Origin of the sequence: Pseudoalteromonas sp. SG45-1 (assembly GCF_014164135.1) — a bacterium.
GTDB classification, from domain to species: Bacteria; Pseudomonadota; Gammaproteobacteria; order Enterobacterales; family Alteromonadaceae; genus Pseudoalteromonas; species Pseudoalteromonas distincta.
In genome coordinates this window covers 115,344-173,014 of the sequence record NZ_JACJEP010000005.1, presented here as the reverse complement: position 1 = coordinate 173,014, position 57,671 = coordinate 115,344, and the positions used below count along the sequence as shown (strand labels likewise).

The 57,671-nt window shown below is 38.8% G+C and carries 48 protein-coding genes (2 of these 48 cut by a window edge); 29 read left to right on the top strand and 19 right to left on the bottom strand.

The genetic code is table 11. The annotated features are described in order from the left end of the window. Positions 1–256, top strand: partial view of a TMEM165/GDT1 family protein gene (locus H5117_RS06830; RefSeq protein ID WP_024605680.1) — the end only. The gene continues 302 nt to the left of window position 1, outside the view; the window shows 256 of its 558 coding nt (coding positions 303–558); the start codon falls outside the window, past its left edge; its stop codon occupies positions 254–256. Positions 257–317: 61 nt separating this feature from the next. On the opposite strand, the gene H5117_RS06825 is transcribed toward H5117_RS06830, so the two are convergent. The 3 genes from H5117_RS06825 to H5117_RS06815 form a co-directional block, all read right to left on the bottom strand. Beyond that, the gene (locus H5117_RS06825; RefSeq protein ID WP_182695209.1) at positions 318–842 is read right to left on the bottom strand and encodes a DUF6436 domain-containing protein; all 525 of its coding nucleotides are present in this window, start codon (positions 840–842) and stop codon (positions 318–320) included. Next, a complete protein-coding gene (locus H5117_RS06820) occupies positions 826–2,292 on the bottom strand; it encodes a methyl-accepting chemotaxis protein (RefSeq protein WP_165723367.1) in 1,467 nt (488 codons plus the stop codon). The genes H5117_RS06825 and H5117_RS06820 overlap by 17 nt, the downstream gene beginning before the upstream one ends. Before the next feature lie 146 nt (positions 2,293–2,438). Next, the gene (locus tag H5117_RS06815; RefSeq protein ID WP_182736827.1) at positions 2,439–2,990 is read right to left on the bottom strand and encodes an isochorismatase family protein; all 552 of its coding nucleotides are present in this window, start codon (positions 2,988–2,990) and stop codon (positions 2,439–2,441) included. Between the two features lie 166 nt (positions 2,991–3,156). Here H5117_RS06815 and H5117_RS06810 point away from each other — a divergent pair, with 166 nt between their 5' ends. Continuing rightward, positions 3,157–7,656, top strand: coding sequence for an EAL domain-containing protein (locus H5117_RS06810; protein ID WP_182736825.1), 4,500 nt, complete (start codon positions 3,157–3,159; stop codon positions 7,654–7,656). Between the two features lie 69 nt (positions 7,657–7,725). Here the strand turns inward: H5117_RS06810 and H5117_RS06805 are convergent, their stop codons facing one another. After that, positions 7,726–8,619, bottom strand: a complete 894-nt coding sequence (locus tag H5117_RS06805) for a cation diffusion facilitator family transporter (protein WP_002960617.1) — start codon at positions 8,617–8,619, stop codon at positions 7,726–7,728. A 198-nt stretch (positions 8,620–8,817) separates the two neighbouring features. Here H5117_RS06805 and H5117_RS06800 point away from each other — a divergent pair, with 198 nt between their 5' ends. Continuing rightward, a complete protein-coding gene (locus H5117_RS06800; protein WP_182724046.1) occupies positions 8,818–10,257 on the top strand; it encodes a diguanylate cyclase domain-containing protein in 1,440 nt (479 codons plus the stop codon). A 238-nt stretch (positions 10,258–10,495) separates the two neighbouring features. On the opposite strand, the gene H5117_RS06795 is transcribed toward H5117_RS06800, so the two are convergent. Beyond that, positions 10,496–11,368 carry an SMP-30/gluconolactonase/LRE family protein gene (locus tag H5117_RS06795; protein ID WP_149603577.1) on the bottom strand — a complete coding sequence of 291 codons (873 nt, stop codon included), beginning with the start codon at positions 11,366–11,368 and terminating at the stop codon, positions 10,496–10,498. Positions 11,369–11,535: 167 nt separating this feature from the next. Here H5117_RS06795 and H5117_RS06790 point away from each other — a divergent pair, with 167 nt between their 5' ends. Then, the gene (locus tag H5117_RS06790; RefSeq protein ID WP_165723372.1) at positions 11,536–12,372 is read left to right on the top strand and encodes a patatin family protein; all 837 of its coding nucleotides are present in this window, start codon (positions 11,536–11,538) and stop codon (positions 12,370–12,372) included. A 9-nt stretch (positions 12,373–12,381) separates the two neighbouring features. On the opposite strand, the gene H5117_RS06785 is transcribed toward H5117_RS06790, so the two are convergent. Genes H5117_RS06785 through H5117_RS06775 form a run of 3 tightly spaced genes read right to left on the bottom strand, consistent with a single transcriptional unit; the run spans position 12,382 to position 14,503 of the window. Next, entirely contained in the window at positions 12,382–12,627 is a 246-nt protein-coding gene (locus tag H5117_RS06785; protein WP_165723373.1) for a hypothetical protein, read from the bottom strand. Then, positions 12,624–14,219, bottom strand: a complete 1,596-nt coding sequence (locus H5117_RS06780; RefSeq protein ID WP_182736823.1) for a PepSY domain-containing protein — start codon at positions 14,217–14,219, stop codon at positions 12,624–12,626. The genes H5117_RS06785 and H5117_RS06780 overlap by 4 nt, the downstream gene beginning before the upstream one ends. Then, positions 14,216–14,503 carry a hypothetical protein gene (locus tag H5117_RS06775; RefSeq protein ID WP_182692528.1) on the bottom strand — a complete coding sequence of 96 codons (288 nt, stop codon included), beginning with the start codon at positions 14,501–14,503 and terminating at the stop codon, positions 14,216–14,218. Before H5117_RS06775 ends, H5117_RS06780 begins: the two co-directional genes overlap by 4 nt. A 236-nt stretch (positions 14,504–14,739) precedes the next feature. Here H5117_RS06775 and H5117_RS06770 point away from each other — a divergent pair, with 236 nt between their 5' ends. The 4 genes from H5117_RS06770 (at position 14,740) to H5117_RS06755 (ending at position 18,448) form a co-directional block, all read left to right on the top strand. Beyond that, positions 14,740–15,513, top strand: a complete 774-nt coding sequence (locus H5117_RS06770; protein ID WP_182736820.1) for an undecaprenyl-diphosphate phosphatase — start codon at positions 14,740–14,742, stop codon at positions 15,511–15,513. A 206-nt stretch (positions 15,514–15,719) separates the two neighbouring features. Continuing rightward, positions 15,720–15,941 (top strand): hypothetical protein, encoded by a 222-nt coding sequence (locus H5117_RS06765; protein ID WP_007375621.1) that lies wholly within the window; start codon positions 15,720–15,722, stop codon positions 15,939–15,941. A gap of 172 nt (positions 15,942–16,113) precedes the next feature. Next, entirely contained in the window at positions 16,114–18,132 is a 2,019-nt protein-coding gene (locus tag H5117_RS06760) for an ATP-binding protein (protein ID WP_182736818.1), read from the top strand. A gap of 58 nt (positions 18,133–18,190) precedes the next feature. Next, complete coding sequence (locus H5117_RS06755) at positions 18,191–18,448, top strand: hypothetical protein (protein WP_182736816.1); 258 nt, start codon at positions 18,191–18,193, stop codon at positions 18,446–18,448. A 117-nt stretch (positions 18,449–18,565) separates the two neighbouring features. Here the strand turns inward: H5117_RS06755 and ahpF are convergent, their stop codons facing one another. Both ahpF and ahpC read right to left on the bottom strand, forming a co-directional pair. Continuing rightward, the gene (ahpF, locus tag H5117_RS06750) at positions 18,566–20,140 is read right to left on the bottom strand and encodes an alkyl hydroperoxide reductase subunit F (RefSeq protein ID WP_182692532.1); all 1,575 of its coding nucleotides are present in this window, start codon (positions 20,138–20,140) and stop codon (positions 18,566–18,568) included. Positions 20,141–20,295: 155 nt separating this feature from the next. Then, positions 20,296–20,865 carry an alkyl hydroperoxide reductase subunit C gene (gene ahpC / locus H5117_RS06745; RefSeq protein ID WP_002960601.1) on the bottom strand — a complete coding sequence of 190 codons (570 nt, stop codon included), beginning with the start codon at positions 20,863–20,865 and terminating at the stop codon, positions 20,296–20,298. A 281-nt stretch (positions 20,866–21,146) separates the two neighbouring features. On the opposite strand from ahpC, the gene H5117_RS06740 reads away from it, so the two are divergent. From H5117_RS06740 to H5117_RS06730, 3 genes are all read left to right on the top strand, one after another. After that, positions 21,147–21,566, top strand: a complete 420-nt coding sequence (locus H5117_RS06740; protein ID WP_182692533.1) for a DUF3429 domain-containing protein — start codon at positions 21,147–21,149, stop codon at positions 21,564–21,566. 67 nt (positions 21,567–21,633) lie between these two features. Then, entirely contained in the window at positions 21,634–22,035 is a 402-nt protein-coding gene (locus tag H5117_RS06735; protein WP_002960599.1) for a hypothetical protein, read from the top strand. A gap of 3 nt (positions 22,036–22,038) precedes the next feature. Next, positions 22,039–22,854 (top strand): class I SAM-dependent methyltransferase, encoded by an 816-nt coding sequence (locus tag H5117_RS06730; RefSeq protein ID WP_182736814.1) that lies wholly within the window; start codon positions 22,039–22,041, stop codon positions 22,852–22,854. A 27-nt stretch (positions 22,855–22,881) separates the two neighbouring features. Here H5117_RS06730 and H5117_RS06725 read toward each other — a convergent pair whose 3' ends face one another. Then, a complete protein-coding gene (locus H5117_RS06725; RefSeq protein WP_182736812.1) occupies positions 22,882–24,486 on the bottom strand; it encodes a GMC family oxidoreductase in 1,605 nt (534 codons plus the stop codon). A gap of 102 nt (positions 24,487–24,588) precedes the next feature. On the opposite strand from H5117_RS06725, the gene H5117_RS06720 reads away from it, so the two are divergent. From H5117_RS06720 to H5117_RS06705, 4 genes are all read left to right on the top strand, one after another. Then, entirely contained in the window at positions 24,589–25,599 is a 1,011-nt protein-coding gene (locus H5117_RS06720) for an AraC family transcriptional regulator (protein ID WP_182695221.1), read from the top strand. Between the two features lie 37 nt (positions 25,600–25,636). Then, the gene (locus tag H5117_RS06715; protein ID WP_182695222.1) at positions 25,637–26,623 is read left to right on the top strand and encodes a Gfo/Idh/MocA family protein; all 987 of its coding nucleotides are present in this window, start codon (positions 25,637–25,639) and stop codon (positions 26,621–26,623) included. Positions 26,624–27,050: 427 nt separating this feature from the next. Beyond that, complete coding sequence (locus H5117_RS06710) at positions 27,051–27,794, top strand: FadR/GntR family transcriptional regulator (protein ID WP_002960591.1); 744 nt, start codon at positions 27,051–27,053, stop codon at positions 27,792–27,794. 232 nt (positions 27,795–28,026) lie between these two features. Continuing rightward, positions 28,027–28,890: a DMT family transporter gene (locus tag H5117_RS06705; RefSeq protein ID WP_182736810.1), complete on the top strand. Its 864-nt coding sequence runs from the start codon at positions 28,027–28,029 to the stop codon at positions 28,888–28,890. A 72-nt stretch (positions 28,891–28,962) separates the two neighbouring features. On the opposite strand, the gene H5117_RS06700 is transcribed toward H5117_RS06705, so the two are convergent. Together H5117_RS06700 and H5117_RS06695 are read right to left on the bottom strand one after the other, a co-directional pair. Then, the gene (locus H5117_RS06700) at positions 28,963–30,159 is read right to left on the bottom strand and encodes an MFS transporter (RefSeq protein WP_182694246.1); all 1,197 of its coding nucleotides are present in this window, start codon (positions 30,157–30,159) and stop codon (positions 28,963–28,965) included. Positions 30,160–30,233: 74 nt separating this feature from the next. Further along, positions 30,234–31,328, bottom strand: coding sequence for an NADH:flavin oxidoreductase/NADH oxidase (locus tag H5117_RS06695; protein ID WP_182736808.1), 1,095 nt, complete (start codon positions 31,326–31,328; stop codon positions 30,234–30,236). Between the two features lie 477 nt (positions 31,329–31,805). On the opposite strand from H5117_RS06695, the gene H5117_RS06690 reads away from it, so the two are divergent. The 7 genes from H5117_RS06690 to H5117_RS06660 all read left to right on the top strand — a co-directional run bounded on the left by H5117_RS06690 (position 31,806) and on the right by H5117_RS06660 (position 40,154). Further along, positions 31,806–34,220, top strand: a complete 2,415-nt coding sequence (locus H5117_RS06690; RefSeq protein ID WP_182736806.1) for a TonB-dependent receptor — start codon at positions 31,806–31,808, stop codon at positions 34,218–34,220. 85 nt (positions 34,221–34,305) lie between these two features. Further along, positions 34,306–35,886, top strand: a complete 1,581-nt coding sequence (locus H5117_RS06685; RefSeq protein ID WP_182736803.1) for a sulfotransferase — start codon at positions 34,306–34,308, stop codon at positions 35,884–35,886. Between the two features lie 431 nt (positions 35,887–36,317). Beyond that, positions 36,318–37,064: a glycoside hydrolase family 19 protein gene (locus tag H5117_RS06680; protein WP_182716833.1), complete on the top strand. Its 747-nt coding sequence runs from the start codon at positions 36,318–36,320 to the stop codon at positions 37,062–37,064. Positions 37,065–37,091: 27 nt separating this feature from the next. Then, positions 37,092–37,712: a hypothetical protein gene (locus H5117_RS06675; protein ID WP_182736801.1), complete on the top strand. Its 621-nt coding sequence runs from the start codon at positions 37,092–37,094 to the stop codon at positions 37,710–37,712. Next, a complete protein-coding gene (locus H5117_RS06670) occupies positions 37,685–38,092 on the top strand; it encodes a sulfotransferase (protein WP_310737163.1) in 408 nt (135 codons plus the stop codon). The genes H5117_RS06675 and H5117_RS06670 overlap by 28 nt, the downstream gene beginning before the upstream one ends. 326 nt (positions 38,093–38,418) lie before the next feature. Further along, on the top strand, positions 38,419–39,126 hold the full coding sequence (locus H5117_RS06665; protein ID WP_182695406.1) for an AraC family transcriptional regulator: 708 nt from the start codon (positions 38,419–38,421) through the stop codon (positions 39,124–39,126). A gap of 101 nt (positions 39,127–39,227) precedes the next feature. Further along, complete coding sequence (locus H5117_RS06660; protein WP_182724055.1) at positions 39,228–40,154, top strand: DMT family transporter; 927 nt, start codon at positions 39,228–39,230, stop codon at positions 40,152–40,154. Positions 40,155–40,516: 362 nt separating this feature from the next. Here H5117_RS06660 and H5117_RS06655 read toward each other — a convergent pair whose 3' ends face one another. Beyond that, on the bottom strand, positions 40,517–41,494 hold the full coding sequence (locus H5117_RS06655) for a helix-turn-helix domain-containing protein (RefSeq protein ID WP_182695397.1): 978 nt from the start codon (positions 41,492–41,494) through the stop codon (positions 40,517–40,519). Between the two features lie 1,051 nt (positions 41,495–42,545). Here H5117_RS06655 and H5117_RS06650 point away from each other — a divergent pair. Genes H5117_RS06650 through H5117_RS06640 form a run of 3 tightly spaced genes read left to right on the top strand, consistent with a single transcriptional unit; the run spans position 42,546 to position 46,253 of the window. Further along, complete coding sequence (locus H5117_RS06650) at positions 42,546–44,399, top strand: CIA30 family protein (RefSeq protein ID WP_182736799.1); 1,854 nt, start codon at positions 42,546–42,548, stop codon at positions 44,397–44,399. Positions 44,400–44,427: 28 nt separating this feature from the next. Next, positions 44,428–45,468 carry a sensor histidine kinase gene (locus tag H5117_RS06645; protein WP_182736797.1) on the top strand — a complete coding sequence of 347 codons (1,041 nt, stop codon included), beginning with the start codon at positions 44,428–44,430 and terminating at the stop codon, positions 45,466–45,468. Continuing rightward, positions 45,465–46,253 carry a LytTR family DNA-binding domain-containing protein gene (locus H5117_RS06640; RefSeq protein WP_182695394.1) on the top strand — a complete coding sequence of 263 codons (789 nt, stop codon included), beginning with the start codon at positions 45,465–45,467 and terminating at the stop codon, positions 46,251–46,253. Before H5117_RS06645 ends, H5117_RS06640 begins: the two co-directional genes overlap by 4 nt. A gap of 13 nt (positions 46,254–46,266) precedes the next feature. On the opposite strand, the gene H5117_RS06635 is transcribed toward H5117_RS06640, so the two are convergent. Then, on the bottom strand, positions 46,267–46,671 hold the full coding sequence (locus H5117_RS06635; protein ID WP_182681542.1) for a hypothetical protein: 405 nt from the start codon (positions 46,669–46,671) through the stop codon (positions 46,267–46,269). A gap of 268 nt (positions 46,672–46,939) precedes the next feature. Here H5117_RS06635 and uvrA point away from each other — a divergent pair, with 268 nt between their 5' ends. Continuing rightward, on the top strand, positions 46,940–49,498 hold the full coding sequence (uvrA, locus tag H5117_RS06630) for an excinuclease ABC subunit UvrA (RefSeq protein ID WP_182736795.1): 2,559 nt from the start codon (positions 46,940–46,942) through the stop codon (positions 49,496–49,498). Positions 49,499–49,550: 52 nt separating this feature from the next. On the opposite strand, the gene H5117_RS06625 is transcribed toward uvrA, so the two are convergent. The 3 genes from H5117_RS06625 to H5117_RS06615 form a co-directional block, all read right to left on the bottom strand. After that, positions 49,551–50,042, bottom strand: a complete 492-nt coding sequence (locus H5117_RS06625; protein WP_182692473.1) for a DUF2798 domain-containing protein — start codon at positions 50,040–50,042, stop codon at positions 49,551–49,553. A gap of 80 nt (positions 50,043–50,122) precedes the next feature. Next, a complete protein-coding gene (locus H5117_RS06620) occupies positions 50,123–50,740 on the bottom strand; it encodes a LysE family translocator (protein WP_182736793.1) in 618 nt (205 codons plus the stop codon). A 71-nt stretch (positions 50,741–50,811) separates the two neighbouring features. Further along, a complete protein-coding gene (locus H5117_RS06615) occupies positions 50,812–53,274 on the bottom strand; it encodes a prolyl oligopeptidase family serine peptidase (RefSeq protein WP_182736791.1) in 2,463 nt (820 codons plus the stop codon). A gap of 166 nt (positions 53,275–53,440) precedes the next feature. Between H5117_RS06615 and H5117_RS06610 the strand changes: the two genes are divergently transcribed. The 3 genes from H5117_RS06610 (at position 53,441) to H5117_RS06600 (ending at position 57,005) form a co-directional block, all read left to right on the top strand. Further along, positions 53,441–54,436 carry a LacI family DNA-binding transcriptional regulator gene (locus H5117_RS06610; protein ID WP_182736789.1) on the top strand — a complete coding sequence of 332 codons (996 nt, stop codon included), beginning with the start codon at positions 53,441–53,443 and terminating at the stop codon, positions 54,434–54,436. Beyond that, on the top strand, positions 54,433–55,662 hold the full coding sequence (locus tag H5117_RS06605; protein WP_182736787.1) for a glycosyltransferase: 1,230 nt from the start codon (positions 54,433–54,435) through the stop codon (positions 55,660–55,662). The genes H5117_RS06610 and H5117_RS06605 overlap by 4 nt, the downstream gene beginning before the upstream one ends. 116 nt (positions 55,663–55,778) lie before the next feature. Continuing rightward, a complete protein-coding gene (locus tag H5117_RS06600; protein ID WP_002960134.1) occupies positions 55,779–57,005 on the top strand; it encodes a threonine/serine exporter ThrE family protein in 1,227 nt (408 codons plus the stop codon). Between the two features lie 477 nt (positions 57,006–57,482). Here H5117_RS06600 and poxB read toward each other — a convergent pair whose 3' ends face one another. Then, positions 57,483–57,671, bottom strand: the 3' portion of a protein-coding gene (gene poxB / locus H5117_RS06595; protein ID WP_182736785.1) for a ubiquinone-dependent pyruvate dehydrogenase. It continues 1,536 nt past the right edge of the window; only the last 189 of its 1,725 coding nucleotides appear in the window; its start codon lies off the right edge, out of view; it ends in the stop codon at positions 57,483–57,485.

Sequence of the window (57,671 nt, the reverse complement as noted above, 5' to 3'; positions counted from 1 at the left end):
TTTTTTAGTTGCTTTTGTATTATTTTTTATTGCAGAAATTGGTGATAAAACACAAATAGCGACAGTGTTGCTAGGCGCACAATATCAGTCTGTGTTTTGGGTAACGGTAGGAACCACGTTAGGTATGCTAATTGCTAACGTGCCTGTTATATATGCTGGTAATGCATTACTAAAAAGAATATCTCTAAACACCGTACGTGCTATTGCTGCTTGTGTGTTTGTGTCATTAGGTATTTATGGCTTAGTGACAATTTAATCAATGTTAAAGCTCGTAACTGTTGATTTAAGTGCGAGCCTTAATTTTTTCTGCACGTTATTTACGCATTATTTACACAATAACATCCCTTGGTTTGTGTAATTAAGAGGTTTGAGTTAAAACCTGCAGCTAAATTAGTGACCGCAGTTTCAACAAAGCCACTTCCCTGGGCACACGCTAACCCTTCGGAGAGAGGACCGGCATAAACAAAATCACCGTTTTTATTAATAATAACGGCGGCAGGCGTTGCCGGAATAACAAGTTTAAGCTTTGGTGTTAATTCAACTTGTACAACCTTCATAGCTTTATTGGCAGCAAAAGAGCTTAACGATGAAATATGTGGTTTAGCCTGTATGGTGCACCCGCAATTTTTTTCAGTTATAAGCACTAACGACGCTTCATTAGTGTCAACCCAGTCCAATTGCTTTTTAAAGTTATTAAACCAGTGCTTTTGCAATAAAACTTTTGAGCTATCAAACGGTTTAAGTTGCTCTAACTGAAAATAAACTAACCCTGCAACAACACAAACAAGCCATATAGCTATAAGCGAAAATACAAAAGAGTTAGATTTATTTAAACTTGGCAATGCTTTGCTCTAATACATCAATACTTACATCGATTAACTGCACCTTAGCGGTTAACTGCTGCACTATTTGCGTATCTTGGTACTGATTTTGGCGCATAGTATCAGTACTGCTTGCTATTAACTCGGTATTACCTGCCTGCTCCGCTACCACTTGTGCAACTGAGTCAGAGCTTGAAGATACTGCGGCTATTTGCTCGCTCATTGCTGAAATATTCTCTTTCATTGCAGCACTAATACTTGTTAAATCAACTACAAAACTCACACACTGACTCATTGATTGCGTTGACGTTTTACTATTATTAACAAGATCTTTTAATGTAAGACTAATTTTATCTGTTGTTGCTTTACTGTGGTTAGCCAAAGATCTTACCTCATCAGCAACAACAGCAAAACCTCGACCGTGTTCGCCTGCGCGGGCAGCTTCAATAGCTGCATTTAAAGCAAGTAGGTTTGTTTGCTCGGCAATGCCTGATATTTCATTAAGAAGCCCTGAAATAACATCGCCCGCTGCCACTAAGTGATTTATTTTTTCTTCGGTATGATTAAGCAGTGTTAACAACTCTCTACTTTTAGCGTCTGTTTGAAGCACTTCTTTTAATGCATCACCTGCAGATTGTGTAATATGGTCAACTTGGCGCTTAAGCACCTCACTTTCTTCTTCTACAAGTTTAAAGCCATTGGCAACTTGAGCGCCAGAATTAGCAATATCATCGGTTTGTTGTGTGCGTTGAACCGCACCACTCGCTAACTGATCGTGTACATCAATAAGCTCTTGTGAGTTTTTTTGCAATGATTCTGATTGTGTTTGTACCTGTTTAATAACATCAGATAAGTAATCTAGTAATGTGTTAAATCCTGCTACAGCTTCGCTTTTAGTGTCATCCGCGCGAAGAGAGAGTTTAATGTTTTCAGGATCTTTCATTATTTGTTCTGTCGCATAACTTAAAGATAAGCCCGCACGACGTTCCCGTTGCAGCGTTTTTGCAATATAGCCTGCAACTAATACTTCAACTATTGCGTATCCAGCATGAATTAGCACCGTAGTAAAAGCGAGTCTATCAGGGTCAAATACGTAAAAACCCGTATTTTGAGTTTGTAAATAATAAAAAGATAAATGATGTACCGCTACAAAAATAATAGCCGTAATAAACACTCGCCACTGTACAAAAACAATTAACATGGGCATTAAAATAAATATTTCAAAATGGACTTCAATCAGCCCAAAAGTTTGTTGTATGTGCAAAAAAGAAAACATCATTATGGCGGCAGCTACCACATGGGGGATAATAGGGCTATCACCTTGTGTTTTTAAAAGCCATATAGGTAATAAACACAATGGCAAACCTATCATAAAAGCCTGCGCTAATGTGTCGAAATACAAGCCTATAGCAATAGACTCGACAAACAAAAGACTGAAAATAATTGTAAATAACCGGCCAATACTAGACATAAGAACCTTAAAATTGTTGTTTGCATTGTTGTTTTATAAAGCAGTCTGCAATATACGTATATAAACGAGTTTCAGTTTACTTAACACAATAATTAACTAACGACACATCAAAGCAATGCATTTTATTTACATTACATGCATGCGGTCTACTTAATTATAGGCAGTATTTTCTTAAACGTAGGCGTAGCAGCTTTTTTTGTCCATTGAAAAATTACTATTTCAGCGCATGAAATTACAGCTCCAGCTTGACGTAGCTGCTCAATCGCCAAATTTTTATTTTGCGGGTTTCTCGAACCAACTCCGTCGTAAACAATAATAACTTCAAAGTCATTTTCTATTAAATCTAAGCATGTTTGTAAAACACACACATGTGCTTCAGTTCCCACAACAACAACTTGCTTTTTACCATGGCTTTTTAACGTATCAACAAAACCAGGCTCTGCACACGCACTAAAGTACGTTTTATGAAAATACGTGGCATTAGATAACGTATTTTTAATTTGCTGATTAGTCTCGCCCAAACCTTTAACATATTGCTCCGTTACTAAACATGGAACGCCATGAATAATACCCGCTTGTGCTAACTGCAATGTGCTTTTTAAAATATTCGGAAAATCTTTAATTGCAGGAGCAAGCAACTCTTGTAAGTCTATAACTAATAACACGCTGTTTTTTGCATCAACATTAGAGAAAACCACTATACTCTCCTTCTAAGCATTTACTATTATCTGTATAGAGTAGCTCACTATTTAAAAATAGGACTTTTAGCGTTATGTATATTATTTGTAATTAAAAAATAAAAACTTATGCTATATTTACTATCTAGCTAAGCATCATCCTATCTTCCACTGAGAGTGTTTATAAGTGCGTTTGAGCAAATTTTTTTTTCATATCACCATCACTTTTTTACTATGCATCCAAAGCACTTTTGCATCACAAAACTATGCTCAGCAATTACAACGAATTTCTACTGACGAAGGCCTATCACAAAGTTACGTTTTGCAGACTCAAGAGGATGATATTGGTTATATTTGGATAGCAACCCAACAGGGTTTAAACCGTTTTGATGGTTATAATGTAAAAACTTTTAGTGGCGGCTTTGGCCTAGATAAACACTATATTTATGCATTATTTAAAGCCGAAGACGGAAAAATCATTGTCTCAACAGATCTTTCTGGTGCCTATATAATAGATCCCCTCACTTTAAAAACCGAAAAAATCTATTCTGGTCAAATAGATAAAGAACAAAAAATGTTCTCTCCGATCTCTGCAATGACTCAGCAACAAGGTACTTTTTACTTCGCCATAGATGCCCAAATATATACATTTGATGAGACGAGTAAACGCTTCACATTTAAGCTAATCCTGCCAAATAAAGGTGACTACATTCGGTCATTAACAATATATAAAAACACTTTATATATTGGTACAAATGATGGTTTATACACTGCAAATATAGATAATTCAGAACTTGTAAAAATACCTCTTCATCCCCCTGAAAAAAATACGATAGATAATGTAAACGTCAAATTCTTAAGTGTTGATAATGAATTAGGATTACTTGTTGGTACTGTTGAAGGCATGTATCAATTAGCATTCGATAATACCAAAAATATATCTGCAGCAAATATTACAACTTTAATCCCTGATTATAATATATGGGATTATGCCAATACTGTTTACGGGGAGTTTGTAGCAACCGAAAGTGGATTGTTCAGTTATCACCGCGAAACCAAAGAACTAGAATTCGTATTAAATTATGAAAAAAGTAAGTTTAATATTAATGAAAACTCAATAAACGATCTAATGGTTGATAAGTCCGGCGTACTTTGGCTCGCATCTAGAACCCAGGGCGTGTTTACATGGCCAATTAAAACCCGACGGTTTAAACACATTACTTTACCCGGTAACAATACTGTTCATGCCACCTACCAAGACAAAAATAATATTATTTGGTTAGGAACAGAAGATGGAATTGCACGGTACGACAAAGCAACAAATAAAAGTGATGTATATCTAAGCTCAACCGACTCAAAAGCAATATACGGGGCATCTGCCGTTTATGATATTTTTGCGTCTTCAATTGGTGATAATCAATTCCTTTGGCTTGTTACTTTCGATGGTTTTAAACTGTTTGATAAACAAACGGGTAAAATTATTGAAAATAAAGACACAGAAAAAGATGTAATTAACCAATCCAACTTATTTGGCTTTGCCCAGTTATCTGCAGACACATATGCATTTATGTCGGATGATAATTTTTATGTTTTTAATGAAACAACAGGAAAAACAAGAATTATTAAGGGGCTCAAAGAGCAAGTCGATCCTTTATTTTCTTACGCTTTTTATAAACACCTCGACACACATCCTGAAGAGTTTGTACTTGGCACATCAAAAAGCTTCCTTAGGTACAACGAAAAAACGAAAACTTTAACGACTATATTTCAGTCTTTTAATCCTAAAGAAGATATTTTTTACACTGTAGAAAACTTTTACTTAGACTCAAAACGAAACATTTTATGGTTAGCAACCACTCACGAAGGTTTGCTAGGCGTTGACACCGTTACTTATGAAATAAAGCACTATATAGGATTAAAAAATTCGTTTAATACTGATTCTATCTATTCACTACTTCCTGATAAAAACGGCTTTTTATGGGCAAGTACCGACAATGGTCTTTATCAAATAGACCTAGATACACTCAATGTAGTGAGTTTTTCAGTAAAAGACGGTTTGAATATAAACCAATTTACACCAATAGCGGCAGCAACATTAAGCGATGGCAGGCTTATGTTCGGCAGCAATGCTGGAGCCTTACTTTTTAATCCGTTAGACTTTAATGAAGAAGAACAATTACAAAAAAGTAATCTGGCTATTACTGATATTAGCCTCCTTACTAGGGAACTCAATTACAATCCTCATAAATACCTTAGCAAACCACTTGAATTAAATTATGAAGACATGGGATTGACGGTTAGCTTTTCTAACTTCTCTTACCCTAATATTGATAAAGCATATTATAAAGTAATCCTTTCAGGGCCTACGTCTCTTACATATGAAGATTTACAATCTAATCAAGTGTTTTTCACAAAGCTTCAACCTGGTAATTACTCACTAAAAATATCAGCACATAATCGTGATGGTATTATTACAAGCGAGCCTACAACACTTAATATCAACGTGGCGTATGCTCCTTGGAAATCGCCCATTGCTATAGCCACCTACATTATTTTAATTCTTGGGGTGTTATTTTTTATTTTTTGGCAGTATCGCAGCCGCCGAGTAGCAATTGAACAAGCCCATAGAGCGACTATTCATTCGCAAAAGCAAACAGAACTCGCGCTTAAAAATAATAAAAGCGGCGTATGGGATTATAATTTTAAAGACGCTTCCGTAAATACGCTCAGGGGAAGTGAATTAGGCTATACAGACTTACCTGAACGCGTGCATATAGATCAATTTTTAGCGCTTATACACCCAGACGATCGACGTCGTTTTGAAAACCAATGGGAAAACTACTTCAAGTACAAAAAACAACAAAACTGGCAAGCAACTTACCGTTTACAGCATAAAAATGGCCATTGGCTCTGGTATCAAGATACAGGGCAAGTTATATACGATCCTCAAACAAATGAGCCTCTATATGTTTCTGGCATATATACCAATATCACCGAGCAACGAGCTAATGAGCAACAAGCAAAAATTTTAGGTGAAGCGTTTAGCCAAATAAACGATTGGTTACTTATACTCGATAAGCGTTTAATGCCATTTTCTGCGAACAATAGTTTTATTGAAACATTTTCAAACGAGCAAACGGCCACCAAAATTAGCCCTAAATTGTTTATTAAAGCAATTGGTAAAGATAAGTGCAGAGAGTTTGCTAGTATTTTAAAAAAATTAAAACCAACTGAAAACTGGCAAAGTGATGTTTATATAAGAACAGCAAGAAATAATGAACACCCAATACATATAAGTGCCACAGCTGTAACAAAAGACACTGCAAGTTACTATGTGATTGTTATTACAGATTTAACTGAACAAAAACGTGCTGAAAACGAACTGCGCTATTTGGCTAATTTTGACCCTCTAACGCACCTACCTAATCGTAGTTTAATGTATCAAAACATTGAAAAGGCGATTAAATATGCCGATAAAAACAATACCCAATGCGCATTATTATTTATTGATTTAGATAAGTTCAAACCTGTTAATGACTCTTTTGGCCATGCAGTGGGTGACAAGTTGTTATGTAATATTACCCAAAGAGTAAGCGGTATGCTTAGCGAAAACGCTATACTTGGCCGCCAAAGTGGTGATGAATTTTTAGTGCTGATTCAAAATATAAAATCACTCCAATCTCTTCGCGATAACGTAAGAAAAATTAGTAATGAATTAGCTAATAAAGTAATTATTGAAGACTTCTCTATTAATATCTCAGCAAGTATTGGCGTAGCTCTATACCCATTCGATGCTGTAACCACAGATATACTCATCCGTAATGCCGATGTTGCAATGATGCACGCTAAGCAAGGCGGGAGAAACGACTTTAAGTTTTTTAGCGATGAAATGAATGAGCTAATAAAACAAAAGTTACTGCTTGAAAATGATTTAAAAGATGCAGTAAAAGACAACCGATTTTTTAATCACTACCAGCCTATTATCGACATAGAAGAAAAAACAATAAATGGCGTGGAGTTACTCATGCGCTGGAAAAATGAAGGCCAGTTAATATCTCCAGCTCTTTTTATTCCTGTAGCTGAGGAAACCGGTTTAATAGAACTTCTTACTGAGCAAGCCTTGCACCGTTCACTAATTGAACTTGCGCCTATACTCAGCGTAAACCCGTTGTTTTATATATCTTTAAACTTATCGCCTAAACACATTTTAAAAACAAACATAACACAGCGGTTAATGGCTATATTAGCGGACTCTCAAGTTCATCCAAGACAATTAAGGCTCGAAATAACAGAGAGTATTTTATTAGAAGATAAGCTTAAAGCAGCCAAACAGCTGCAAAACCTAAAAGCTGCTGGGTTTAAATTACTGCTTGACGATTTTGGTACAGGATACTCATCACTCACCTACTTAAGCCAATTCCCTATTAATGTTATTAAGATAGATCAAAGCTTTGTAAATAGTATTGGTATAGATAAGGGAGATGAATCAATTATTAAAACTATTTTTTCATTGGCAGAAAACTTAGATCTATACTGCATTGCAGAAGGAGTAGAAACGCGCGAACAGATGCTCTTTTTAGCCGAGGTTGGCTGCCATGTATTACAGGGTTATTACTTTGCAAAACCAATGAATGCTAAAGACTTACGTAAAAGCGATTGTTTTAGCAATATCATTGATTTGATTTGATTTGATTTGATTTGAAACATTAAAAGCGTGCTAATCATTATTACACGCTTTTATATTAATTAGATGCTATTAATGGATATGATGGCATTCATGGCTTTCAATTTGTAATACACTATTACGTACATTAAATTTTTCGGCTAATAATTGCTCTACTTTCATACGACACGCTTCATCATGTTTTTCAATCGTACAATGTTGTTTAAGGACAACGTGTGCGCCTACTACAATACCATTATATTTGCGCGTTACAGTGACATTATGGACATTATGAACATGTTCCATATCTGTAATTTTACTTTCAATATCAGTAACTTTAGGAAGTTTCGCTTTATTTAGGCGTAAACCTTTTATACAACTAATTATGACCTTAATACCGGTGAATAATACGAAAGAAGCAATTAACATACTCGATAAAATATCGATTACAACCCAGCCTGTAAAATATATAAGAATACCGGCAACAAATGTCGATACGGTAGAAATCAGATCAAAGAATGAATGTAAAAATACCGCGTACACATTAATACTCGCTTTGCGGCCTTTATATAAAACCCATGCAGCAGCCCCATGAAATAAAAAACCAATAGCAGCAATAACCGACATTAAATAACTATTGATAGCCAGCTCATTTCCTTCATGTTGGTGTATATAGCGCTCACCACCTTCATACAAAATAATTAAACTGATTGCTAGGTATAAAAACCCGTTCACTAGGCCACCAAAAAGCTCTGCTCGTTGATGGCCATCGTTATAGGTTTTGGCAAAATGAATAGCGAGACTTGATGCTATCAGTGCGATGAATAACGAGCTATTGTGAACAAACAAATGCCCCGCATCAGCAAGAACAGCAAGCGAATTAGAATAATAAGCACCTATAACCTGAATTACCATAAACGAACACGTAATTGCTAGCGCAATGAGTAACCGACGACGAGAAGCTTGGTGTGTAGTGATTTCTGTCATGAAATGCTTGAATAACCTATACTTAAAGTGCAAATAAGCCAAAGATGGCTTAGAGTAGAAATGGGTAATGATATACAGTATCAATTATAATACGTACTGCCCGCAAACGCACTAAAAACTTAGTAAATCAAAAAAAAATGTGCTAATAGTTAGTAAAGAAAAAGAATTTAATTATGGCTTGGACACATGGAGAGTTGAGTGAGTAATAACCTATCAGAAGAAGCATGGCAAAACTTGGAGTTATTGCCGTTTTGCGTATTACTTTATGATGCCAATGAAGATATATTTAAAGTTAACAGCCAGGCACAGGACTTGTTTGACTTAAAAGACCAATCACATTTTTATAAAACTGATTTTTCACACATCACTTTAACCAATCATCACAGTAAAAAAAATCTGTTGATCGAGGAGCTATTCTTTGATTATTTTACGGCAAATAACCAATGCCAGTTTATTTTATCGAAACAATCATCCAAATTGCTACTCAACGTAAAATTTGCAAATTTACCTAATTCAAACTCCATTATTATTATCGATATATTAAATAACAACGTGGATGAACAATATGATTTTGATAATATTATATCGAACATCTCAACTGACTTAATTGATATTCAAAATGACGATGTTGATAAGCATATTAACTATGCATTAAAAGCAGTCGGTACGGTTTGCAATGCCGATAGGAGTTATCTTTTTAAGTTTGCCGAAGATGGTAAAACTATTAATAACACTCACGAATGGGTCAATGATGGTATCAAAGCTTTTAAAGACGACTTACAAAACCTTTTAAAAAGCGACCTCCCTTATTTTTTTAGTTCGATGGCCCGTACCCATTTATTCAGAGTGAATGATGTATCTTTGCTCCCCATTCAAGCAATGAGCGAAAAAACGATTTTCCAGCGACAAGAAATAAAATCGGTACTTTGCATTGGTTTACGCTATGACAAAGAACTGGTTGGCTTTATTGGCTGTGATTGTGTAATTCAAAAGCAAGACTGGACAGATTTAGACCTTATTCGCCTAAGGTTAGTAGGTGAAATGCTTGCTAATGCTTTCAAAAATTTAAATTATAAGCAAGAGCTTCAACAAACTCAGCAGCAACTCATTAACGCCAACCAAAAACTCAATAAACAAGTCAATACGGATGGCCTTACAAACATTGCTAATAGACGTTGTTTTGATCAGACTTTAAAATGCGAAATTAAGCGTTGTGCACGTAATAAAGAATCTATCAGTTTAATTATGTGTGATATTGATTTTTTTAAGCGTTATAACGATAACTATGGGCATCAGCTTGGCGATGAAGTGCTAAAGCGAGTGGCCAAAGCGCTACACTATATTTGTAAACGCGAAGGTGATCTAGCAGCTCGTTTCGGGGGTGAAGAATTTGCGATAGTTTTACCTGCAGTCGACACAGAACACTGTCAAAGGTTTGCTGTTCTTATTCAGGAAAAAATCGCAGAACTCGCAATTGAACATAACTTTTCAACTGTCAGTAAATACCTCACTTTAAGCATTGGGTTTTATAGTTTCATACCCAATCACAAAACAAAACCCAAAGAGGTTATAACTAACGCCGACATAGCCCTTTATAACGCAAAAGAAACAGGTAGAAATAAAATAGCTAGTTTTTAAAAACCGACTAAGGTGGCTCACTGCAGTGAGTTTTAGTGGTTTAAAGTTTGCTGTAGTGATAATCCATACACCTGAAATTATAAACAATACAACTACTCAGTGATTTACGCGTAGTAAGCTAAGTAAGGCGTTGAAAGTGAGCAACCAATTATCGCCAGTACTGAGGTTTTAGTAACTAAAAAAGAAGTGGTATTATGTGGGTTACGCCTAAAAGCTAATCATCACTGAAAATTACAAGTTACAGTAAAACGGGCGGCTCAAACTGCCCTTTTTTTATACCGGAGATCTGAAATACAGCGCCTTGTTCACCAACAGTATTATTAATCGCTTCATCAAATGCCGATGTTACAAGTAGCAACTCAGCATTTTCACCACCGAAGGCGGTGCACGTCGGTTTTAATGCACAAAGCTCTATTGTTTTAATTAGCTCACCGCTTGGGGATAAACACATAACACATCCCATTCCCCAAACAGCTAGCCACAAATTGCCTAATTTATCGGTTACGCAGCCATCGGGGTCAACATCAGTATTATTAAATTGATAAAAAACACGTGGCTCAGCGCAAGGCTCACCAGTTTTCTCATCCAAATCTAATACATAAATGCAACTCGTTAAAGAGTCGCAGTAATAACCGCGTAAACGGGACTTATCAAAACACAATCCATTTGGGATACTCAAACCACTTACAACGGCTTTAAGCTGGTTTTTATAATAACGGTATATTTTACCATCCCCTTTTTTAGCATTTACATCCATTGTACTTAACCAAAAGCCACCCCATGGATCAGCACGGCCGTCGTTTGAACGTCGATTTAGCTGTGTATTTTCAATACTAAGGATAAGATGGCGAGTGCTTGAATTAATATGGTATTTGTATATACCAGTACTTGTCCCTAGCAATAAGTGCTGCTCATCAATCCACGCTATTGCACTGAGCGTATCGGGCATATTCACGGTTTTTAGTTGGCTTTCGCTGTGTATATTTTTGCTTAAAAGTAATTTTTTATTTATATCGACCCAAAAAAAAGTGTTCAGCATAGGATGCCAAAGAGGACTTTCTGCAAGCTGACTCTGTGTGCTTTCAAAAATGGTTACGCTAGGATCAAACATAAGTAGTTATTCTTTATTATTAACAAAGCCTTGTAATACTAAACCTTACCAGAAAGCAGTGAGTTCCGCGATGTGTACCCTGCTTTAATTTTTTATCATCTTCAGTAATCTCTATCGCATTTTTTAGACTGAGTTGATAACATCAAATTTCATAAAAAGGATTGGCCATGAACAACAATAATAAAAACACACTCGTCGTTGAAGGCGGTGCAATGCGCGGTATATTTGCCGCTGGTGTGCTTGATGAGTTTTTAAAACAGCAATACCAGCCATTTGAACGCTATTTTGGTGTTTCAGCCGGAGCAACTAATATAGCCGCATTTTTATGCAAACAACCAATGCGAAATTATAAAGTGATTACCGACTATTCATGCCGTCCTGAATTTATTAATTTAGCGCGCTTTATTAAAGGTGGTCATTTATTTGATTTAGATTGGTTATGGCAAGAAACAATTCGCGAAATACGCCTTCATACAGAGGTATTCGAACAAACTCCACAAGAGTTTTATATTGTATCTACGGCAATCGAATCAGGCAAAGCACACTATTTAAAAGCCACCAGCGCCGATATGGTGCATCAATTAAAAGCATCATGCGCTATACCCATTGCATATCGTGACTACCCTATTATTAATGACATAGCGATGACCGATGGCGGTGTTGCTGATTCAATTCCGGTTATAAAAGCTTACGAAATGGGTGCACGCGAAATCACCGTTATTTTGTCTCAATGTTTAGGCTATCGTAAAAAACCAAGTAAGGCACCTTGGCTTACTAAAAAAATGTATAAAAACTATCCTGCATTAGTTCAAGCGACCTTAGATAGGGCTGATTTTTATAATAAGTCTATCGATTTTATTATGAATCCACCAAATGACTGCAAAATCAATATTATTGCTCCACCAGCTAATTTTAAAGTTGGCCGAACCACTAAAAAGTTTGAAATACTTAATAGTGGTTACAATATGGGAGTTGATGCTGCTAAGGCCTTTTTAGCTAAATAACTGCATTTTTTACCCTAATAATTGCGGCGCTTTACCCGCAATAACTGCAGTTAGTAACCCTGCTAACATAGCTCCTACAACGGTGCATATTGCACCGCCTAAAATACCATAAACACTCATAAAGCATATCAGCGCTAAACTAAATAGCAGTGTACATAAAAAAGCTTTAGTGGGTATTGTGAGTGTGTTTTTGCGTATATTAAGCATCATTAATAATAGACTTACCATGGCAATTATAATTAGTAGTTCGTTCATGCGGGTTGTACCTCTGCTTGTAATTTTTGTGTGTTTTTTATTTTTAAGGCACCAAAAATACACGCGATACCCACCACCATAAAACTTATATCTACTATCGCGACAAGCGAGCTATTAAGGTTAATAACATTGCTCACGCCAAATATAATATTGAGCGGCAGCACCAAAGCAAGCGAAGCGCCGCATAGCAAAAGAGTCAGCTTAAAATAGTTTTTATAACCTATAGGCAATACACTTAAGAGTAACCATGCCAACCACGTATAAAAAAACACGGGTCCAAAAAAGCTATTTTGCGCCACACCAATAACGGTATAATTAAGTACAACTTGCAAAGGAAATAACACAAAGCTTGCTAATACCAAGCCTCCACAACTACCAATAATAAAACGATTCCAGAGTGCATATGCCTGCACACTCAGCGACGGGCTACTGCCACGTGTACGCTTTGCTAGCCACATCATCATGCCCGAAATAGGTAAAAGCGCAGTACTTAAGCCAAGCAATACCCAAAGTAATTTTACAAACACCCCTGCAAAGTTCCCAAAGTGCAGCGGAAACATCAACTCAATTACTTTTATCGAAACACCTGAAATATCACCAAAACTACTCATCGACTGCACAAACTCACCATTGCCTTTATAATGCAGTAATTGAGAAGCAACAGCCTCGCCACCTAACAAACGCAAATACACCTGCGCATTCGCATCGTTATGCGCCATTATTGTGACATCCCTAATTATTGCTTCAGGGTAACGACTATGAGCATTGTCTAAAATAGTGTCTATTTTTGTAGGTTGCTTAATGTGGCTAACTACCGGCTCAGGAATAGCGGTAAACGTTTCTATTAACTTATCTTGATCGCCACCAAAGCTCACAAACGCAGCTGCTGGTAATAAAATAACGGTCGCAAGCCCTAAAAATGATCCTGTAAAACCAATTACAATATTAAATACGCTGCCCCAAATACCTATGACCTTATGAGCATCGCTTACTGCAATATCTAATCCTTTATCTCGCCTAAACGTAAAGAGCTCTTTTATCAATTTACGATGAATAAACAAGCCTGTCACTGCACTTACTAAAAGTGTTAAACCTAAAAAACCAGTGAGTATTAACCCAATTGGTCGCCCTAAATGCAAATCTGCATGAAACTCACCTATATAAGTTGGCGCATCCGTTTTTTTATTAGCGTAAAATTCTTTACTAGGCCCATAGTAAGTATTTTCCAGCGCCAATGTATTGGGATGAAATTGAAATACTCTGGCCACCTCTTGGTCATAGTTTTCATCGCCATGGTGGGATTCAAATACCAACGTTAATAAATGAAAGTTATGTCCACTTGGTAAAAACACATGAATGTTTTCGCCAAATTCACTAGGCACCTGTTTATGGTATTCGTTTACTAGTCGATTAATTTGCGCGCTGGCAACGTGTTGGCTAGATTGTAGCTCTGGATTTGCCCATATTTTTAACTCAGGTCGCGACAGCACTGCTAACGCCCCACTAAATGCAACAATAAATAGCAGTACAGCAGTAATAATTCCTACCCAGCTATGTAATAAAAATAGCTTTTTTAAAGTAATCGACTTCATCCCTGCCCCTGCGTTAACGCCCAAAAACTCAATAAACCATGTAATACACACAGTGCAAACATTACAACAAACGGTTGCCATACCTTTTGCGCCAAATACGCATAAATAAACAACGCAGTCCAAATAACAGGAAAGAGTAAAATAGGCAGTAATATTTGTTCATTCATTTGAAACGGTAAATAAGTTGTCATACCCGGAATCATTATTACCGCAGTAATTAGCGCTAGCACACATGCAATTAGGTGCCTTCGCCGTGTAGCTGTAAACGTTTTTTTATTATTCATTATTCGCTCATTAAATTTGCCCAAACATATACAAAACATCATATGCAAATGATAACAATTGTTATTATATTGTGCATTTAACACTTAATGCAATTTATTAAACACATTAAGTCTAAAAATACTGTTGGTTTGCTTTAAGAGCTTTTATGCTACGCCTCGCAATTTAGGTACGCAGTAATGCGTCATTTCAGTTAAGCCGAGTTCGGGCTTTTTAATTTTTCAGGAAGCAGTAAACCGTGGATATAATTAACGCGATTATTTTAGGTATTATTGAAGGAATAACAGAGTTTTTACCCATATCATCAACTGGGCACTTAATTGTAGCGTCAAAGTGGTTAGGCATTGAATCAACAGACACTAACCTCGCCTTCGAAGTCATTATCCAACTTGCCGCCATTTTAGCGGTACTAGCCAACTATAAAGACAAGTTTAGCCCTAAACATTTCAATTTATGGGTGAAAGTTGCCATTGCATTTATTCCTTTGGGTATTATTGGTTTTATATTTAGTGATGTAATAAAAACACTGTTTAGCGTACCAGTAGTAGGTGTTATGTTTATTGTAGGCGGTGTGATCTTTTTACTATTAGAGCGCAGTTATAAAGAGGCTCACTGCACAACTACCGATGTAACCCAAGTTACTTATAAACAAGCACTTTGGATTGGCGTAGCACAAGTATTTGCGTTAATTCCGGGGACTAGTCGTGCTGGGAGCTCTATTGTTGGTGCCATGTTGTGTGGTTTAAACCGAAAAACCAGCGCTGAATTTTCATTTTTACTTGGTTTACCTGTACTTGCAGCAGCCTCAGGGTACGACTTACTTAAACATTACCAACTGTTTAGCTTAGATGACCTAACTGCCCTTGCTGTAGGTTTTTTAACGTCTTTTATAGTTGCTTATTTTACTATTAAACTATTCATACGCTTTCTAGAAAATTTCACTTTTGTTAGTTTTGGTCTTTACCGAATCGTATTTGGTGTTATTTTACTAACTAACCTGAATTCTGGTTAAGAGATTTAAAAACACTATAAATAATAACGATATTTAAGTCTGTTTCTCTCTAGCTAGAAATTTTTGGTGAAAACAAGGCGAATTTACGCGTCAATAGCTGGTCTATTGCAAGGAAATTCAACGCAGTTAGCGCTAAAAATAGCTGCTTGAGATAGATTTATTATCCAGAACTCAGGTTAGCTATAGCCTAAACATAAGAGAACATTATGAGCGAAAAAATAAACGAAGAAGCACTCCACGCCCTAAAAATAGCTTTTACTTACATGCCTAAAGCGATTGAAGTGACAAAGTATGAATATGGCGAGCGCTACCAAAGCGTACTTGATCACATTGAAGCTGTACGTGAAACACTGCTTATTAACGATGTTGACCCAGAGGAAGTAGGCGGCGATATCAACCCTGAGTACACACCAAACTCAACGTACTAATATACACAATAAGCTGCGAGCAACTTACTCGCAGTTTGTGTTTAAATCAGTTGTGCTTAATTAGAGAAAGTTTATATAAAGTAATAATTAACTAAATATATTTAATTTTTTTGTTAAACTAGTGCTTTATCAAGCTATAGACTCAGTTCTAAAACCAACAGGATGTTTACTATTGAATTTTCTTAGGCAATTTCACGACATAGTATCTAACCAAAGTTTAGACTTTGATGAAAAAACCCATCAGCTACTAGCATTTGGACTTAAAGTGTTTAACCTTGATTTAGCTATTATTAGTAAGGTCGAGAAAAACTGCTACACCGTGCTACATGCCATTACGCCAGATAATGCATTAGAAATAGGTACTCAATTTGATTTAGATGGCACCTATTGTGTACACACTCTTAGTGCGGGTTCTGCACTTGCATTTCATAACGTCTCACAAAGCGCAATTGCTGACCATCCTTGCTATGCAAACTTTAAACTTGAGTCATATATTGGGGCACCTATTAAAATAGGTACCGATATATTTGGAACTGTAAATTTTTCTTCTGCCAATCAATCTCCAGTATTTACAGATGCCGCCTACGACTATATTGAGCTATTTGCGCAGTGGTTAGGGGCAGAACTAGCTCGCAGCATCACTAAAGAAAAATTAATAAAAAACAGCAATAGCTTATTAAAACTAGAAAGCATAGCAAATATAGGCACGTGGGAAGTTGACCTTACTAATAATAAAATTTATTGGAGTCAGCAAACTAAACAAATCCATCAAGTTGATGAAAACTATCAGCCTGAAATTGAATCTGCAGTTAACTTTTATAAAGAAGGTGCAAGCAGAGACGAAATAAGTAAAGCAGTTGAGCTTGCTATACAACACGGCGAAAAGTGGCATCTAGAGCTTGAAATTATTACAGCCAAAAATCAGACCATTTGGGTATCTACATTTGGTGAAGCCGAATTTGACGGTGATACCTGTGTACGTTTGTTTGGTACCTTTCAAAATATTACCGAAGCAGTGGCTTTAAGAGAAGAGCTTAAAAATAAACAAGAACAAGCCGAGCGATTACTCGAAGATAGAAGCATGCTTTTTGCAAAAATAAGCCACGAACTTAGAACACCGCTAAATGGCATTACGGGCATGCTTACTACGTTAATAGATGAACATAACGAACAAAAGAGAACCGAAAAAATAAAAGTCGCGCTGCGTAGCGCAGATATACTCTTGAGCATAATAAACGAAGTACTCGATTTTTCTAAAATTAACCACGGTGAGTTAAAACTAGAACCCACGGATGTTTTATTAAATACAACATTTACTGATCTCATTTCTTTGTACACCCCGTTATTTAAAAACAGCAATGTAGAACTAGAAGTAAAAAATGAAATTTCTGATAGCTGCTGGGCATATTGCGATAACACACGCCTAAGTCAAATTACCTCCAACTTATTAAGTAATGCGTTAAAATTTACTGAGCGTGGTTGTGTAAAACTGCACACGTCTGTGATTAATAACAATAATAAATTAACGCTAAACATTAAAGTCGCCGATACGGGAAGAGGCATGTCTAGCCAATTTCTTGAATCTTTATTCTCCCCTTTTACTCAAGAAGTAGATGCTAAAAACAGTAAAGGAGGCACAGGACTTGGCCTCGCAATAGTTAAAGAACTTGTTGAGTACATGGGTGGAACAATCAAGGTCAGTAGTAAAGTTAATCAGGGAACTACTTTTTCGCTAAGTATCCCTATAGAGCTAGGTAAAGAGCAAAAAGTAGAGCTAAATCCGCTATCAAAAATAAACATTAACGCTTCTAAGCTTTCTGTTTTAGTGGTGGATGACAACGACATAAACAGGCTAGTTCTTGATGCGTCGCTTAATAAACTCAATATAAAGCCAGACTTTGCAGTAGATGGGCAAGATGCCATATTTAAATGCGAGCAAAAGCATTACGACCTTATTTTTATGGATTGTATTATGCCTATACTCGATGGTTTTGAGGCTACAAAACAACTGCGATCAAAAAGTATCTGTCCGCACGATTCAACCTATATTGTTGCCCTTACAGCCAATACTTCATCGCAAGATAAATTAGCGTGCAAACAAGCTGGTATGGATATGTTTATTTCAAAACCGTTTAAAATGCATTCTTTAGAAGTCGCTATTGCGTCAGCGGCGCAATTACTAAAGCTTTAAAAATATTAGCTTTGCACACTTAACCGCGTGCTAAATATAGTTAGATAAGGCATTAACAATGAAAAACATAATTAGAACTATATTACTAACTGTCCTTATTGTTGCAGTATTTAAAGGCGTTTCCACTGGGCAATGGAGCTCATCAATAACAATAGTTATCGTATCGGGCGTATTGCTGTTAGTTACATTTATCAGTGCTAAGTCATCACGTGGATCATCTGTTTATACTGGCAGTGACTCAACAGCTTCCTCTAGCAGTAACTCATCACATTCTTATACAAATTGCGGCGGCGATTCTGGTGGTGGGTGCGATTAAATCGTGTGCTAATTCTTAAGCATTAAAAAAGCCGCCTTTGGAGAAGGGCGGCTTGGGTTAACAAACAGCTATGGGTGTAGCCTTGCTGTTATATCAAGAGAGTTTTTACTAATTACATTAAGCAGCGCTTTGATCAGCTTCTTCAGAGTGACGAATTAAATAATCAAATGCGCCTAAGCTTGCTGTTGCACCGCTGCCCATTGCAATAATAATTTGTTTAAACGGAGTATTGGTTGCATCCCCCGCGCCATAAATGCCTGGTAATGAAGTTGCGCCTTTAGCATCAATTAGTATTTCACCAAATTTGCTTAATTCAAGGTCGCTGTCTTTTAACCACTCGGTATTTGGTATTAAGCCTATTTGTACAAATATACCGGCAAGTTCAAGCTCTTTGCTCTCCCCCGACACTCTATCTGTGTACATTAAGCCAGTTACTTTTTTACCATCACCAAGTACTTCGGTTGTTTGTGCACTTTTTATAATAGTAATATTAGCCATGCTTTTAGCTTTACGAATAAGCACTTCATCGGCTCGTAGTGTGTCTGCAAATTCAAGTACCGTAACGCTTTGCACAATATTAGCTAAATCGATTGCCGCTTCTATACCTGAATTACCACCACCAATTACAGCAACAGGTTTGCCTTTAAATAAAGGGCCGTCGCAATGTGGGCAATATGCCACACCGTGGCCACGATACTCTTGCTCACCTGGTACGTTCATTTCGCGCCAGCGTGCACCAGTTGCAAGTACGAGCGACTTAGCTTTAAGTACTGCGCCATTTTCTAGTGTAATTTCGTAACCATTGTTATAACCAAGTGCCGCTGCACGCTGATTATGCATTACATCTACATCGTATTCTTTAACGTGCTCTTCAAGCTGGGCAACCAATTTAGGCCCTTCAGTCGCTTTAATCGAAATAAAGTTCTCTATTGCTAGTGTATCGGCAACTTGTCCACCAAATCTATCAGCAACAATGCCTGTATTTAACCCTTTTCGTGCTGAGTAAATTGCAGCCGACGCGCCCGCTGGGCCGCCACCAACTACCAGTACATCAAACTCGTCTTTTTCGCTTAGCGCTGCTGCTTGTTTAGCAGCCCCTTTGCTATCTACTTTATTAAGTATGTCAGTAAGGCTTAGTGCACCTTGGCTAAATGGTTCGCCATTTAAATATACAGCCGGAACAGCTAAAATATTTCGTTCTTCTACTTCATCTTGAAATAATGCACCGTCAATCATGGTGGCTTTAATATTACTGTTTGTCGCTGCCATAGTGTTAAGTGCTTGCACTACTTGCGGGCACGTTTGGCAACTTAAACTTATGTATACTTCAAAGTTCAGCTCTTGAGTAAGCGATTGTATTTGCTCAATGTCTTCGCTTTTAGCTTTACTTGCGTGTCCGCCAGTATGCAAAAGTGCTAACACTAAACTTGTGAATTCATGACCCATAGGTACGCCTGCAAACGTAACATGAGTTTTTTTAATAGGCGAATGTACAACCATTGACGGGCGACGTGCGCTTGTATCAGGATTGCTTATTACAGTAAATTTATCGCTTAGTGAAGCTAAATCGTTTGCTAAGCTTTCTACTTCTGCTGATTTTTTGCTGTCATCCAAGGCAATAAGCAGCTCAACAGGTTGAGTAAGCGATTCGAAATGGCTTTTTAATTGATTTTTTATGTTGTTATCTAACATGGCTTAACCCTTTTAGGAAAATTTAAACAGCAAGCCTCCCATGCCAAATAATGCATGTGCTTAAACAAGTATATTGATATAGGAGGCACCAACAAACGAATGTTCGTTGATTTAAGGGCAGTTACCTGCCCTTATAAAAGTGGGTAAACCTATATTTAGATTTTACCAACTAAATCTAGTGAAGGTGCAAGTGTGTCTTCACCTGGCTGCCAAGATGCAGGGCAAACTTCACCATCGTGAGTTGCAATGTATTGTGCAGCTTGTACTTTACGAACTAGTTCTTTAGCGCTTCGGCCAATTCCTAAATCGTGAGTTTCGATTACTTTAATTTCGCCTTCTGGGTTCATTACAAATGTACCGCGAAGTGCTAAACCTTCTTCTTCAATCATTACACCAAAGCTACGTGTAATACGCCCTGTTGGGTCGCCAATCATTGGGTAAGTAATTTTACCGATAGTGTCTGACGTGTCATGCCATGCTTTGTGAGTAAAATGAGTGTCAGTAGATACTGAGTAAACTTCTACGCCCATTTCTTGAAGTTGTGCATAGTAATCTGCAAGGTCACCTAATTCGGTAGGACATACAAATGTAAAGTCTGCTGGGTAAAAGAAGAAGATAGACCATTTACCTAGAACATCTTTTTCAGACAATTCTACAAAGTCACCGTTGTGGTAAGCGGTTGCATTGAATGGTTGTAATTTTGTATTGATTAATGAAGTGCTCATGGTATTTCCTCATCTGTGTTTATGTATTTTAAAAGTAATCAACGCTTTCGTTTTAAACGACCTTCTGCGTTGGCTTGATTAATACAATAAGGCCAATAGGAAATTAAATAAAATTGATTGTTTAGATTAAAACAATCGATTTTTTGGGTTGAACTATATAATCATTGTTATCGTAAGCATTATTTGAATTGTAAACGCTGGTGAATTATTAAGACCGCTAATCGCAATACTGCTACAATAGCCGCGCTTCAAATAAGTCATTAAATATAAGGCACACCGTAATGGAAAAATTTGTTAACCATATACAGCTAGGTTACCTAGGCTTAATCCCGTTTTTAGGGTGTGTAGGTTGGCCGCTCATGTTTGGCAGTAATAGCCTTAACTTGGAGTTTTTTACTTTTTACAGTATCGCCATTTTAGCATTTATGGCGGGTAACTTATGGCGCGCCGGAGAGCAAACTTATAGCAATGCGATAAAAGCTGTTGTTCCTGTAATACCTATACCATTTTTATCATTTTTACCTGTTGAGTGGGCACTCGCTTGTTTAGGTGCTAGTTTTTGGTTAGTACTTATATTTGAAAAAGCCACGCCGCAATGGCAAACCTATCATAAAGATTATCAAAAAATGCGTTTTGTACTTACCTCTGTTGTGTTTGTGTGTCATATCCTTACTATTGGCATGAGTATTTACCCTAAATAGCAGCTGTAAACTTAAATATTGCATGGTAATAAGGTAATATCCGCGCACTGCTATTTGAGGACACACCATGATTGACCAACTACGCCAACAACTCGACGAACTTGGCGAAAACTACGTAGAAAAAAACGCTGCATTTAAAATCAAAGTGATCCCATTTTTTTGTGCTATTCGCATTAAAAAAGATCATAAAAGCGAAGGTCGTTTAAGCTTTTATTCAAGTCAATTACTCGAAATATTTTTAGTTGTCTTATTTTTGCTATTCGGTTTAACACTGTACGATACAGATGCAGGATTTACTCACGGCCCTATTCATATTGCCTTTGCCATTTTAATTACCTTTAATCTTATTATTAAACAAATCGCTATTGAAGGGTTAAAAACCAGACTTGCGTTTCATCGTTTACTAGCAAAAGACTCACAAACAAATAGCGATATAAATAATACTGCTACAAACATAAACGCTAAATAAAATATGTATTTAAATCCTCAATGGCGAATACTCACCGTAGGCGATGGCGATTTATCGTTTTCGAACGCTATTTACACTCATCTATCGCCAAAAGCTTTGGTTGCATCCACTTACGATGACCAAACTACTATTGAGCAAAAATACCAGCACAATGCACTTAGCAACTTAAAAGCGCATAACGTTGAGGTACTTAATAGTTTTGATGTAACAAACCATGCATGTTGGCAAGCTCTAAGTGAAAACCAGCACAGCTTTGATGTGGTTATTTTTCAGTTTCCGCTTATACCTGCATTTGTTGGCCGAGAAGCGTTTGAAAACAACACGCGCCAAACCAGTATGAACGTATTAAACCGCGCTTTACTGCACCAATTTATTAAATACGCTAACGAATACGCGCTTGATAAAAATGGGCCAATGCTTTGTTACATCACCTCAAAGGATGTAAAACCTTATCGAGAATGGAATATAGAGGGGAGTTTAAATAACGGTTTAACCGCAGATTACTTAGGCCAAATCCCATTTGATATTAGCCATTTTGAAGGTTATAAAATTCGTAATGTTGACCGCGACAAACACGTTAAAGACACAAGCGGCATAACTTACGTTTTCAGCCCAAAAAGTCTCGAAAAACATACTAGCGAATTAAGCTCACGCCTTACAATGCCTGCATACTTAACATCTAACCATTGCCCCCTATGCCGCGTTGGGCCTTATGTGGCAAGCGAGGACGAAGCCAAGCATCTAAACGCTAAAAAGCATCAGCAAATGCTGCATCTTGAAAGCGATTGGCAACAATGGCTAAATGAGTTTTATAGCTAATTAATAGCCCTACTACTGTTTATTTAATTACTTCCTTGCGTGTTTAATTAAATCAGCCGCTTTTTCAGCAATCGCAATTACCGGCGCATTTGTGTTGCCGGTAATAATAGTAGGCATAATCGACGCATCAACTACGCGTAAGTTACTTACCCCGTGTACTCGTAAATTAGTATCTACCACTGCCATTGAGTCTTGCCCCATTTTACATGTCCCGACCGGGTGATATTCGGTATCTGCAGTTTGGCGTATAAACTCGATTAGCTGATCATCATTATTTATATCAAGCGTGTAGAGCATTTTACCGCGTATGTTATCAAAAGCGTTGCTTTGCATAATAGCGAGTGTTTTTTTAAGACCAGCAAGCATTACAGTTAAATCATCTGGATGGCTTAAATAATTAGGGTCAATAAGCGGTGCACTACGCGGGTTGTTATCTGCTAATGTAATCGTGCCTCGGCTTTTAGGGCGCATAATACTGCTGTGTATACTGTAACCATGCCCAGTGTGTAATTTACGACTATGATCGTCCACCAGCCCTATTACAAATTCTAGCTGCACATCGGGCGCTGGCGAGCCTTCAAATAATTTAATAAACGCGTGCGACTCTGCAAAATTACTGGTTAATCGCCCTTCTCGTTTACTAAACCAGTTAACGCATCCTTTTAAAATGCTGGCAATGCCAAGCGGGCTTATACCAAATGTGCCTTTACTTGTTTTTGATTTATAAAGTGGCACTACCGTTAAGTGATCTTGTAAATTAGCGCCAACACCTTCAAGTACGTGCTGAACCTTAATGTTATGTGCACTTAACTGCTCTTTTGGGCCAATACCCGAAAGCATTAATATTTGCGGCGAATTAATAGCGCCAGCACTGAGTATTACCTCTTTTTTAGCACGTAAATTAATAGCCTCTTTATTGCGCTCTATTTGCACACCTTGCGCTATCTTATTGGTTACATTTATTTTATTAACGTGGCTATGGGTTAATACCGTTAAATTCGGGCGGTTTAAATACGGTGTTAAATATGCTTTTGCTGCACTACAACGCTCGCCATTGTGCTGAGTTACCTGCGATAAACGCGCGCCGCTTTGCTCTTTGCCATTTATATCGTCGCTTAAATTAACGCTCTGCTCAGCACAGGCATTTAAAAAATATTGGTTTACATTGCTTGGGTTACTTAGCTCTTGTACATGTAGCGGGCCTTTTGTTCCGTGCAGCTCATTATTTATAAACGCTTTATTGTTCTCAGATTTAATAAAGTACGGGAGTAAACTCTTAAAATCCCAGCCTTCATTACCAAGCTGTGCCCAATTATCGTAATCGTATTTGTTACCGCGAATATAAACCATTGCATTGGTAGAGCTTGAGCCACCCAATACTTTGCCGCGCGGCACAAAACCACAGCGGTTATTAAGCTCTTTTTGTGGCACCGTATTGTGATGCCAGCTATTTATGCCATAAGGCACACTCGCTGCTATGCCAGCTGGCATTTGCACAAATGCACTTTTATCGCTGCCGCCAGCTTCAATTAAACACACACTGACATTTTTATCCTCAGACAATCGCGATGCCATAACGCAGCCGCCACTGCCTGCGCCAATCACAATGTAATCAAATGTTGTATTGTTCATGGTGTACCTTAATAAAAGTTTTAAACGGCCTTAACAGTAATAGTGCATAGAAAAACCCAATAAAACTTGATATTTTTAGACATCACTTATTTGGGGTTAACCATGAGCAGCCTAATCAGAGCCACGTCATTACAAGGTATAGACATGCTAATTAGCGAATTTGGCGGCGATCCGCATGAAATAATGCAAAGCTGTAATATTAGTAACGTTGACTTTAAAAATCTCGACAACCAATATTTACCTTATCGAGATTACGCTGAGCTTTTAGAATACTGTGCTTGTAAGTTCAATTGCTCTAGTTTTGGCCTTAAGCTCGCAAGTAGACAAAACTTTGATATTTTAGGACATATTGCAATAGCTGCCAAAAGTAGTACTAATTTAGGTGATGCACTTAATTGGGTTATTAAATACCTTCACTTACACAGCCCTGCACTTAGCTTAAATTCGCACCCTTTAGAGAATGATAAAAGCTTGTTTTTATCATTCGAAATTAATTTAAAACCATTACCGCACATAAACCAAGTCATTGAGCTAACCATTGGTTTAGCATTAGCTGTTATTAAAAAGCTGAGTAATAACCGCTGCAAACCAATTAATATATTTTTGCCAAAAAAGTTAAGTACTAATACTCGTGCCTATAACACTTACTTTGGTTGTAACGTTATAGAGCATCGCAACAGCGCTGGCATTGTAATCTCAAAAAGTGATTTAACTCTTGAGCTTGATCACCCTAAACTAAATAAAGTACAAGCAGCGCTAAACTTCTTGGCAAAAAACAAAGAACACACACAACCGTTGCCCAACCAAGTTAGTGCGCTAATTAGGCCTATGCTTCCTATTTATCAATGTAGTAACCAAACTATTTCAGCTGCGCTGGGTATGCACCCGCGTACTCTGCATCGAGAACTTATCAAACATAATACGAGTTTTGTAAAACTAAAAGATGCCACTCGCCGCGCTTTAGCTGCACACTATTTAGCGCAAAACCAATTTACAATCTCAACCATATCTGAGCTTTTAGGATATCAGGAACAAGCAACACTAAGTGTTAATGTTAAACGCTGGTTTGGATGTTCTCCTCGAGCATATAGAACTAAAAAAATGTTAAACTAAATACTCTTATTATTTTTATTTAAGCTAAGGAGTGAGCATGAACTTTGTTATTGTTGGCACCAATTTTATTAGCGACACATTGTTAGCCGCTGCAAATACGTTAAACGATTTTAATTTATATGGGGTGTGCTCGCGCGCAGTATCTAGCGGCGAAGCATTTTTAGCCAAACACCCACAAAATGCACAAGCAAAAATTTTCACCTCAATCGAGCAAATTTGCCAAGATCAAAATGTCGATGCTGTCTACATAGCCGCCCCTAATAGCTTACACAAACAATATGCCGTTATGTGTCTAGAAGCGGGTAAACATGTCCTTGGCGAAAAACCATCAGCTGCCAATTCTAAAGAGCTTGCAAGCATTATAGCTACAGCAAAAAAGCATCAGCGCCTTTACATGGAAGCCATGATGACCTCTCACTTGCCTAACTATGAACAGCTACAACAGGCAATGGTAAAAATTGGCACACCACGTAAGTATATTGGCCAGTACAGTCAATACTCATCGCGTTACGATAAGTATAAAAATGGAGAACGCCCAAACACATTTTTACCCGAGTTTGCAAATGGTGCTTTAGTTGATTTAGGGATTTACCCGCTGTATTTATTAATTGCACTTTGGGGGGCACCAAAAAGCGTGAGTGCCAGTGGCGTATTGCTCGATACTGGTGTAGATGGTGCGGGCGATGTATTACTAAACTATGCAGATAAACAAGCCGTTATTAGTTACTCCAAAATATCGCAAGGCGACAACATAACCGAAATACAAGGCGAGCTTGGGCGCATACGTATAGAAGCCGTATCGCAACTTAAAAAAGTGGAATTTATTGCTAATAATGGTGATGTAGAGATTATATCCCAGCCGTTTGATGAGCACTTTATGAAATACGAAGTTGAGCATTTCATGTCATTAGTGAAGCAAAATATCCTTGAGTCACCTGTTAATACGCACATTTTAGCCAGTAACGTAATGAGCGTTCTTGATGAAGCGCGCAAACAGCTTGGGGTTGTGTACCCTAACGACTAATTAAATAAAATATGGGCGTTAACCAACGACAGCTAACGCCCAGAAGAAAGCTTAAATAGCTCTCGTACAACGACACATTTTACAAAACACTTTAAAATAGCGATCCCCATCCATGGGCAATCAAATACTTCTACAACAAACTTAACACTGACAACCCAACTCGGTTTATTACCAATATTTATTACTCAATAACCTTAAATCTAACCTAACACATAAAAACATTACCAATCAAGCTGGCCAATTACATTATTTTAAACTAAATTGGTAATACAAGAATGCAACCGTTGGTGTATAGTGGTTTTTAACCCTAACATCGCGTTAGAATTTTGACATAATAGTGAATTTTAAGGTAACCTCTGATATTAACAGTTGGTTTTGACTTATAGGCCCCAGAGGCCATTATTCCTTAAGGTAATGAAGGTAAAGTATGGGTAATCGTCGCTTATTTTGGCGCATAGTTGATAAAATTGAGTCTTTAATAAATCAAGGCGAATTTTCTGCTGGGAGTCGTTTACCACCTGAACGTGAACTTGCAGAAATGTTTGATGTAAGCCGCCCTACCATTAGAGAAGCTATTATCGCATTAGAAGTACGTGGCCGAGTTGAAGTTAAAACTGGCTCTGGTGTTTACGTAGTAGAACAAAAAAATGCATCTATAAAATCAAAAGAGATCAGTGCATTTGAACTTACTCAAGCTCGCGCATTAATTGAAGGCGAAATTGCCGCTCTAGCTGCTCAAAGCATTACAGAAGAAGAACTAGAGCAACTAAATAAAACATTAATTGCTATGGAAAAAGGCCTATATGTTGAGCAAGCCGATCGTGAGTTCCACGAAATTATAGCTAGAGCAACGCGTAATAAAGCACTTGAATTTGCAGTGTCTAACTTGTGGGATTTACGTTTAACAAATCCACAAATTGTTGCTGACTATGGCAGTGTGTGTAAAAACAATAACGAGTGCGTTATGGATGAACACACCGCTATTTATACAGCCCTAAAGTCGCATGATGCAAATGCAGCGCGCAGTGCAATGCACAAACATTTTAACCGCTTAATTAATGCTTTATTTGACGCTGTAGAATCGCGTGCACTTGAAGAAATTAAACGTAAAAATGATGAAAAACGAGGCCTCTACTCGCTTGATGGCTTAGTTAATAAAAGTGCCCACTAAGGCCTTTTAACCAACTGATTAAAGTTAGCAAACGCCTGTTTGCTAACTTTACCTCTTACTTTATTTACCTTCCCTATTTAATATACTTTTTATTGCGTTATTTTTGGTCGCAAACACTTACCTATAAATTTAAAAAAAGATACTATGCCGCCATTAATATCGGGTGGGTTTAGCTTTTATACTCCCTGCATTACATAACTAATTGATAGAGTTACTCAACTCAAGGATAAAAATGCAAGCATCTTCAAAAAGTTATTTACTGGCTATCGTGTGTGTATTGCTTGCCATGATGACCATTCAAACGGGCGCGTCGTTTGCAAAACAGCTTTTTCCAATTGTTGGCCCTGAGGGTACGACGGCCCTTAGGCTTGGTTTTTCTGCCTTTATACTTTGCTTAGTGTTTAAACCTTGGAAACACTTACCCACTACGGGTAATCGTATTCCTATAATTGTGTATGGTTTAAGTTTAGGCGGCATGAACATTTTGTTTTATTACGCTATTGAACGCATTCCACTAGGCATTGGTGTAGCACTTGAATTTACAGGCCCGCTTACTGTTGCCTTATTTTCATCACGCCGCAAACGTGATTTATTTTGGGTTGCCTGTGCTATTGCTGGTATTTTGCTTCTGCTTCCAGATATGAGCGGGCAAGATAGCCTTGATCCATTAGGTGTAGCGCTTGCTCTTGGTGCCGGTGCATGTTGGGCAGGTTATATATTATTTGGTAAAAAAACCGGCACACAAAGCTCTGGTGGTGCCACTGTCGCACTGGGCATGACTGTTGCCGCTATAGTGCTAGTGCCTTACGGTGGCATTATGCAAAGCGCCGCGTTTACGTGGGGAATTATCCCACTGGGTATTGGTATTGCTATTTTATCAAGCGCACTGCCTTACACACTTGAAATGGTTGCACTGCGTAACATGCCTTCACAAGGGTTTAGCGTAATGATGAGTTTAGAGCCTGCAATAGCTTCGCTCGCAGGGTTTATTATACTGGGTGAATTACTTACTTTATGGCAGTGGCTCGCTATTTTACTTGTGATTATTGCATCTGTTGGTAGCTCGTTTTCAAACGCAAAAAAACAGGCTACTTAATTAACTACCAAATAAGCTAAATAAAGTCACCACACAACATGGTGACTTTATTGTGTTTTATCCGGTAATTTTTTAACTCACAGCCTTACTTCGCTTTTTAGTTGTAAGCAAATAGCCAATCAACGAAATAAGCGGCATACCGGTAGCCACCAGTGCAATACCAGTCCAACCACCTGCTTCATATAATGGGCTGGCAATAAGCGAGCCTACTGCGCCACCTACAAATATACTAGTCATGTAAATAGCGTTTAAACGCGCACGGCTTTGTGGCTCTATTGCATACACTGCACGTTGACCCAATACCATATTGGCCTGCACAGCAAAATCAATAAACACACCGGTTAATGCCAATACTATAATACCGTAAGGTAACTCAAATAAGCTTGGTAAAAAGCACAGAGCTGCAATGAGTTTGGCCAGTAACGATAGCTGATGCGTATAGCCCTTATCAGCCAAACGCCCAACAATGGGAGCTGCTACAGCACCTGCGGCGCCCACTAGTGCAAACAATGCTATTTCTGATTGGGATAAACCATACTCACGGGCAAGCACAACCGGTACGCTCGTCCAAAATAAGCTGAACGATGCAAACATTAACGCTTGAAAAAGTGAACGTTGGCGCAGCACTGGCTGGCTTATCATTAATTGTTTAAGCGATTTTAATAACTTAAAATACGTTGTTTTATGGGTTGGTTGCCTACTTGGAATAGCAAAATAAATTACGCCAGCAATAAACACCATACACCCTGCTGCAAAGTAAAATACGGCGCGCCAACCAAAGTGATCGGCTATTAAGCTCGATATAGGTCTTGCTAGCAAAATACCTAACAACAAACCCGCCATAATATTACCAAGAACTTGTCCGCGTTTTTCGTCAGACGATAAATGCGCAGCAAGTGGAATAAGCACCTGAACAGAAACCGAACTTATACCTATCATCAAACACAAAATAAGCATTACATTAGGTGAATCAGCAAGTGCCGTACCCACTAAACTCAAAAACGACACACCAAGAGTGACCAACATAAGCTTTTTATTTTCAACTAAATCAGCTAGTGGTACTAAAAAAAACAACCCCAAAGCGTAGCCTATTTGTGTAAGCGATACGATAAGGCTAGCACTGTGCGCACTTAATCCAACTTCTGGGGCAAGTAACTCAATAATAGGTTGAGCGTAATAAATATTGGCAACAATAAGACCGCAACACAAAGCAATAATAGTAACGAGTGTATTGCTAAGGGGTTGCGCTGAAACGCCTGTTTGGGTCATGTGTGTCTCTACTTTATAAAAATAATAAAACCCAACCCGCAAACGCGGGTTGGGTTTCTACAAAAAACTAAACTTTATTTTATTGGTGATGGCTGCCCATGTGGGCTTGAGCGTAAATACTGTTTAGGTGCAGTTACTGTAGCGCCAAGCTCTGCAGCTGCATGCCACGGCCAGTGCGGGTTATATAAAATACCACGCGCTAGTGCTACGCCATCGGCTTGCTGCTCACTAATAATATCTTCGGCTTGTTGCGCCTGTGTAATTAAACCCACCGCTATAACAGGCATTTTAACTGCTTCTTTTATGGCTGTTGCAAACGGTACCTGGAAATTAGGTTTAACTGGTATTTGTTGCTCTGGGCTTAGGCCCGCCGTACTTACATGAATAAAATCACAACCTAGTTCATCAAGCGCTTTACTAAGCACTATCGATTGATCTAAATCCCAGCCACTTTCAACCCAATCGGTTGCCGAAATACGCACACCCACTGCTTTATTACTGGGGAATACCGCTCTTACCGCTTTAAACACATCAAGTAATAAGCGCATTCTGTTTTCTAGGCTGCCACCGTAGTTGTCATCTCGCTTGTTTGAAAGTGGCGACAAAAATTGATGTAACAGGTAACCGTGCGCACCATGTAGCTCGATTAAATCAAGGCCGAGTTCATCAGCGCGTTTAGCTGCACTTACAAAATCTTTAATTAGTGAATCTATGTCAGATTGGCTCATTGCTTTTGGCACTGGGCTGTTAGCGTCGTACGCAATTGCCGAAGGTGCGAGCGTTTGCCAGCCATTTACATCATCAGGTGCAATGGCATCGCCACCGTCCCATGGTTTTTCAGTTGATGCTTTGCGCCCAGCATGCGCTAACTGAATACCAATAGGCATAGGGCTGTATTGCCTTACTGCTTTTAGGCTTTTACCTAATGCTTGCTGGGTTTCGTTATTCCAAAGCCCCAAATCGCCGTAGCTAATACGCCCTTCTGGGTTTACTGCTGTTGCTTCTAAAATAAGTAACCCTGCACCACTTAAACTCAATTGGCCTAAATGAATAGTATGCCAATCGCTAGCAGCGCCATTATTGGCTGAATACTGGCACATAGGGGCAATAATAATACGGTTATCTAACGCTACTTGCCCAAGTGATAAAGGCGAAAATAGTTGGCTCATTGTTAATCCTTAAAAACACGCACAAAAAAGTGCGGACAAAATAAAAAAGAGAATACGAAGCGGCAATCAAACACGCTCACTCAAAAGCTTATGCAGTCACTTATAATTACGACTATCACTCATAATGGGGATAAAAACACACTTTAATAGTGCTAATAAAAGTATAAGTAATGACATTATGAAATATTAATTTTAATGTAATAATCTGTTTAACGAGCACGTCATAACACCAGCTTTAAAACATGAATGACTATTTACCTTTAAACAAGGGTGTAATTTTTAACCTAACTGTACCTAATTCCACTAAGCTATTGCTTGTATTGCCTATTAACCAAATAAAAACCCTGAAAATAAGCCATATTTATTCTATAAAAGTGAATTAAAATTCAATTTAAATATTCCCAGCTACTTCACTCCCTGATAAACTACTTAACTTAATTTACTAATGTAAAACATTTGAACTGGGGATCACTTTTTATGTTTAAACCAAGCTTGTTAACCTTGGCTATTTCGAGCGCTGTTTCTAGCGTATTTTTATTACCAAATGCCGCTCTTGCTCAAGAAGAAGTTGCCGCTAAAAACAAATCACTCGAAGTAATTGAAGTTACAGCAACAAGGCGCAGCGGTTCTGTGCAAAATGCACCGCTAAATATTACCGCTCTTGATGCAGATATTATGAAAGATCAAAATATCAATGAGCTTGCGGATGTAGCACGCTGGGTACCTGGTTTAACAATTACTGATCAAGGTGGCCGCTCAGGCTCGCCTATTATTGTTCGTGGTTTAAATACAAATTCTTCTGGTCCATCGTCAGATGGCGGCACAGTATCTACTTATATAAACGAAATTCCAGTTTCGGTAGATATGCGCCTAGTAGATATTGAGCGCGTTGAAGTATTAATTGGGCCACAAGGCACCCTTTATGGTGCAGGCACATTAGGCGGTGCAATTCGCTACATGCTTAAACAGCCTGAGCTTGATTTTACATCGCTTGAAGTATACGGCGACCTATTTCAAACAAAAGAAAGTGACTCTTTAGGTGGCGAAGGCGGCTTTATATTTAACCTTCCTATTATTGAAGATAAATTAGCAGTTCGTGCAAGCTTAAACGTATATGAAGATCCTGGTTTTATCGATTACGGCTACGTAGTACGTGAGCCTGGCGTATCGTTGCCAGATCCAGATTGGAGCGATAGCTCAGCAGTTAATAACAACCTTAAAAATGTAAAAGACGCCAACGGCGAAACCACCACTACTGGTCGTATTTCTGTTCGCTTTAAACCAAATGAATCGTTTGAAGGTACGCTTAACTACTTTTACCAAAACCAAGACAGCGAAGGCCGCTCGATTGTTCATTACAACAGCCTTAATGCAAACAACGGTTTAAGCGACGTAATAGGTAAATACGAGTCGGCTTATCGCTTTGAAGAACCTCGCGAGAAAAAAGATCAATTACTAAGCCTTGAGCTAAAAGCCGACCTAGGTTTTGCAGAGCTGGTATCGGCTACTGGTATTTCGAGCTTTGATGCCGACGGCCAACGCGACCAAACAGACTTACTTATTCGTCTTGATTACGGCTATGAAGAGTTTCCTTCGTTTTCATCTTTCACGCGTGAGATTGAAGAAGAAGACACCTTCACCCAAGAGCTGCGTTTAGTATCGCAAGGCGATAGTGACATAAACTGGATTGTTGGTGCGTTTTACAACAAAATAGAAACGGATGCTTCTAGTAAAGAGTTTACGCCTGGCTTTGGTGACTTTGCAGTAGAAAACTTTGGCGCTTCGCAGTCTCGCCCAGATCAACTTGAGTACTTCTCGGTAGATCGTACCGAAATAACAGAATCAGCTTTATTTGGCGAAATAGGCTACCAAGTAACAGAAAAACTAGACGTAACTTTAGGTATGCGTTTATACCAATACGACGTTGAATCTGAGTCAGCTGTAGATTTTCCATTATTTAATACCTTATTTGATGACGCAGCACCTGATGCTATTTCATTAAACTTTGAAAAAAATGAAGCTGACGATAACGGCAGCCTCTTTAAGTTTAATGCTAAATACCAATTCACAAATTCAGTCATGGGCTATGTAACGGTAAGTGAAGGATTTAGAATCGGCGGTTCAAATGGTTTAGCACCGTGTCCTGATCCATTACCAGCTAACCAAGCAGGTTGTGGTAGTCCAGAAGAAATGCTTTACGATGCCGATACAACAACAAACTACGAGTTAGGCTTTAAAAGCACCTGGTTTAGAAGCCAACTTCACTTTAACGCCGCGCTATTTAACGTAGATTGGGATGATGCACAAATTGCAGGTGCTACTGATGTAGGCCAACTACCGTACTTATCTAACGCAGGTAGCGCTAACGCAAAAGGGATTGAAATATCTACCCGTGCCATTTTATCTGACTCGTTTTCAGTTTATGCAACCTATGCTTATACAAAAGCAGAGCTAACATCAGATGCACCATTTTTGTTTAATGCTGATGGTACCGATGGCGCAGAAGACGGCGACCGTTTACCAGGCTCTCCAGAACATCAGTTCTCAATGGGTGTAAACTATCAAACAGATGTATTTAACGACAAAACGCTTGATATTAACTACGGTTTAACCGCGCAAAGCGATGTAATTACAAGAGTTGGCTTGCATGACAATGGCGAAACACTACCAGGTTACAGCTTAAGTAATATATCAGCTAAATTAACAGCTGATGCATGGTCAACTACCCTATATGTTGATAACCTATTCAACAAATACGCGGTTACATCCGTTCGTCGTTCAGATGCCGATATAACATCAGCTAATGGCGCCGACATACAACGTAACTACGGCCATTACATTAATCGCCCGCTTACGGTGGGTGTTAAATTTAACTACAAATTTGAAATATAGTTTATAGTAATTTTTAAACAATGTTCTAAGGCTCAAATTTATTTGAGCCTTTTTATTTTCTTTCACAAAATAATTACCAAAAACCATGCAGCCAAATTTAAAGCAACTTCATCAAAGCGCAATACACTCCCTAAACCAAGGTAAAATAGAGCAAGCACACAAAGCCCTAGTGGAGTTAGTTACACTCAAACCAGACTTTGCTGATGGGTATTTTTTGCTGGCAATGGTTAATTTAACTGTTGGGCAAATACACAAAGCAATAAAGCTCATCGAAAAAGCCCTCACCCTTGGCCAAAGTATTGAATACACCGCGCAACTTGCTAAATGTTACGCACTTACTGGCGAATTACAAAAAGCAAAAAACACCGCACTATCGGTGCCATTAAAGCAAATAACTAAAGCACTTGATGCCGACACACTCGGCGTTGCACTTACTCAAGCAGGTATTCACGAGCAAGCACTTAACTACTTTGAGCGCGCTATTACACTGTCTACAGCAGCTAACAAAGCTCAACCTCAGTTTTATTATAACTACGGTGTAAGTGCTAAGTTTTTAGGGCTATTTTCAAAAGCCCGACACGCTTTTGAAAATGCCATAGCGCTTAACCAGCTGCACCATCAAAGTCATTTTGCATTAAGTGATTTAACTAAAGTAAGTACACAAAACAATCATATTGAACGCTTAAAAAACGTGTTTGAGCAAGTAACAAACCCCGATGCAAAACTGCATATTGGCCATGCTTTAGCTAAAGAGTATCAAGATATTGGTGAGTTTTCAGACGCTTTTAACGCGTTAGAGCAAGGTAAAGTAGTAAAACGTGCTGTACAGCCGTTTGATCATAAAAGCTCAACTGAGTTATTTGAACATATTAAACTCTTAAGTGAACAGCACACACAAGCGCTGACACAAGGTAACCCAACGGCAGAGCCTATTTTTGTATTAGGCATGCCCCGCTCTGGCACCACATTGGTAGAGCGTATTTTATCGAGCCACAGCGACGTGCAGTCAGCCGGTGAACTGCAAGACTTTGGCTTAAGTGTTAAAAGGCTCAGCCAAACACAAACACCCCATGTGCTCGACACTCAAACACTCAGTAAAGCCTACGAGCTTGATTTTAATCAGCTTGGGTCAACCTATTTAAACGCAACACGCGTAATAACAGGCAGCCATAAGCACTTTATAGATAAACTCCCGTTTAACTTTTTTTATATCGACTTAATAACCAAAGCACTGCCAAACGCCAAAATAATTTGTATGCTGCGCGACCCAATGGACACCTGCATTGGTAACTATCGCCAGTTATTTACTATAAATAACCCCTACTACGCGTACTCGCTCGATTTACTCGACACTGCCAAATTTTACAGCCGCTTTTACAAACTCATGCAGCACTTTAGCGCCCTGCATAGCAATATAAAATTAGTAAAATACGAAGAACTAGTCGCCCAGCCCGAGCAGCAAATAAAAGAGCTAGTTAGCTTTTGTAATTTAGAGTGGCAAGCACAGTGTATAGACTTTCACTTAAACACCTCACCGGTCTCTACTGCAAGTAAAGTGCAAGTACGCCAACCACTTAACAACAAAGCAATTGGCCGTTGGAAGGCATTTAAGCCCCATACTGATGAGGCTGAGACCTACTTAAAACAACAAGATATTATAGGATGAAATATCACTTCTATTTTATATAAATTCGCTTAATTAATTTATAGTCAGGTAATTACTTTTTAAAATAAATATAAGCACTGTGACGATCAAACTTACACAGTTGCCAATGCTTACTGACAAATATTGATAGAAAAGGAATAATATAAATGGAATAAAATTCAGCTAATGTTCCCTTGAAGGGGCCACATAGTGAGTGGTATAGTTACTAAAGGATTAAAATTTTAATATTTAAAGAACTAAACTTAGTAAATATAACAAGGTTAACTAATAGTGTTGGTCACGGTGCTAGGAATGCCCCACTAGATGTTTTAGTACTACAAAGGCTTTTATTAGGTACCACAAAAAAGTATTTCGGTAAAAAAGTACTAAAGCCCGATGGATATTATGGTAGTAAAACTGAAGAGCAACTAAAGCTATTTCAATCCGCTGCATTGGGTAATAAACACCCAAGTAAAAAAGTTATACCTGATGATTTAACTCACAAAGCACTTGTAGCCTCATTAAGTCAGAACTTTCTAAAAAAGCACAAAGAAGCTGCCCTTTTAAATCAAGTTCAAGTTATTGATTATGAACACTTCATTAAAATATATAAAAAGCAGTTCCCTAATGAGCAAGCATTTAATGATCTAAAAAAACTCTTGATTGAGTGTGTAATGGATCCTCACATTACCGATATCCGATGGATTGCTTACATGTTAGCGACAGTAAAACGTGAGTGCGGACGTACCTGGAAACCAATTAAAGAGTGGGGAAAAGGAAAAGGTAAGCTGTATGGTAGCGTACACGATGTTCCAACTACTTCAACTGTAGAAAAAAACATATATTACGGAAGGGGTTATGTACAATTAACATGGGATTATAATTATAAAAAGGTTGGCGATGCTTTAGGGCTTGGAGATAAGCTCTATATAAATCCAGACCTAGCACTTAATCATAAAATTGCATATGCAATAATGTCTTATGGCATGCGAGAAGGTTTATTTGCTAAAGCGAAGCTAGGCCAATTTATATCAGGTGCAACTTCTAATTATATTGGAGCTAGGAGAATAATTAATGGTCAAGATCACGCTTTAGAGATTGCTAATGACGCTATAATTTTTGAGCGACTATTGAAAGCGTCACGAGGTACATTTGAATTTGAAAAGTTATTATTCTCAACAAATGTAGCGTTAGCTTAATACACATATACTTTTATGGATTAACTCTTGGTGAAATTAAATATGACCTTATTTGTTATGATCTTTTTATTATGCTCGCATGTTAATGCCGCTTCACTCAATGCAGATATTAAGAATAATAAACCCTTAAAAATGCAGATACCCTCTGGTCAAAAGTTGCCTCTAGATTTTGAGCTATTAACTCAAAAAAAGCTTCTTGGCTCACTAAATAAAAACGACAACTGTTCTATCAAAGACGAACATCATAACAATCGATTTGTCTCAGTTTTTAAGCTAAGTTCGGGTGATAAATTGCTTGCATTAGCTTGCAACACTGGAGCATATCAAGACAGTTACTTGACCTATTATGTCAAGACGTTAACTAACATGGCTTACCCCATAACTTGGTCAGAACCTACTTTTATTGATAATAAGTGGGAGCTAAAGCAAACTAATTTAATTACCGGCAGTATTGAAGTTAGTGAAATAGGGAATGAATTAAAGTCTCTGCGCTTATACTCTGCTTTTGGCTCTTGCGGTTATAAGGTCAATTACACCATTTCGTTCCCACAACTGATTAATCTAAAACCTAATTTAATACATGCAGACAACGATTGTGGTAATGCCATTTTAGTTGACGAGTGGCCAGTAATTTCCAATTCAAAATAACATCGCTAGTAATTATATTAAGGTCATATACTAATGTGATAAATGCCCCCAGTATGGGGGATTTATCTTTTTTAAATAGCCGCTTTTATAAACTCATGCAGCACTTTAGCGCCCTGCATAGCAATATAAAATTAGTAAAATACGAAAAACTAGTCGCCCAGCCCGAGCAGCAAATAAAAGAGCTAGTTAGCTTTTGTAATTTAGAATGGCAAGCACAGTGTATAGATTTTCACTTAAACACCGCACCGGTCTCTACCGCCAGTAAAGTACAAGTACGCCAACCACTTAACAATAAAGCAATTGGGCGCTGGAAAGCATTTAAGCCCCATACTGATAAAGCAGTGGAGTACCTTTTAAAACAAGGTATTAGTATTGAGTAAACGCTTTATTTTACCGGTGAGAGACGCCAAATAAGAGGCTTTGTGTACGTGTGTAGGTCGGATAAGCGAAGCGCCATCCGACACAGTAAAATACCTTGCCAATTATTATCAACATTTTATGTTGTGGAGTGGCGGAGAATGCCAACAGCAGATATTACCTTTCAAAGCCTTTAGTGGGACTGCTAAGCCATGTGAACTCACACACCATTGCAGTCATTGAGGTTTAAGTTAAAGAGCCAATAAAACTAACACTTCACTTTGTCATCCATTGCTCTACTATGTATAACCAAAATCAGGATGAAATAAGGCCATACATTTCTGTTATTATGAAAAATCTATTATCCATTCGTTCTTATAGCACAAAACCAACCCGTCACTCACATCACTTTAATCAATTGGTTTTACCTTTACGTGGTGTCATAAATATATGCGTTGGTGATTTCAATGGTAAAGTTGCGCCAAGTGAATGTGTTGTAGTTAAAGCCAATGAAGAGCACTTGTTCACTGCAGATACTGAAGCTAGATTTGTAGTTGTGGACATGAAAAACCTACCCCTAAATATTTCATCTTCTCACTGTATTGTTTTTGCAATTAACTCAGCCCTTAAAAGTTACTTAACCTTTATCGAAAACCAATTAGAAAATAAAGTTAATGCTCAATTAGAACAGGCGATGTTTGAAATGTTCAGTTTACTGCTTGCAGAGCAACCTTTATTGTCAAAAGTAGATAACCGTATTGGTACAGCAATATCCTTCATAGAGCAAAATATTGCAGAGCAACTTCACATTAAACGCCTGGCTGAATCTGCTTTTCTAAGCGAAACGCAGTTTAAGAAACTATTTAAGCAACAAACAAATATGACTGTGATGAAATACGTAACCAAACTTCGTATGGAAAAAGCGCAAGCTTTACTAACACACACAGATTATCCACTATCAATCATTGGTGAAAAAGTAGGCTACAAAGAGCCGTCAGCCTTTAGCCGAAAGTTTTCACAATTCTTTGGCCTACCACCTAATAAATTCAAAAAGTAAACTTAGTCTTTATTGTCAACGATAGCGTCTTAATTGTTAAAAACTCCTTTCATCATTAGCATACAATTTCTGTATTGAAATAATAAAAAACAGGTATCACTATGCAAAGTCATCACGGAAGTTTTAAAGGTGTAATTGCTATCATTATTGCTAGTTTTTTGTGGGGAACAACAGGCACCGCAGCAAGCTATTCCCCTGATGTGAGTTCGTTTGCAATTGGTGCATTCTCTATGGGAATAGGGGGAGTGCTACTTGTTATTACAGCACGAAAAACGTTATTTATAGATTATAAGCTCATGATTTCACAGCCTAAGGTATTACTTTTAGGTGCCGCTTCTGTCGCTATCTATCCATTAGCATTTTATACTTCAATGCGTTTATCAGGTGTTGCAATTGGCACTGTAGTTTCAATTGCTACGGCACCTTTTTTTGCTGCAATCCTTGAAAGCCTAATTAGTAAAAAAAATATATCACTGGAATGGGTACTGAGTTTTGTTATTGGAGCTATAGGTATTACTTTATTAACGTTAGGTAGAGATCAGAGTAATGATCCTTCATACAGTATTAATCAACAGAGCCTGGGTATTCTTTTGGGGTGTATTGCTGGATTAACCTATGCAGGTTATTCATGGGCAGCAAGGAGTTTAATTGAAAGTGGAGTTCATTCGAAATCGTCAATGTCAGGACTGTTTGGTTGTGCTGCTTTATTGTTACTCCCTTCATTATGGTTTACAGGTGATAACTTATTTTCAAGCGCAACCAATGCATTGGTATCTTTGTATATGGCAGTAATTCCAATGTTTTTAGGATACTTATTATTTGGTTTTGGCTTGAATTATATAAATGCAAGTAAAGCGACATTAATTACCTTAATAGAACCATTAGTTGCAACTGTTTTAGCCGTTTTCGTTATTGGTGAAAGGTTTAAGATAATTGGTTGGATAGGTGTGGCTTTGGTATCACTATGCCTATTAATGCAAACCATCAAACCTCAAAAGCAATTAAGAGTACCTATTAAATCTATGTAGCTTAAGAGCATTGACAATGCTTTTAAAAGCTTACCATAGGGTATAATTCATTTATATAAAGTAAAAAACATGAACGCTCGTAACGAACGTTCATAAAATGTAATAACCAAGGAGACGAGTATTGACTTCATACATCATAATTTCTCACAGTCTGCCTCACGCTCACAGCCGAACTTCGCTAAAGTGCCATTTATAGTATTTGAATTTAGGTCTAGATTGATGATCGTAAATGCCAGCATAGCGGTTGTTCAAGTATTTATATTTAGATGACTTATTTGTATCCCCCTAATCTCTGCCATATTAGAAAGTTACTGGTTAAGATTAGGTTTTTGTATCGCTGATAAAGATGCATATCATGTTCATCACTCTTCTTTATCCAGCAACTCCATTAATCCAACCAGTGCAGCGAAAAGTACAGCCCCTACAGGCCAAATTATCCAAGTTACGCCCCAATCCATAGTCCATAAGCTCCAACCAAGAAAGATAGCGATTAGCAAAGGCCAGTAGAATGCAGCGAGTTTTTCAGCACGTTTTACACGTCTACTCTTTACGGTATCTAGAGGCCCATCTTTTAGAATATTGTTATAAGCCTCGTATTTAGCCGCAACAGGAGACACAATGTATATCCCAGCGGCTATGATGAGCATAAGTACAATTAGCATCATTAGAGTTATACTTGGGCCTCTGAAAAGCATACTAGCAAACATAAGAGGTGCAAAACTGATAATGAACATAAATATACCCAACGATAATCTTCGATTATAGGTAGGTCTGAACTTTGTTAATTTTTCATTGAAAACACCATGTACACCATAGGCTAATTCAAATGCTTCATTATCTATTACCGCTATATCGCTTTCATATTGGTTGGCTCTGAGAAAAAAATTTATTCCCATAGAGACCATAACTACAATACACACAACTCCTATCGCTGCTGCGATATTGCCTGTCAGGTTCAATCGATTGGTTTCAGCCATTGCCAAGAAGAAAAACAAAGGTACTACTGAGCATAAACAAAGTATAACTCCTTTAGTGATTAAGGCTGACACTTCCATCTTATTTTCAATATATTTTGCTGCTTGTTCTAAACTAATTTGAATGATATCAGGCTTTTTATTTTCATCATGAGAATCAAAAGCTTCATTCTCATCTCTTAGTAGAAAGTCAGTAGACACGTCAAAAAGCTCCGCCAATATAATTATCCTATTTAAATCAGGTATGCTATTAGTGCTTTCCCACTTAGACACTGACTGCCTAGAAACATTCATCTTTTCAGCCAATTCTTCCTGCGACCAACCAACTTGTTTTCTTAATCTGACAATCTTTTCTGCTAAAATCATAAAGTTCATTCCTTCATTTGTTGTTGAGCGGTAAGCATAGAAAGTCAGGTAGTTGCAGACCAGCAAGTCAAGTTGTTAATTTGTCAACCAGCGGTTGCAATTAGGCTAAACAGCTAAATTTAAACATTTTATTTGGTGCTAGCAAGTTAGTTTTTCATTTTGAGAGTCGAACCAAATTAGACATCCTAAATATAACTAAGCTGTCAATCTATGGCAAAATTTCCCCATCAGGCAGGTCTTCCAGCCCAAAAGCTTTAAAGGTGCCCGTTTGATCCAATTTTGTCACTCGCTTAGGGAAGAGTTTAGTGTTTAATTGCTAAAATCACCTATAGCATAACTAGGGCATCCATAGTTAAACCACCTCAAAAAAAGAATGTTAGTAATGGGTCAATTTTGTTGACTAACGGTTGCTCGATTAAAGTTGTTAATTTACATTATTATTAATAATTTTCAGTAATTTGACATGATTAATTCATTAGAAATCTGTGTAAAAATTAAATGCTAGCGTCTTCTATACTCACAAAGTGATCTTGAAACCGAATTCATTACTGACTGCTTTAGGCTCAAATGAGCATCAAGTGATGGAAGTTCAAAGGCAGCAACGAGCTTACACTAGCCCTCAAACATGCAGTATATATTGGTTTGAATTACCAATAATCTGTTTATTCTTTTACAAAAACTAATGTCAGCTTTCGGCTAATAGTTAGCATTAGTAAAGCAGGTTCGAACGTCAGCTATAGAGAAAAATGGATTCCAATTACAAGATGCTTGAGCGGCTGTTAATCGCTCCTAGCCGCCTTTAAAAGTCATTCAAACAAGATTAAATTTTAAAACCCTGTCTTAAAATAGGCATACCCGCCGAAGGGATCTATCGCTAATTCATAATATTTAGTTCAGTTAGTCTGAGCGCACCACTACGTTTATTTACTTTAGTGTCGGTTCAACGGCAAAAAATGTCGATTCAGATAAACATTAATGAAGCAGGTTAAAAAACTCGCTAAATTCCTTATCAACAAAACGCCAAATACCTATTTTGATAAGGAATATAGTCATGAACATTATTACAAAAACAGTTATAGCACTGAGTTTAACAAGCCACTTTAGTGCGCATGCCATTGACCTGCGAGTCGACAACATTCGTGTATACCAAAGTAATTCGCAAAGCTTTTCTGCGCCGAGTTCGCTTTATATTGACGATGGTAAAATTGTAAACGTTGCTAAAGCGACCGACCCACTACAAAACGCCGATAAAACTATTGATGCCAACAACCAATATGCAATACCTGGTTTAATTGATTTACATGTACATTTGGGTTCATCAGGCAGTAACTTTACTGAGTTTCAGTATTTGCCGGTTAAATCGCACTTTAATTCTAATTTGTATTTAGGCGTAACTAACATTGTTGATTTGTTTTCGTTTGAGCAAACCCTAAACGAAGCCGCTCAATTAGAAGAAGCCCAACTAACCCCTAACCTTTTTTATGCAGGTACATTGTTTACCAACCCTGGCGGGCATGGCACGCAGTTTGGTGGCAACGCTTACGAAATTGCCAAAAATGAAGACATAGCAGCGCTATGGAAAAAACATATAAGCACCCAACCCCATGTAACTAAAGCGGTTATTGAAACCTTTGGCGGTGTGGGTAAATCGTTGACTGATAGCCAATTAAGCGATCTTGGTAAGCGCTCTAAAGCGGCTAATTTACCGTATTTTGTGCATGTTTCTACACTAGATGATGGCAAACGCGCTATTAAGGCCGGTGCAACGGCTTTAGCCCACGGTATTAATAGCGAAGCGATAGATGATGAGTTTATTACGCTAATGAAACAGCATAATGTAACCTACATTCCTACCCTTGCGGTGTACCACAACCATAGCGATGAAAAGCATAACCATACTATTAGCTCACAAAACGAGTTACTAAAAACCATTCCCGAAAAGCTTCAAGAGTGCTTGTTTGAAAATGTGCCTGCGCCTTCAAAATGGAAAGAACACGCATGGAGTGAACGTAAAACCGCTTATGCAAATATTCAAAAGTTACATAAAGCTAATATCACTATAGGCACCGGCTCTGATGCCGGAAACCCATACACAATCCATGGAACAGGGTTACATAACGAGTTAGATGCACTTAAAAAAGCGGGCCTAACTAATGGTGAAATAATTAATGCGGCAACGGTTAACGGCGCACAAGCGATCAATAAAGCAGATAGTATTGGTAAGCTTGCTAAAGGCTTTGAGGCAAGCTTTATACTGCTTAAGCAAAACCCACTTGATGATATAAACCATATTCACACTATCTCAGAGGTTTATAAAGCAGGTATACAAGTAGACCGCCCAGCGCTTATTGCTCAAAACAAAGCCATAAAGCCACAAGGCCCCACTTGTAATGAAGTAATTAAAAGCAGCCAAGCGCAGCATGTTATTGATGATTTTACCGGTGATACACCATGGCAAGCCTTAAGCGACTCGGTAATGGGTGGTCAGTCTGTGGCAACGCTTACCACGCATAAAAATAGCTTAACTATAGATACAACCATTACAAAGCCAACAAGCTTTGGCGCGTGGGCAGGCGCTGAAATAAAATTTACATCACCGGCTGATGCTTCTGCATTTAAAGGCGTGCGCTTAACGTATAAAGGGTCTACCACGCCTTTTGCTTTGTCTGTTTATCATAGTGATGTAAAAGATTGGGATCACTTTAGTGTACTTTTAAAGCCGCGCGATGAATGGACCACGCTTGATATTCCCTTCACTACACTTAAACAATTTGGTTTTGGTAGCCCAGTTACGTGGTCAGCAACAGAATTAACTGGGGTTAACTTAATGTGGCGTAAAATGTCAGGCGCAAGCAATGAGCTATTAAAAAACACATTACAAATCAAAGAGCTAACTTACTTTTGAATGAGTAGCAGTCAAAACACAAAATCATTTGGGTTTTGACTGTTTTTTGTTATGGTTTAATCACTTACAAAAAGAAGCACATACTATGCTCAAACATCCATTTTATAAATACAGCTTTTTTACTCTACTTATTGTAGATATTGCTTATGCCCTTGGGCTAATAATCGCGAACTCCGCCCCCTTTACTACTGGTAGTGCACTCGCTGCAACTGTGTGGTTCGTAACTTTTTACTGGGTTCCTGTTTGGAGTGCGGCAGCAGTTATTTTTTACCTTCGCAATAAACACATTAACAAAATAGCATTTGAATGGTTAATTGCAGTTGTATTTATGGCACTTGGTAATGTGCTTACCGATATATTACTCACACAGCTTTTTGATGGGCATAAATCGATGGGAGTATTTGTTGTATTTAACGGCTTACTTTGGGGATCGTGTATTTACTTTACCAGTATTTTTATTGAAAACAAAAAACGCGCAACATCCGAAAAACACGCACTTAAACAAGCCCAACTTGCTACATTACGATATCAACTAAACCCTCACTTTATGTTTAATAGCTTAAATACAATTTCGGCCTATATTCATACAAACCCTGATTTAGCCGATGAAGTACTGCATGAACTTGCTGATATTTTGAGGTACTCCCTTGATACCGCCGAGCAACAGCAAATACCTTTACAGCAAGAGCTTACAATAATAGAAAAATACTTAAATATTGAAAAAGCACGCTTTGGCGATAAACTTCAGGTTAATTACCATATTCCCAATAGGCTTAAAGACATATCGCTACCACCGCTACTGATTCAGCCAATTATTGAAAACGCCATTAAACACAACGCCAACCAAACTTCGCTAATACTTAATATAACCCTGAGTGAGCTTCCAAACGGCGTTAAAATACAAATTAGCGATAATGGTAAGGGTTTTTCGAGCGATGTAATAAAGCACGGGCATGGCAATGGTGTAGGGATGAAAAACATACTCAAGCGCGTCAAACAACTTGGTAAAAGTAAGGTACTACTTAGCAATAATAATGGTGCAGTGGTTACGTTGGAGCTAGCACTATGAACAGCAAAAACCAGCAACATACTATTACTAAAATGCGCGTATTATTTGCCGATGACGAGCTTCCCGCTCGCGAAAAATTAAGCCATCAATTAAGTTTAATGGGGCATGTTGAATTGGTGGCTATGGCTACAAATGGCAAAGAGGCTATTACATTAATCAATGAGCTGACCCCTGATGTGGTATTACTTGATATTCAAATGCCTGAAATTAACGGCCTTGAGCTTATTGATTTACTTAACTACCAGCCCATTATTATTTACACAACCGCGTATGACCAATTTGCTATTGAAGCTTTTGAGCACGCCTCAACTGACTACTTACTCAAACCTTTTCCTATTGCTAGGCTAAAAAAAGCTCTCGCCAAAGCGCAGCAGCAACTAGAGCAACAACGTGCACATACCCTAGTCAATCACGAACCCAACGAGCAAACGTTTACATTAACCAAAAACACTATAAATAAGCTCATTAGTAAAAACGGTGAGCGGATATTTTTACTCTCCCCTAGTAATATTAAATTTATTAAATCGGAGCAGGGCAATAGTTTGGCGTGGAATGGCGATACATTTCATCATTTAAGCGATACACTTGATCAGCTTGAGCATGCTTTAGCAGCACATAACTTTGTACGAATCCACCGCAGTTATTTGGTTAATATTGACCATATTAAAGAAATACAGCGCTGGTTTAATGGCAAACTTATGGTGATTGTAAATGACGATATTAAATCTGAACTAAGCACCAGCAGAGCCGGCGCAGATAAGTTAAAGCAATTGCTGCATATTTAACTTATCCAATATGCTACTGGTCGTTACTCGAATACACACTTAAAATAGGGAATTTATAATCGGCAAACGATACAGTTACCGATTGTGTTTCGTTGCCTTTAAAACCGAGTTTAAATTCCATTGGCATGAATCGGCTGCCGTCAGCAAAAAGTGCAAGTAAGTGCTCCTCGCCTAATTCTCGATTGCCTGACGATAAGTTAGTAAGTGTTATAACAGCCCAGCGTTCGCCCTCTTCATTGCTCATTAATACATAATTAACGATTTTAAAATCCCCTTTTTTAGGGGTTATGTTGCTATCGTTTGCAAACGATAAGTGCATGCTATTTGGTACTGCACGGTCAACATTTAGCGCGTTGATCGAGTCGGCTTGGGTTGCCCACGAAAGCACCAATAAAATGATCACTAAGGCTTTATTCACTGTTAGTTCCTTTTTATTACCTAGTAAAATACCTAGTAAATTACCTAATAAATTACATAACAATAACTGTTTAAATTATATTCGCATTCCATACCTATTATGTAAACAAACAATCATCACAATTTTATCCAGCGCTTTGGCTGCGCCACTACAGACTAAGCGCTCATTCAGTGTGCTTGCGCTACTTTAAGGTAATAACGAGTGATAAGAGTAAATAATTCAAAGCTAACTTAAAGTAAAAAGCGCGATTAAACAGGAGTATAAACGTATGGCAAGCACACATAAAAACTCAACAACGGATTTATCTGATCCCAGTAATAGCATTCAAGTAAGAGGGGCACGCGTTCACAACTTGAAAAATGTAGACGTTGATTTACCTCGTAACGCATTGGTTGTTTTTACAGGAATATCGGGCTCTGGAAAATCGTCGCTTGCGTTTGGAACGCTGTTTGCTGAGTCGCAGCACCGTTATCTTGATTCAGTATCGCCTTACGCCCGAAGGTTGATAGATCAAGTTGATGAGCCCGATGTTGATTCTATTGAAGGACTACCGCCTGCCGTTGCTTTGCAGCAGCAACGCGGCGCACCGTCGGTTCGCTCATCCGTTGGCAGCATAACAACTATTTCTAACGCGCTACGCATGCTTTACTCACGCGCAGGCGAATACCCCAAAGGGCAAGGCATACTTTACGCCGATGCGTTTTCGCCGAATACGCCACAAGGTGCCTGCCCAGAATGCTCAGGAATAGGCCGAGTGTTTGAAGTAACCGAAAAGCTACTTGTGCCAGATGATACAAAAACTATTCGCCAGCGCGCTATAGCCGCGTGGCCACCAGCATGGCAAGGTAAAAACCTAAGCCGTATACTTACCTCGCTTGGTTATGACATAGACACACCTTGGAACAAACTTTCTAAAAAAGCACGCGATTGGATTTTATTTACCGACGAAACACCTACTGTGCCGGTATACCCAGATTACACCTATGAGCAAACACATAATGCGATAAAAAATAATGAAGATCCAAGCTACATGGGAACTTTTTCAAGCGCTAAACGCTTTGTTTTACAGTCTTTTGCTACTACCCAAAGCCCGCGTACAAAAAAGCGCGTATCGCAGTTTATGCAAATATCGCTGTGCCCTACCTGCCAAGGTAAAAAATTAAAACAAGCGTCGCTAAGTGTTAAATTTGCAGGGCTTGATATTGGCGAGCTATCTCAACTTACATTAAACGAACTTGCTAAAAAATTAAGTAATGCCGCCAACACCAAAATAAATAAAAATACAAAAAATCCAGAGCAAGCCATTGTTACGCAGCGCATTGCCAGCGATATTCTTACCCGTATTGAAGCACTAACCATGCTTGGTTTAGGGTACTTGTCGCTTGAGCGTACAACGCCAACGCTCTCACCCGGAGAACTACAACGATTGCGACTTGCCACACAAATTCGCTCTAAATTATTTGGGGTGGTTTACGTGCTAGATGAACCTTCAGCGGGTTTACACCCTGCCGACACACAAGCACTTTTAAAAGCGCTCGACGAGTTAATAGCGGCTGGCAATTCTGTATTTGTTGTTGAGCACGATGTTAGCGTTGTTAAACATGCCGATTGGATTGTTGATGTAGGCCCTGATGCAGGTGTGCATGGTGGCAACATTATTTACAGCGGCCCTGTTGAAGGGTTAAGTAAAGTAAAAAATTCGCACACTGCCCGCCACCTTTTTGCTAAAAACGCCAGTCAAGAGTCTACTCAAAACAGCGCGCAAAAAAAGGAGCAAAGGCAGCCAAAAGCGTGGTTAAAATTAGCTGATATTGAGCGTAACAATCTTAAAAAACTCAATGCAGAATTTCCACTGGGTGTTATGACAACCGTTACTGGGGTTTCGGGCTCGGGTAAATCAAGCCTAGTAAGCCAAGCGTTAGTAGAACTTGTTTACGAAGCACTTGGGCAAAAAGTAATACCGGAAGCCCCCACCGACGAAGCCGACTTACTCGAACAAGAACTGCAAACACACACCAGCGGAAAAATCATTGAAGGAATAAATAATATAAGCCGCCTGATTACCGTAAATCAAAAAGCGATTGGCCGTACCCCTCGTTCAAACTTAGCTACCTATACGGGTTTATTTGATCATGTGCGTAAACTATTTGCTTCTACCCAAAAAGCGAAAGAGCGCCGTTACGATGCTGGTCGCTTTTCGTTTAATGTTGCTAAAGGTCGCTGTAAAAACTGTGAAGGCGTTGGCTTTGTGAGTATAGAGCTGCTGTTTTTACCTAGCGTTTATTCACCTTGCCAAGTGTGTCATGGCAAACGTTATAACGAGCAAACACTTGAGGTTACATATCGTGATAAGAACATCAGCGATATTCTAAATTTAACGGTTGAATCGGCATATACCTTTTTTGAAAATGAGCCTGCAATACTGCGATCACTCGATGCACTTATGCAAGTTGGTCTTGGGTATTTACGTTTAGGGCAACCTGCCACTGAGCTTTCGGGCGGTGAAGCCCAGCGTATTAAATTAGCAACCGAGCTGCAACGTGCGCAGCGCGGTAACACACTTTATATCCTTGATGAGCCAACTACAGGCCTGCATCCATCCGATGTATCAATGTTAATGGCGCAGCTAAATAAATTAGTAGATGCTGGCAACACCGTTATTATGGTTGAACACGATATGCAAGTAGCCCGCAATAGTGACTGGGTAATTGATGTAGGACCCGGTGCTGGCGAAGAAGGCGGCTTAATTGTAGCGCAAGGGAAACCTACAGAGGTAGCCCAATCTAAAATAAGCCGAACAGCACCTTTTTTGAATCGTGCAACTTAAAGAGCAGGTAAACACTAAATAACAAAAAAGAGCCAATGGCTCTTTTTTGTTATTAGCTTTTTAAAAAGCGTTCTATTTTAGGTTTTACCGTAACCGACATTATCAGCATTATAGTTAAACCTATTGGTAATGCGGCTAATAACCCTTCAGCCCATCCAGTTACAAATACACGCATATCTGCATAGCCAATATTATTAGTAGCGGTAACAAACGCCATAACCGACTCCATGATCAGCGCCATAAAAACACTAATCACTAAATTACGTTTTAGCTCGCTACTACTAGGCAATAACTTATTAACTAGCTTATGCATTAAGGTCATCATTACAAAACCAACAGGCGCCATAACCAATACTGCACTTATAAATGAGGTAAACCAATCTGCATAAAAATGCTCTGTAACACCCACATTCACATAAGTCATAATGCCAGTTAGAGTACCGCCAATTAAGGTAATAATACTTACCATAACCAGTATTTTATAAATTACAGGTGTTTTTTTAGGCTCAACCATTACTGGGTTTGCTGATACGGGTGTACTCATTTTTGGGCATGCCTTAAGCGTTAAATAGATGACAAAATCAACTATAACAAATTAATTGACAATATCAACCACTTTTTGAGCTAACCAAAAATAAGCCAAATTCCAACTAACCCCATTAAGCTACCAGCAATACGGTTCATCCATTTAATATTATCACCACGGCTTAAAAATAAACGTAAGCTTTTACCGCCTGTTGCGTAAGCTAACATACTTAAAAACTCGGTGGTCATTATAACACCAAGCAATACTAAAAGCTGAGGGGCTACAGCATGCTCAACACTTATAAAGGGTGGCAGTAGTGAAATCATAAACGCCCACCCTTTAGGGTTAGCAATTGCGGTTACAAAACCTTGCGTAAATAACGACTTCCTACTTACGTCACTTGGTTTTGAGGTATCGACCGACATTTTTCCTTTGGCTCGCCACATGTTAACGCCAATATAAATTAAGTACGCACCGCCTGCCCACTTTAAAATAGCGAACGCATCTGGGTAATTTAGCATTAAGCTTGCAACACCTAATACCGCAGCTATGGCAACACTTGCGACACCTAACAGCTCGCCTATCATCATCCATAATGTGCGGCGCACGCCAATGCTCATACCGAGTGTCATGGCAAGGGTCATACACATACCAGGCGTTATCGACACAAAAAAGAACGTAGGAATAAAAACCGCAAGTGCTGCTACATCAATCATTAATTTACTCTCATATTAAAAGCAAAAACGCGGCTATAAGTAGCCGCGCTGTTGCTTACTCATTTTTATTACTATTGACCAGCACTTACCACGGGGTCAGTAATAACCTCTACTGGCTCTGCTGTATCATTTAACAAATACTTATCTAACCACTGTTCTTGTTCCCACAACACATGTAATAAGCTTTTACGCGCACGGTAACCATGTGCTTCATAAGGGAGCATTACTAAGCGAGCATCTTTACCTAAACCTTTAAGGGCTGCGTACATGCGCTCACTTTGCATTGGGAAGGTTCCTGAATTAGGATCTTCTTGGCCGTGGATCATTAGCATTGGCTCGTTAATTTTTTCAGCATGGAAAAACGGCGACATATCAGCGTACACACTTTGTGCTTGCCAAAAATCACGCTCTTCTCCTTGAAAACCAAACGGTGTTAATGTGCGGTTATACGCGCCACTGCGGGCAATACCTGTTTTAAATAAATCGCTATGAGCCAATAAGTTAGCAACCATAAATGCACCATACGAGTGCCCTGCTATGGCAATTTTGTTTTTATCGGCAATGCCTTTTTTAACTAATACATCAACAGCTGCTTGCGCACTTGATACTAACTGCTTTCTAAAGTTATCGTTTGGCTCGCTGCCATCAATACCCACTATTGGCATTTTAGGGTCGTCAAACACGGCAATCCCTTTAGCAAGGTAAGGCATTGGGCCCCAATAACCAATGTAGGTAAACGCATAAGACGATTCGCGTACTTGCGATGCAACGGCTTTATCTTTGTATTCAAGTGGATAAGCCCACATAAGTACCGGTAACGGGCCTTGTGTTTTATCGTACCCTGGTGGTAAATAAAGCGTGCCCGAAAGCTCAACACCGTCGTCGCGTTTATAACGTAATTGCTCTTTAGTTACGCCTTTAAATGCAGGGTACGGGTGCTCAAATGTCGTTAATTGCGTTAACGTGTCGTTATCTAAATCACGTATAAAAAAGTTAGGTTGCTCAGTTTTAGATTCACGAATAGTAATAAATCGCTCACCTTCGTCATCAAGTAGTGAACGAACACGCTCATAGTATGGCGCTTCTGATTGCCATAAACGCTTGCTGCTATTTGTTTTAACATCGTACCTATCTAAAAACGGCACATTACCTTGCTCTGAAGCACCATTACCGCGCAGGTAAATATAACGCCCGCCTACAATTTTAATTACGTTTGCGCCTAAATCATTGCGCTCGTAAATTGCATTACCTGGGTCTTTGTACGCATCGTTGTAACTACGCTCTGAAAATAGCACGCGGTTTCTGTCGGCATTTCGTGGTTGCACTATGTAAGTACGTACTTGGCGATCGCTAAAGCGCCAGTCTGTCAGCATTGCTACGTTTTCGTTGCCCCACTCCATTCCAGCATAACGGCGCTCTACTTTGGCAAATAATTTAGGCTCGCGTTTAAATGGTGCACGTAAGCTGTAAACATAATCATGATGCTCAACGTCGGTTTTCATGTCGCCGCCATCTTGCGCCTCGGCCCAAATAACTTCAGCACCTTGATCGGCTCGCCATTCAAAATCACGGCGGCCAGTGCGTACACTGTCGTAACCTTGTGGAATATTATCGGCAAGTGGCTGTTTTGCCAGCTCTGCTAATGCATAGCCGCGCATGCCCCATATTTGCCACGTGCTTGCAAAGCGGCTGTAAGGCACTTGATACGAAAACGGCTCATTAATACCGGCAACTAAAATATTGGTAGAATCAGGTGATACTGAAAACGATTTAAATAAAGAAGGGCTACCTATTGCTTGAGTATTGCCATCAAGCGTTATGTAAGCCAATTGCCCTTGGCCGTAAAACTTAAACTGTGATTCATCAAACGGGCTGGTTAATAAATTTTGGTAAGTACGTGCTGGCGCTTTTTCGCCAGTACTTTGTTGAATAACAGGCACTACATTTTGGCTGTTATTTTCAAGCCTTGGTTTACCAAAATTAACAGCAAGATTTGCAACAATGGCGCTGCTATCTGGCAGCCATTTATATGGCGATGCAGTTAGTACCGAATTTAACGCAGCACTAGTTAACTCTTTTGCTTGTTTGGTTTCAACGCTGTAAAGCCATAAGTTGGCTTGGGTTGGTTGCTCAACAACAAAGGCTAAATATTTACTATTAGATGACCATTTAGGTGAGCGGATAATGCCATTAGGTAAGTTGTTAATGCTAATAACCGACCCGCTTTGAACATGCTTTAGCTCCACGGCACTAAATTTGGCACTCACACGAGAGCGCGAAAAATTAGCGGGGTTTAGCTTAATACCTGCAAGCTTAAGCTCTTCTTTTGCAAGTTCATCAAGGGTTACTACACGTTTGCGCTCAAAAAGCGCTAGCCACTGGCCATCGCTCGATAAGTAACTAGTGGGTGCTAACTTAGCGTCAACCAATGCTGCAAGTTCGGGTGATGGGGTTTGATAGCCCTGCTCGGCGTAACTTGTTGGGACTAATGCCGCACAACAAATAAAGACAACTAACAGCCTAAAAGCGCTCATGTTTTTATCCTTTTGTTATTTTTTACTCTTATAGGCGTATATAAACACGTTTTGCTTTGTTCATAAAGTATTAAGGTAAGTTAAACACCTCTAAAAGATGACTTAATAGTGCTGATTAAGCTAAACTACAGCGCTATTTATTCACCACTGCGGTACTTAAAATACAATGCATAACAAAGCCAAATCAGTCACCATTTTTGATGTTGCAGAGCGTGCTGGTGTATCAAAATCAACCGTATCCTTGGTACTTACCCAAAGCGATAAAGTGGGCAATAAAAGTAAACAAAAAATACTAAAAGCGATAGATGAGCTAGGGTACGTTTATAATCGTGATGCCGCTGCTATGCGCTCAAAACGCTCTAACTTAGTGGCCATAGTAATAAATGATTTAACTAACCCAGCTATGGCACACCTTGCTACCAGCTTAGAACTTTTGTTAAACGACAATGGCTTACAAGCCATGATTGTAAGCAGTAATAATAGCCTTGAGCTACAAGCAAACGCAGTTAAAAACTTAAAAGAATACAACGCGGCTGCATTTATTATTTGCCCCGTTGCTAATACTTGCCCCAAATGGCTTGATGCGCTCAGCGCGCAACACAAAGTAATTACCTTAATGAGTGAAGTGCCCTTTAGCGCAGCTCCGTGTGTATTACCCGACTATAAAAAAGCCAGCCACGTAGCCAGTATGCATTTACTCGCACAAGGCGTGACAAACATAGCATTTATAGGCAGTGAACTTACTTTAAGTGATTCACAAGCACTGCAAAGTGGCTTTAATACCGCATGCGCGCAGCACAGCATTACACCATTAGCACCCATTGACTGCGCAGTAAACACAGCCCTTAGCGCTAAAAATGCATTTATAGAAGCATATAAACACAACCCCACATTAAACGCAGTGGTGTGTGCAAACGATATTATTGCTCAAGGTGTTATTGCCGCTATTAACTCATTAACTCATCACTGTATTAAAGTAGTGAGTTGCCACCACATTCCTAATAGCGCGGTTATAAATAATCACTTAACCACCGTGGCTATTAGTACAACTGATATAGCTAAGCGGTGCCTTTTAATACTCCAAGAGCTACTACAAAATACAGCCCCGCCAGTAAAAACACTGGTAAATGTAAACTTACAAATTAGAGATTCTAGCCAATGAAAAAAGTGCTGGTAATTGGCTACGTATGGCCAGAGCCAAATTCGTCTGCTGCGGGAACGCACATGATGTCGTTATTAAATGCATTTAGAGCGCAAAACTGGGACGTTGAATTTGCAACGCCCGCGCAGCGCACCGACCACATGGTAAACCTTGACGACTTTGGTATAACCAGCCAAAGCATTGCACTAAACTGCGATAGCTTTGACGAATACGTTAAAGCCTATAACCCAGATATGGTCATGTTTGACCGCTTTATGATGGAAGAACAATTTGGCTGGCGCGTCGATAAACATTGCCCAAATGCCATTAAAATTCTCGATACCGAAGATTTACAATGCCTACGTAATGCACGCCACGAAGCGCACAAAGGTGAGCGCGAGTTTACAACCAGCGATTTACACTCAGACATAGCAAAACGAGAAATTGCCGCTATTTTACGCTGCGACCTAAGCTTAATTATTTCAAGTTATGAAATGAGCCTGCTAAACAGCGTATTTAAAATAGAGCCAAGCTTATTACACCATTTACCATTTATGGTCGATTTAAGCTCACTGCCTACAAGTACAAAAACGTTTGAGCAGCGCCAGCACTTTATGACCATAGGTAACTTTAGACACGCACCAAACTGGGATGCTGTACTTTATTTGCAAAAAATATGGCCACTTATTCGCAAGCAACTCCCAAAAGCAGAACTACATATTTATGGCTCCTACCCACCACCAAAAGCCACGGCACTAAATAACCCTAAAACAGGGTTTTTAATAAAAGGCTGGGCCGATAATGCGTTTGATGTAATGCAAAGCGCACGCGTATGTTTAGCACCACTTCGTTTTGGTGCAGGCATTAAAGGTAAATTACTTGAAGCCATGATTATGCAAACACCCAGCGTTACCACCTATATTGGTGCAGAGGGCATGCATAACGATTTACCATGGCCTGGTAAAATAGCCAACACCGCCGACGATTTTGCCAATGCTGCTGTTGAAATGTACACCAATCAAAGTGACTTTGAACAAGCACAGCAAGATGGCAACACGCTCCTTAATACGCTTTACGATAGAGCACAATTGAGTACGGTGTTAATTAAAAAAATCGATTCAATAAGTAGCGATTTAGAGGCTCATCGCGAAAAAAACTTTACAGGCCAAATGCTCAAACATCATACAATGCGCAGCACTCAATACATGTCGCAATGGATAGCTGAAAAAAATAAAAAATTAGATTAAAAATGACTAGACACACACCAATTAGTGTTTAAAATCGCGCCCATCAAACGTGGGCAGTTTTAGCTGTATTGTCTATATTTTTAGCTTAGTTATCGCAATATTTGGTCCAAAAAGATTTGAAAACTGCAACCTTTACAGAAAAACGCAAATTTATCGTTAAATTGGGTAAAATGCTTCACAAGTATGGTACGCCTGCTTACCGCCTAGAAGCCCACCTAATGGAAGTGGCTACATATTTAGGACTTAAATCGTCGTTTGTTATGTCGCCAACTTCGGTAACGTTTGTTATTTGGACTGATGGCCACGAAGACGAGTACACCCATGTTGCGCGTGTAGACCCTGGCGATCACGATTTAGGCTCACTTGCCGACACCGACGACCTTGTAAACCAAATGCTTGACGACAAGCTAACTTTACAAGAAGTTGACGCCCAGCTAGATGCTATCTACGACATGCCAAACCCATACAATAAACTTGTTACGGGCGTTGCGTTTGCAACTTCTGGTGGTGCGTTTGCAATGTTAATGGGTACTAGCTGGACTGATGTTATTTGGTCATCGCTTCTTACTTTAGTTGTTTATTTGTTTGTGCTTTGGTCGGGACGCTCAAAACGCGTAGCCCATATGCTTGAGCCATTGGTAGCCATAATATCGGCAATACTTGCCTGTGCAGTAAGCGTGTATATAACACCTGAAATAAACATACGCTTGGTGGTACTTTCGGCCATTATTGTATTTATACCAGGTTTAGCACTTGCGCTTGGCTTAGCAGAGCTTGCAGCGCGGCATTTAGTGTCGGGTACAGCAAGAGTCATGGACTCGTTTATGCTGTTATTTAAACTCTATTTTGGCGGTTTTATTGGCATAGGCATTGGCTTTGCACTCTTTGGGCAAGCTGACTTTGTACAACCTGAACCATTACCAAAGTGGACCGCATGGCTGGCTATATTTTTACTTTGTAGCAGCTTAATCGTTATTTTTAGAACCAAACTTAAGCACGCTGTTTGGTCTATTGCATCAGGCTTTATAGCGTATGGCACCAGTATTGGCTCGGCTATGTACCTTGATTACACGTTAGGTACGTTTGTGGGTGCTTTATCGGTAGGTATATTTAGTAACTTGTTTAACCGTGTTGCTAATGCGCCGGCTTCTATTGTGGCCATGCAAGGCTTAATTGTATTAGTACCAGGTAGCAAAACCTATATTGGCTTAAACTCACTCATTGAAGGCCAAGACTTTATATACGCAGAGCATATAGGCCAGCAAACGTTTTTAATATTTATGTCGCTTGTTGCAGGGCTAATATTTGCAAACGTAGCCCTACCGCCTAAAAAGAGTTTGTAACTGATACTGAGCACTCGCTTTACTTTAATTGAGTAAAGCGAGTAAAACATTAAACTAAAAACAACAATTGAGGCCAATGCTAAATGTTTTAGCTCATTACATTGCACTTGAGTCAAACTCAAAAACCTCATAGTGATTCCAACGTAAAAACAGTTCAGCGCTTTCTAAATAACCTAAACTCTGGATAATAAATCTATCTCAAGCAGCTATTTTCAGCGCTAACTGCGTTGAATTTACTTGCAATAGGCTAGATATTTGCGTATTCACTGGTGCGTAAACTGCTTTGCTGAGCTTGAATAAGCCATAAAACAGCCAGCGACAGTAAAACCGATTTCCATTTCATTATTGCTCCGTTCCCTCTATGAGTAGAGGTATTTTATGCGTGTTTTTATTAATTTAATAATAAAAGATGATAGTGAGGATTATTACTTGGCACTTCCCTATTGAGCAAAAGTACTCAATAGGGAAGTAACTCACTTAGCGTGACCAGTTAGTTTTGGCAAGCTCTACAATCTCGTTTCCTTTGCCGTTTATCAGCGCTTTCATCATGTAAACACTAAAGCCTTTTGCTTGCTCTAATTTGATTTGCGGCGGCATTGAAAGCTCTTGTTTTGCAGTATCGACTTCTAAAACAACAGGTCCTGAGTGGTTCATCATCTCGTTCAT

Bases quoted from the DNA above. Each gene is read 5' to 3' on its own strand.
- H5117_RS06820 (WP_165723367.1), bottom strand. From the start codon at position 2,292: ATGTCTAGTATTGGCCGGTTATTTACAATTATTTTCAGTCTTTTGTTT.
- H5117_RS06805 (WP_002960617.1), bottom strand. From the start codon at position 8,619: ATGACAGAAATCACTACACACCAAGCTTCTCGTCGTCGGTTACTCATT.
- H5117_RS06795 (WP_149603577.1), bottom strand. From the start codon at position 11,368: ATGTTTGATCCTAGCGTAACCATTTTTGAAAGCACACAGAGTCAGCTT.
- H5117_RS06790 (WP_165723372.1), top strand. From the start codon at position 11,536: ATGAACAACAATAATAAAAACACACTCGTCGTTGAAGGCGGTGCAATG.
- H5117_RS06785 (WP_165723373.1), bottom strand. From the start codon at position 12,627: ATGAACGAACTACTAATTATAATTGCCATGGTAAGTCTATTATTAATG.
- H5117_RS06780 (WP_182736823.1), bottom strand. From the start codon at position 14,219: ATGAAGTCGATTACTTTAAAAAAGCTATTTTTATTACATAGCTGGGTA.
- H5117_RS06775 (WP_182692528.1), bottom strand. From the start codon at position 14,503: ATGAATAATAAAAAAACGTTTACAGCTACACGGCGAAGGCACCTAATT.
- H5117_RS06765 (WP_007375621.1), top strand. From the start codon at position 15,720: ATGAGCGAAAAAATAAACGAAGAAGCACTCCACGCCCTAAAAATAGCT.
- H5117_RS06755 (WP_182736816.1), top strand. From the start codon at position 18,191: ATGAAAAACATAATTAGAACTATATTACTAACTGTCCTTATTGTTGCA.
- ahpF (WP_182692532.1), bottom strand. From the start codon at position 20,140: ATGTTAGATAACAACATAAAAAATCAATTAAAAAGCCATTTCGAATCG.
- ahpC (WP_002960601.1), bottom strand. From the start codon at position 20,865: ATGAGCACTTCATTAATCAATACAAAATTACAACCATTCAATGCAACC.
- H5117_RS06740 (WP_182692533.1), top strand. From the start codon at position 21,147: ATGGAAAAATTTGTTAACCATATACAGCTAGGTTACCTAGGCTTAATC.
- H5117_RS06735 (WP_002960599.1), top strand. From the start codon at position 21,634: ATGATTGACCAACTACGCCAACAACTCGACGAACTTGGCGAAAACTAC.
- H5117_RS06730 (WP_182736814.1), top strand. From the start codon at position 22,039: ATGTATTTAAATCCTCAATGGCGAATACTCACCGTAGGCGATGGCGAT.
- H5117_RS06725 (WP_182736812.1), bottom strand. From the start codon at position 24,486: ATGAACAATACAACATTTGATTACATTGTGATTGGCGCAGGCAGTGGC.
- H5117_RS06720 (WP_182695221.1), top strand. From the start codon at position 24,589: ATGAGCAGCCTAATCAGAGCCACGTCATTACAAGGTATAGACATGCTA.
- H5117_RS06715 (WP_182695222.1), top strand. From the start codon at position 25,637: ATGAACTTTGTTATTGTTGGCACCAATTTTATTAGCGACACATTGTTA.
- H5117_RS06710 (WP_002960591.1), top strand. From the start codon at position 27,051: ATGGGTAATCGTCGCTTATTTTGGCGCATAGTTGATAAAATTGAGTCT.
- H5117_RS06705 (WP_182736810.1), top strand. From the start codon at position 28,027: ATGCAAGCATCTTCAAAAAGTTATTTACTGGCTATCGTGTGTGTATTG.
- H5117_RS06700 (WP_182694246.1), bottom strand. From the start codon at position 30,159: ATGACCCAAACAGGCGTTTCAGCGCAACCCCTTAGCAATACACTCGTT.
- H5117_RS06695 (WP_182736808.1), bottom strand. From the start codon at position 31,328: ATGAGCCAACTATTTTCGCCTTTATCACTTGGGCAAGTAGCGTTAGAT.
- H5117_RS06690 (WP_182736806.1), top strand. From the start codon at position 31,806: ATGTTTAAACCAAGCTTGTTAACCTTGGCTATTTCGAGCGCTGTTTCT.
- H5117_RS06685 (WP_182736803.1), top strand. From the start codon at position 34,306: ATGCAGCCAAATTTAAAGCAACTTCATCAAAGCGCAATACACTCCCTA.
- H5117_RS06665 (WP_182695406.1), top strand. From the start codon at position 38,419: ATGAAAAATCTATTATCCATTCGTTCTTATAGCACAAAACCAACCCGT.
- H5117_RS06660 (WP_182724055.1), top strand. From the start codon at position 39,228: ATGCAAAGTCATCACGGAAGTTTTAAAGGTGTAATTGCTATCATTATT.
- H5117_RS06655 (WP_182695397.1), bottom strand. From the start codon at position 41,494: ATGATTTTAGCAGAAAAGATTGTCAGATTAAGAAAACAAGTTGGTTGG.
- H5117_RS06650 (WP_182736799.1), top strand. From the start codon at position 42,546: ATGAACATTATTACAAAAACAGTTATAGCACTGAGTTTAACAAGCCAC.
- H5117_RS06640 (WP_182695394.1), top strand. From the start codon at position 45,465: ATGAACAGCAAAAACCAGCAACATACTATTACTAAAATGCGCGTATTA.
- uvrA (WP_182736795.1), top strand. From the start codon at position 46,940: ATGGCAAGCACACATAAAAACTCAACAACGGATTTATCTGATCCCAGT.
- H5117_RS06625 (WP_182692473.1), bottom strand. From the start codon at position 50,042: ATGAGTACACCCGTATCAGCAAACCCAGTAATGGTTGAGCCTAAAAAA.
- H5117_RS06620 (WP_182736793.1), bottom strand. From the start codon at position 50,740: ATGATTGATGTAGCAGCACTTGCGGTTTTTATTCCTACGTTCTTTTTT.
- H5117_RS06615 (WP_182736791.1), bottom strand. From the start codon at position 53,274: ATGAGCGCTTTTAGGCTGTTAGTTGTCTTTATTTGTTGTGCGGCATTA.
- H5117_RS06610 (WP_182736789.1), top strand. From the start codon at position 53,441: ATGCATAACAAAGCCAAATCAGTCACCATTTTTGATGTTGCAGAGCGT.
- H5117_RS06605 (WP_182736787.1), top strand. From the start codon at position 54,433: ATGAAAAAAGTGCTGGTAATTGGCTACGTATGGCCAGAGCCAAATTCG.